The sequence below is a fragment of the Komagataeibacter saccharivorans genome (assembly GCF_003207825.1).
In the GTDB taxonomy this organism is placed as follows: domain Bacteria; phylum Pseudomonadota; class Alphaproteobacteria; order Acetobacterales; family Acetobacteraceae; genus Komagataeibacter; species Komagataeibacter saccharivorans.
On sequence record NZ_NKTY01000024.1, the window covers coordinates 1 to 50,630 of the forward strand.

Annotated in this window: 56 protein-coding genes and 3 pseudogenes; 47 read left to right on the top strand and 12 right to left on the bottom strand. The window is 60.5% G+C overall.

Annotated features, from left to right (window positions below; all coding sequences use genetic code 11):
• The 11 genes and pseudogenes from CFR79_RS12310 to CFR79_RS12360 form a co-directional block, all read left to right on the top strand.
• Positions 1-94, top strand: a pseudogene (locus CFR79_RS12310) (DUF736 domain-containing protein); the annotation flags it as partial.
• 343 nt (positions 95-437) lie between these two features.
• Complete coding sequence (locus tag CFR79_RS15935) at positions 438-575, top strand: hypothetical protein (RefSeq protein ID WP_181417430.1); 138 nt, start codon at positions 438-440, stop codon at positions 573-575.
• 125 nt (positions 576-700) lie between these two features.
• On the top strand, positions 701-871 hold the full coding sequence (locus CFR79_RS12320; RefSeq protein WP_408884575.1) for a DUF736 domain-containing protein: 171 nt from the start codon (positions 701-703) through the stop codon (positions 869-871).
• Positions 872-1,081: 210 nt separating this feature from the next.
• A complete protein-coding gene (locus tag CFR79_RS12325; RefSeq protein ID WP_110548081.1) occupies positions 1,082-1,282 on the top strand; it encodes a transcriptional regulator domain-containing protein in 201 nt (66 codons plus the stop codon).
• The gene (locus tag CFR79_RS12330) at positions 1,221-1,859 is read left to right on the top strand and encodes a DUF2285 domain-containing protein (protein ID WP_110548082.1); all 639 of its coding nucleotides are present in this window, start codon (positions 1,221-1,223) and stop codon (positions 1,857-1,859) included. Before CFR79_RS12325 ends, CFR79_RS12330 begins: the two co-directional genes overlap by 62 nt.
• 277 nt (positions 1,860-2,136) lie before the next feature.
• Positions 2,137-2,391 (top strand): helix-turn-helix transcriptional regulator, encoded by a 255-nt coding sequence (locus tag CFR79_RS12335; protein ID WP_110548083.1) that lies wholly within the window; start codon positions 2,137-2,139, stop codon positions 2,389-2,391.
• A complete protein-coding gene (locus CFR79_RS12340; protein ID WP_181417431.1) occupies positions 2,391-3,461 on the top strand; it encodes a replication initiator protein A in 1,071 nt (356 codons plus the stop codon). Before CFR79_RS12335 ends, CFR79_RS12340 begins: the two co-directional genes overlap by 1 nt.
• Positions 3,458-3,946: a DUF2840 domain-containing protein gene (locus CFR79_RS12345; protein ID WP_110548085.1), complete on the top strand. Its 489-nt coding sequence runs from the start codon at positions 3,458-3,460 to the stop codon at positions 3,944-3,946. The genes CFR79_RS12340 and CFR79_RS12345 overlap by 4 nt, the downstream gene beginning before the upstream one ends.
• The gene (locus CFR79_RS12350) at positions 3,943-4,572 is read left to right on the top strand and encodes a S26 family signal peptidase (protein WP_110548123.1); all 630 of its coding nucleotides are present in this window, start codon (positions 3,943-3,945) and stop codon (positions 4,570-4,572) included. Before CFR79_RS12345 ends, CFR79_RS12350 begins: the two co-directional genes overlap by 4 nt.
• Before the next feature lie 58 nt (positions 4,573-4,630).
• Positions 4,631-4,972: a DUF736 domain-containing protein gene (locus CFR79_RS12355; protein WP_110548086.1), complete on the top strand. Its 342-nt coding sequence runs from the start codon at positions 4,631-4,633 to the stop codon at positions 4,970-4,972.
• Positions 4,969-5,658, top strand: a pseudogene (locus CFR79_RS12360) (lytic transglycosylase domain-containing protein). Before CFR79_RS12355 ends, CFR79_RS12360 begins: the two are co-directional and overlap by 4 nt.
• A gap of 411 nt (positions 5,659-6,069) precedes the next feature.
• On the opposite strand, the gene CFR79_RS16210 reads toward CFR79_RS12360, so the two are convergent.
• On the bottom strand, positions 6,070-6,342 hold the full coding sequence (locus CFR79_RS16210; protein ID WP_258373581.1) for a hypothetical protein: 273 nt from the start codon (positions 6,340-6,342) through the stop codon (positions 6,070-6,072).
• A gap of 51 nt (positions 6,343-6,393) precedes the next feature.
• Between CFR79_RS16210 and CFR79_RS12365 the strand changes: the two genes are divergently transcribed.
• The 3 genes from CFR79_RS12365 (at position 6,394) to CFR79_RS12375 (ending at position 8,555) form a co-directional block, all read left to right on the top strand.
• Entirely contained in the window at positions 6,394-7,920 is a 1,527-nt protein-coding gene (locus CFR79_RS12365) for a DUF3363 domain-containing protein (protein WP_258373582.1), read from the top strand.
• 66 nt (positions 7,921-7,986) lie between these two features.
• A complete protein-coding gene (locus tag CFR79_RS12370; protein ID WP_198945784.1) occupies positions 7,987-8,208 on the top strand; it encodes a ribbon-helix-helix domain-containing protein in 222 nt (73 codons plus the stop codon).
• 5 nt (positions 8,209-8,213) lie between these two features.
• Positions 8,214-8,555 (top strand): type II toxin-antitoxin system RelE/ParE family toxin, encoded by a 342-nt coding sequence (locus CFR79_RS12375; protein WP_110548088.1) that lies wholly within the window; start codon positions 8,214-8,216, stop codon positions 8,553-8,555.
• A gap of 23 nt (positions 8,556-8,578) precedes the next feature.
• Here CFR79_RS12375 and CFR79_RS12380 read toward each other — a convergent pair whose 3' ends face one another.
• Positions 8,579-8,818 carry a helix-turn-helix domain-containing protein gene (locus CFR79_RS12380; protein WP_086643301.1) on the bottom strand — a complete coding sequence of 80 codons (240 nt, stop codon included), beginning with the start codon at positions 8,816-8,818 and terminating at the stop codon, positions 8,579-8,581.
• Positions 8,819-8,922: 104 nt separating this feature from the next.
• Between CFR79_RS12380 and CFR79_RS12385 the strand changes: the two genes are divergently transcribed.
• The 13 genes from CFR79_RS12385 to CFR79_RS12445 all read left to right on the top strand — a co-directional run bounded on the left by CFR79_RS12385 (position 8,923) and on the right by CFR79_RS12445 (position 21,360).
• Positions 8,923-9,213, top strand: coding sequence for a DNA -binding domain-containing protein (locus tag CFR79_RS12385; RefSeq protein ID WP_110548124.1), 291 nt, complete (start codon positions 8,923-8,925; stop codon positions 9,211-9,213).
• 117 nt (positions 9,214-9,330) lie between these two features.
• Entirely contained in the window at positions 9,331-11,340 is a 2,010-nt protein-coding gene (locus CFR79_RS12390; RefSeq protein WP_110548089.1) for a conjugal transfer protein TraG, read from the top strand.
• Positions 11,341-11,342: 2 nt separating this feature from the next.
• Complete coding sequence (locus CFR79_RS12395) at positions 11,343-11,786, top strand: ribbon-helix-helix domain-containing protein (RefSeq protein ID WP_110548090.1); 444 nt, start codon at positions 11,343-11,345, stop codon at positions 11,784-11,786.
• 130 nt (positions 11,787-11,916) lie between these two features.
• Complete coding sequence (trbB, locus tag CFR79_RS12400; protein WP_110548091.1) at positions 11,917-12,921, top strand: P-type conjugative transfer ATPase TrbB; 1,005 nt, start codon at positions 11,917-11,919, stop codon at positions 12,919-12,921.
• Positions 12,918-13,286, top strand: coding sequence for a TrbC/VirB2 family protein (locus tag CFR79_RS12405; protein WP_181417432.1), 369 nt, complete (start codon positions 12,918-12,920; stop codon positions 13,284-13,286). Before trbB ends, CFR79_RS12405 begins: the two co-directional genes overlap by 4 nt.
• Positions 13,286-13,561 (top strand): VirB3 family type IV secretion system protein, encoded by a 276-nt coding sequence (locus CFR79_RS12410; RefSeq protein ID WP_110548092.1) that lies wholly within the window; start codon positions 13,286-13,288, stop codon positions 13,559-13,561. Before CFR79_RS12405 ends, CFR79_RS12410 begins: the two co-directional genes overlap by 1 nt.
• A gap of 11 nt (positions 13,562-13,572) precedes the next feature.
• Positions 13,573-16,026 carry a conjugal transfer protein TrbE gene (gene trbE, locus CFR79_RS12415; protein ID WP_110548093.1) on the top strand — a complete coding sequence of 818 codons (2,454 nt, stop codon included), beginning with the start codon at positions 13,573-13,575 and terminating at the stop codon, positions 16,024-16,026.
• On the top strand, positions 16,023-16,826 hold the full coding sequence (gene trbJ / locus CFR79_RS12420) for a P-type conjugative transfer protein TrbJ (protein WP_110548094.1): 804 nt from the start codon (positions 16,023-16,025) through the stop codon (positions 16,824-16,826). The genes trbE and trbJ overlap by 4 nt, the downstream gene beginning before the upstream one ends.
• 5 nt (positions 16,827-16,831) lie before the next feature.
• Entirely contained in the window at positions 16,832-18,250 is a 1,419-nt protein-coding gene (gene trbL / locus CFR79_RS12425) for a P-type conjugative transfer protein TrbL (protein ID WP_110548095.1), read from the top strand.
• Positions 18,250-18,933: a conjugal transfer protein TrbF gene (gene trbF, locus CFR79_RS12430; protein ID WP_110548096.1), complete on the top strand. Its 684-nt coding sequence runs from the start codon at positions 18,250-18,252 to the stop codon at positions 18,931-18,933. Before trbL ends, trbF begins: the two co-directional genes overlap by 1 nt.
• Entirely contained in the window at positions 18,930-19,931 is a 1,002-nt protein-coding gene (trbG, locus tag CFR79_RS12435) for a P-type conjugative transfer protein TrbG (protein ID WP_110548097.1), read from the top strand. Before trbF ends, trbG begins: the two co-directional genes overlap by 4 nt.
• On the top strand, positions 19,928-21,130 hold the full coding sequence (locus CFR79_RS12440; RefSeq protein ID WP_110548098.1) for a TrbI/VirB10 family protein: 1,203 nt from the start codon (positions 19,928-19,930) through the stop codon (positions 21,128-21,130). Before trbG ends, CFR79_RS12440 begins: the two co-directional genes overlap by 4 nt.
• Positions 21,127-21,360, top strand: coding sequence for a DUF2274 domain-containing protein (locus CFR79_RS12445; protein WP_110548099.1), 234 nt, complete (start codon positions 21,127-21,129; stop codon positions 21,358-21,360). The genes CFR79_RS12440 and CFR79_RS12445 overlap by 4 nt, the downstream gene beginning before the upstream one ends.
• Here CFR79_RS12445 and CFR79_RS12450 read toward each other — a convergent pair.
• The 6 genes from CFR79_RS12450 to CFR79_RS12480 form a co-directional block, all read right to left on the bottom strand.
• Entirely contained in the window at positions 21,320-22,303 is a 984-nt protein-coding gene (locus CFR79_RS12450; protein WP_110548100.1) for a LysR family transcriptional regulator, read from the bottom strand. The two genes, CFR79_RS12445 and CFR79_RS12450, sit on opposite strands and share 41 nt — an antisense overlap.
• A gap of 237 nt (positions 22,304-22,540) precedes the next feature.
• Positions 22,541-25,150, bottom strand: coding sequence for a TonB-dependent siderophore receptor (locus CFR79_RS12455; protein WP_258373585.1), 2,610 nt, complete (start codon positions 25,148-25,150; stop codon positions 22,541-22,543).
• A gap of 141 nt (positions 25,151-25,291) precedes the next feature.
• Positions 25,292-26,308, bottom strand: coding sequence for a FecR family protein (locus CFR79_RS12460; protein WP_110548102.1), 1,017 nt, complete (start codon positions 26,306-26,308; stop codon positions 25,292-25,294).
• 99 nt (positions 26,309-26,407) lie between these two features.
• Entirely contained in the window at positions 26,408-26,926 is a 519-nt protein-coding gene (locus tag CFR79_RS12465) for a sigma-70 family RNA polymerase sigma factor (RefSeq protein ID WP_181417433.1), read from the bottom strand.
• Positions 26,927-27,333: 407 nt separating this feature from the next.
• Positions 27,334-29,025, bottom strand: a complete 1,692-nt coding sequence (locus CFR79_RS12475; protein ID WP_110548104.1) for a recombinase family protein — start codon at positions 29,023-29,025, stop codon at positions 27,334-27,336.
• Between the two features lie 13 nt (positions 29,026-29,038).
• On the bottom strand, positions 29,039-29,227 hold the full coding sequence (locus CFR79_RS12480) for a hypothetical protein (protein WP_110548105.1): 189 nt from the start codon (positions 29,225-29,227) through the stop codon (positions 29,039-29,041).
• Positions 29,228-29,575: 348 nt separating this feature from the next.
• On the opposite strand from CFR79_RS12480, the gene CFR79_RS15700 reads away from it, so the two are divergent.
• The 4 genes from CFR79_RS15700 to CFR79_RS12495 all read left to right on the top strand — a co-directional run bounded on the left by CFR79_RS15700 (position 29,576) and on the right by CFR79_RS12495 (position 35,022).
• A complete protein-coding gene (locus tag CFR79_RS15700) occupies positions 29,576-30,289 on the top strand; it encodes a hypothetical protein (protein WP_146220139.1) in 714 nt (237 codons plus the stop codon).
• Positions 30,290-30,301: 12 nt separating this feature from the next.
• Positions 30,302-31,375, top strand: a complete 1,074-nt coding sequence (locus CFR79_RS12485; RefSeq protein ID WP_110548106.1) for a helix-turn-helix domain-containing protein — start codon at positions 30,302-30,304, stop codon at positions 31,373-31,375.
• Between the two features lie 240 nt (positions 31,376-31,615).
• Positions 31,616-33,697: a ParB/RepB/Spo0J family partition protein gene (locus tag CFR79_RS12490; protein ID WP_110548126.1), complete on the top strand. Its 2,082-nt coding sequence runs from the start codon at positions 31,616-31,618 to the stop codon at positions 33,695-33,697.
• A gap of 137 nt (positions 33,698-33,834) precedes the next feature.
• Positions 33,835-35,022, top strand: a complete 1,188-nt coding sequence (locus tag CFR79_RS12495; protein WP_110548107.1) for a DUF932 domain-containing protein — start codon at positions 33,835-33,837, stop codon at positions 35,020-35,022.
• 77 nt (positions 35,023-35,099) lie between these two features.
• On the opposite strand, the gene CFR79_RS12500 is transcribed toward CFR79_RS12495, so the two are convergent.
• Positions 35,100-35,375, bottom strand: coding sequence for an HU family DNA-binding protein (locus CFR79_RS12500; protein WP_007400755.1), 276 nt, complete (start codon positions 35,373-35,375; stop codon positions 35,100-35,102).
• A gap of 89 nt (positions 35,376-35,464) precedes the next feature.
• Between CFR79_RS12500 and CFR79_RS12505 the strand changes: the two genes are divergently transcribed.
• From CFR79_RS12505 to CFR79_RS15940, 4 genes are all read left to right on the top strand, one after another.
• A complete protein-coding gene (locus CFR79_RS12505) occupies positions 35,465-36,544 on the top strand; it encodes a DUF7146 domain-containing protein (RefSeq protein ID WP_110548108.1) in 1,080 nt (359 codons plus the stop codon).
• A gap of 316 nt (positions 36,545-36,860) precedes the next feature.
• Positions 36,861-37,796 carry a DUF2493 domain-containing protein gene (locus CFR79_RS12510; RefSeq protein WP_110548109.1) on the top strand — a complete coding sequence of 312 codons (936 nt, stop codon included), beginning with the start codon at positions 36,861-36,863 and terminating at the stop codon, positions 37,794-37,796.
• Positions 37,797-38,604: 808 nt separating this feature from the next.
• The gene (locus CFR79_RS12520) at positions 38,605-38,928 is read left to right on the top strand and encodes a DUF736 domain-containing protein (RefSeq protein ID WP_110548110.1); all 324 of its coding nucleotides are present in this window, start codon (positions 38,605-38,607) and stop codon (positions 38,926-38,928) included.
• Positions 38,929-39,270: 342 nt separating this feature from the next.
• A complete protein-coding gene (locus CFR79_RS15940) occupies positions 39,271-39,426 on the top strand; it encodes a hypothetical protein (RefSeq protein ID WP_181417434.1) in 156 nt (51 codons plus the stop codon).
• Positions 39,427-39,453: 27 nt separating this feature from the next.
• Here the strand turns inward: CFR79_RS15940 and CFR79_RS12530 are convergent, their stop codons facing one another.
• Positions 39,454-39,687, bottom strand: coding sequence for a helix-turn-helix domain-containing protein (locus CFR79_RS12530; protein WP_110548111.1), 234 nt, complete (start codon positions 39,685-39,687; stop codon positions 39,454-39,456).
• A gap of 270 nt (positions 39,688-39,957) precedes the next feature.
• On the opposite strand from CFR79_RS12530, the gene CFR79_RS16020 reads away from it, so the two are divergent.
• The 10 genes from CFR79_RS16020 (at position 39,958) to CFR79_RS12580 (ending at position 47,380) form a co-directional block, all read left to right on the top strand.
• Positions 39,958-40,164 (top strand): transcriptional regulator domain-containing protein, encoded by a 207-nt coding sequence (locus CFR79_RS16020; protein ID WP_110548127.1) that lies wholly within the window; start codon positions 39,958-39,960, stop codon positions 40,162-40,164.
• 58 nt (positions 40,165-40,222) lie between these two features.
• Positions 40,223-40,744, top strand: coding sequence for a DUF2285 domain-containing protein (locus CFR79_RS12540; RefSeq protein ID WP_258373587.1), 522 nt, complete (start codon positions 40,223-40,225; stop codon positions 40,742-40,744).
• A gap of 96 nt (positions 40,745-40,840) precedes the next feature.
• The gene (locus CFR79_RS12545) at positions 40,841-41,137 is read left to right on the top strand and encodes a helix-turn-helix transcriptional regulator (protein WP_006560342.1); all 297 of its coding nucleotides are present in this window, start codon (positions 40,841-40,843) and stop codon (positions 41,135-41,137) included.
• Positions 41,134-42,207, top strand: a complete 1,074-nt coding sequence (locus tag CFR79_RS12550; protein ID WP_110548113.1) for a replication initiator protein A — start codon at positions 41,134-41,136, stop codon at positions 42,205-42,207. The genes CFR79_RS12545 and CFR79_RS12550 overlap by 4 nt, the downstream gene beginning before the upstream one ends.
• On the top strand, positions 42,204-42,692 hold the full coding sequence (locus tag CFR79_RS12555; RefSeq protein WP_110548114.1) for a DUF2840 domain-containing protein: 489 nt from the start codon (positions 42,204-42,206) through the stop codon (positions 42,690-42,692). The genes CFR79_RS12550 and CFR79_RS12555 overlap by 4 nt, the downstream gene beginning before the upstream one ends.
• Positions 42,689-43,318 carry a S26 family signal peptidase gene (locus CFR79_RS12560; protein ID WP_110548115.1) on the top strand — a complete coding sequence of 210 codons (630 nt, stop codon included), beginning with the start codon at positions 42,689-42,691 and terminating at the stop codon, positions 43,316-43,318. Before CFR79_RS12555 ends, CFR79_RS12560 begins: the two co-directional genes overlap by 4 nt.
• Positions 43,319-43,376: 58 nt before the next feature.
• A complete protein-coding gene (locus tag CFR79_RS12565) occupies positions 43,377-43,718 on the top strand; it encodes a DUF736 domain-containing protein (RefSeq protein WP_110548116.1) in 342 nt (113 codons plus the stop codon).
• The gene (locus tag CFR79_RS12570) at positions 43,715-44,386 is read left to right on the top strand and encodes a lytic transglycosylase domain-containing protein (protein WP_110548117.1); all 672 of its coding nucleotides are present in this window, start codon (positions 43,715-43,717) and stop codon (positions 44,384-44,386) included. Before CFR79_RS12565 ends, CFR79_RS12570 begins: the two co-directional genes overlap by 4 nt.
• A gap of 194 nt (positions 44,387-44,580) precedes the next feature.
• Positions 44,581-46,320 carry a relaxase/mobilization nuclease domain-containing protein gene (locus tag CFR79_RS12575; protein WP_110548118.1) on the top strand — a complete coding sequence of 580 codons (1,740 nt, stop codon included), beginning with the start codon at positions 44,581-44,583 and terminating at the stop codon, positions 46,318-46,320.
• A gap of 82 nt (positions 46,321-46,402) precedes the next feature.
• Positions 46,403-47,380: a hypothetical protein gene (locus tag CFR79_RS12580; RefSeq protein WP_110548119.1), complete on the top strand. Its 978-nt coding sequence runs from the start codon at positions 46,403-46,405 to the stop codon at positions 47,378-47,380.
• 54 nt (positions 47,381-47,434) lie between these two features.
• Here CFR79_RS12580 and CFR79_RS12585 read toward each other — a convergent pair whose 3' ends face one another.
• Both CFR79_RS12585 and CFR79_RS12590 read right to left on the bottom strand, forming a co-directional pair.
• Entirely contained in the window at positions 47,435-47,746 is a 312-nt protein-coding gene (locus CFR79_RS12585) for a CcdB family protein (protein ID WP_110548120.1), read from the bottom strand.
• A 4-nt stretch (positions 47,747-47,750) separates the two neighbouring features.
• Positions 47,751-48,020 carry a type II toxin-antitoxin system CcdA family antitoxin gene (locus CFR79_RS12590; RefSeq protein ID WP_110548121.1) on the bottom strand — a complete coding sequence of 90 codons (270 nt, stop codon included), beginning with the start codon at positions 48,018-48,020 and terminating at the stop codon, positions 47,751-47,753.
• Between the two features lie 173 nt (positions 48,021-48,193).
• Between CFR79_RS12590 and CFR79_RS12595 the strand changes: the two are divergent.
• Both CFR79_RS12595 and istA read left to right on the top strand, forming a co-directional pair.
• Positions 48,194-49,126 (top strand): annotated as a pseudogene (locus tag CFR79_RS12595) (type IV secretory system conjugative DNA transfer family protein); the annotation flags it as partial.
• Between the two features lie 112 nt (positions 49,127-49,238).
• Positions 49,239-50,630, top strand: a 1,392-nt coding sequence (gene istA / locus CFR79_RS12600) for an IS21 family transposase (protein ID WP_110548122.1), incomplete at its 3' end; no start/stop codon positions are given.

Consider the following 50,630-nt stretch of genomic DNA (forward strand, 5'->3'; position numbering starts at 1 on the left):
CGCCGCCCCGATCTTCGCCAACCTGTTCACCGACGAGGAAGGCGAGGGTTACTCCCTCATCTGGACCCGGCCCCGCAGCCGGAACGGGGACTGAACCTCACACGACCAACCCCGCCCGGTTTCCCCGGGCGGGGCCTTCCGGGCCTTCTTTTCCCACGTGCCCTTTCGGGGCGCGGGCGGCAGCGCTGGTCGCCTGACGTGGAAGGCAGGAGGAACAGAGGCTTTCCCTCAGCCTTCCCATTGTACCATGCGCGAGGGCGAACCGCGTCAAGGACGCGTGGTCCCCCCAATTTTGCCCGGCGCACCCGTGCCGGGCGCGCCGAACAAAATCGGCTCCCCCACGCGCCGGCAAGCCGGTCGCCTGCGGCGATCCCTGACCCGGTCCGCCCCGGCATGAGCCGTCCGTCCTGTCTTCAAGAAACGAAAGGAGCAGGACGATGACCACGCGACACGACCAGATCCAGATGCTGCGCGCCGAACTGACCAGCTTTCACCTCAGCCGCCGCGAGCGCAAACAGATCGAGCGCGAACTCAAAGAAGCGCTTGCCCGATGCGATGCCGAGCCCCCCGCCTGATGGGGGGCTTCCGGTTTACGGCGAAGCAATATGGAGTTTTTCAATCGTTCGCCACGATCAAATGATCTGCAGAATGGGACTTCCCATTTTGAGGATCGCTTCTGGGTCCAGATGGAAACACTCAAATCCGGGACGGGGCCGCCTGGATCAAGCACACCACGGACTGGCGCGAATATCTCAGCGTGAAGCTGGACGATCCAACCCTTCCCGGTCCGATCTTCGCCAGCCTCTTCGAAGAGGAAGGCGGCGCCTACAACCTGGTCTGGAGCCGTCAGCGGCCGCGTAATGGTGACTGACCACCCCACACTGGCCCTTCCCGGTTCAGCCGGGAAGGGCTTTTCTCTGCCGCCGGGTTACACGAACCGGATGGCAATCACGCCCGTGTCGTTCATGCCGCGCGATCATATGATCTCCAATTGCCGGGTTCTCCCTGGATGGCTGGTCGTGGATACTGAACGTCCGGGCAGGCGTCGCCACCCGTTCTCAGACAAACGAGGGAGGGCGTCATGCCCGGAGCACACTGGCACGACCAGGCGCAGTACGAGTATCTGCGCAACGCGATCCCGGCGGAACTCGGCTGGGAATACCTTCGGCGCAATCGTCGCTATCGCAACGAACAGCGCGCCTGCGCGGACCTGTCTCCCGATGATCCCGCCCAGGCGGAATTCGCGCGACGCTGGGGTCCGCGATTTCGCCGCCGATCCTGATCAGCGATTCAGCGCGCTGACCGCGCTCTGGTCGCGTCTGGCCCTGCCGACGATCCTGGTCATCCGGGCATTGCCGCCAGCTCAGACGCTGACCCCACGCCGTCTCGATCTCCAGACGCTGTCCGATGTGCGTTTCGTCGAAACATACGACGGAATCTACATCTGTTGTGTCTGTGCTGGTGTGACCTGGCAACTCTGGATGGAATACCAATGGCCGGGGCCGCGCCATTATGTTTTCGAACTGACCTATGACAGCTTCACGCCGTTGCGGGCTCACGAGACAATCCGCTTCTGGCGGGTGCTCGCGGGTTTTCCGGATCCCGGTCCCTGGCACAGGATGTCGGCGCAGTCCATCGCACGCCACATCCTCGCCCTTCGTGTCAAAGACGCTCTTGCTGCGGGCGTCAGCGAAAGGGTGATCGCCGATCGTCTGCTCGGTGAACCGACGGCGCGCGCCTATGACTGGCCGGATATTTCCGGCCGTGGGCGGTTCCGTCGTCTCAAGCATCTGGCGGACCAGCTGATCGAAGGCGGTTACCGCGATCTCATGGGCTACCCATTGTCGCGCCGCAGGTGAGTGCTGGGCCGCATCCTTCCGCATTATTTTGCCCCTGATTTTTATGACGACTCCCTGATAACAGCGAAGCACAAAAAGCTGTTTTGCCGGAACGTATTTTCGAAGGCGGGCGGCAAACGGCGGCGTTCGGGTGGTGAAAAGGACGGGTTCCTGTTCCGTTTCATGGACGCTTTTGTCGTCGATAAAAACGTCCATTCCCTGAGCCGCCGATTATCCACCAGCGTCCCTCCAGACGCCCCGGTCCTTGCCGGGTGCGTATGGAAAGGGAGACATAGTCATGGCGATCGCACCACGCCTGATGCGTGTTCGTGAGGCGGCCCGGTTTCTGGGTATCTCGCTTCGCACGCTCGAAAAACACCGCACCTACGGCACCGGGCCGCTCTACCGGAAAGTCGGCGGGCGGGTTCTGTATTCCGTCGAGGACATGATGGCCTGGACCGCCGGGGGCGCGCGCCATTCACCGTCGGAGGCGACGTCGAGCCGTGTTTTCCCGGCGCGCCCACTGACCCCCGAAGAACGGGAGAGCCTGTGATGGCCGCCGATGAAAGCTGGCGGGAGCCAGACCGTCGCTTCGTGGTCAGCGGTCCCGCCCGGCCCCGTGATCAGCGCGATTTGATGGGGCGACCGTTCTTCGCACTGGCGAGACGCCCGCGCTTTGAGCCGATCCGTTACCGGTCCCGACAGATCAATGTGATCGTCCGGGCATCGGCGGACGAAGGTATGGCGACGATCTGGGATGCCGACGTGTTGCTCTGGCTCGCGGGCCAGATTGTCGAGGCTCTCAATCATGGCCGCTGGGTGTCACGCCATGTCCGCTTCACGCCCTGGCAATTGTTTCACGATCTTGGCTGGGCGGACGGTGCGCACCAGTACCGCCGTCTTCGCGGTGCTCTGGTGCGTCTGGAAGGCACATGGGTCGCCACCAGTCTACGCACCCCTTCTGACTGGCCGGCGCAATCCTTCGCCTGGATCAGCGACGTGGGAATTTCCAGAACAGAGGGTGTGTCGCTGACCCTACCGATCTGGTTCATGGAAGGTGTTTGCGACTGCTCCCGCATCCTCACCCTTGATCCCGCCTACTTCCGGCTGGCTGGTGGTCTGGAACGCTGGCTTTACCGGTTGGCGCGGCGCCATGCCGGTCGGCAGAAGGCCGGGTGGACGTTCGATGTGGCGGACCTGCATACCCGCTCCGGCAGTCTCACTCCGTTGCGCAATTTCATGATTGATATCGGCACCATTGTGCGTCGCCAGAACATTCCCGGCTACGATTTTCGGCTTGTTTCCGGCGGAAAACCGCTAAGTCTGCGCATTGTTCCAACGGGGCGATCCACAGTGCCTGGGGAAAACCATGTGGATCATACCGTTGCTTCAGATGCGGATTATACCGTTGGTGCAGGTGCGGAATTACCGTTGCTACAGGTGCAAAAATCCGTCGAACCATTTGATTCAAAACAAGAAAATGGCCCCGTAACTTATATAACTAATATAATAACTTATTATGTAGAGGAATTCGGCCTTTTCGTTCCCCTCCCGACAGCCCGGTCGGGGCATGGAAAAAAGGCTCGGGAAGCGGTCGCGGATCGCATGGTCGGTGTCCCATGACCGCCCGCTCTTTCCAGCCGCAGGGCGATGCCTTCACCACGGTCGAACTGACGTGGATCGAGAAGCGCACCGAACACTGGGTCCGCTTCGGCCACCCCGTCGAGGATCGCATTCTCGATCGTCGGCGCAGGCTGATGAGCTTCACGCCGGACAGCGTGTTCGCCTTCATCCGCTGGGCTGCGAACGATTTCGGCACCGTGGTGTCCTGCATCGACATCGTGCGGGCCGTGGGCGTTCAGGAAGCCTGCCAGACCGTGCCGTTCGTGCGCCCTGGTGGCGAAAGCCTGCTGCGCCAGAGCGGCTGGCCAAAGGTGCGTCGGGTGCTGGAGGCCATCGACGGCGTGGAGGCGCTGGGAATTGATCCTGCGGCCGCCTGTCCCGATCATTGGCGTCACCTGCATCATCGCCTCACAGCGGCGCAGGAGCCGCGTCCCTATACGCGCGAACGCCACGAAGGATGGTTACGCCGGAGGGCCGCGTCATGACCCGGCGCGCCTGGTTTTTTACCACGTATTTCGCCGTGCTCGGTGTGGGTGCTTCGCTGGCGTTTCATCCCACGCCGCGCTGGGTCTGGAACGAGACGGCCAGCGTTCCTGTCGGGCTGTATCGCATCCAGCCCACCACCCCGGTCCGTGTCGGCGACATTGTCGCGCTCCGTCTTCCTGAGCGCGAGGCCACGCTGCTGGCGACACGTGGCTACCTGCCGTTCGGCGTGTCGCTGCTCAAGCCTGTGGCAGCACTGGCGGGGCAAAGTGTCTGTCGCATCGGCGTCCACGTCACCATCGACGGTAAGGCGGCCGGCGATGCGAAGATCGTCGATCATCGGGGCCGCAAGCTGCCGGTCTGGCAGGGCTGTCAGCATCTCGGGCCGGGGCAAGTTTTCGTCATGAACGCCGCTGTGCCCACCAGTCTGGACGGGCGGTATTTCGGCGTCCTGCCGATGGATACCGTGATCGGTCGCGCGGTGCCGGTTCATGTTCGCACGGGCGAGGCTGAGCCACCGCCGCCGCATTTCGATCCGCTCCCGGAACCGGATGATCCCGTGCGGAAGGGACTGCTTCTGGGACGGCCGATGATGCCCGCGAAAGAGAGCGAACCGCCCATTCAATGATGGTCATCCATCCCCTGAATTCTCAGTCATTCCCACTCTGTCGGAAAGGATTTTTCCCATGAGCCAGATCGGATTTTTTACCCGCACCGCCGATGGATTTGCCGGGCGTGTGCGCACCCTGTCGCTGGACGCCGAACTGACCTTCGTGCCGGCGGAAAACAATGGCGCGGAGCATGCGCCGGATTATCGTATCCATCTCGGTGATGGAAACGCTGGGCCGGAGATCGGGGCAGGGTGGACCCGCACCGGGGAGCGTGCTGGCGAGTATATTTCCATCGTGCTGGATGACCCCAGTTTCATGCAGCCGGTCCGGGCCACGCTGTTTCAGGCCGGACGCGGTGGGCGTGAGTGGCAACTGGTGTGGAATCGCCCCGCAAAACGTGCGGGAGGGAGGGAATGAAGTGCCGGTTTTTCCTGCCCGGCAGCATGCTGGCCGTGCTCGCGCTGCCGCTTTCGCCAGCCACCGCCCACGCGCAGGATTTCGACGATCTGGTGCGTCAGGCGGCGGAACAGAACGCGATCCCCGCGATGTGGGTGCGGGCGGTCCTTCGGGCTGAAAGTGCTGGCGATCCCCACGCGGTTTCGGGTGCCGGTGCGATGGGCCTGATGCAGCTCATGCCTGGCACGTGAAAGGATGTTAGGCGCACGCTCAATCTCGGTTCCGATCCCTTCGATCCGCATGACAATATCGCGGCAGGTGCAGCCTATCTGCGATGGCTGCACGACCGTTATGGCGATGCAGGCTTCCTTGCCGCCTACAACGCTGGTCCCGGTCGTTATGACGACCATCTGGCGACCGGTCGGCCATTGCCCGCCGAGACGGTTTCCTATGTCGCGCAGGTCCGGACTTTGATCGGAAATCCGATCGTTTCCTCCGGCGGAGTCCTGTCGAAAATCGTGACCGACTGGCGTGCAGGATCACTCTTCATTGCGTCAGGAAAAATGATCCCGGAATCCATCCGGCCGACGCCGATTTCCGTGGATAAAAATGCCGTCTCTCTCCATCCCTTTCCGGCCGATTTTTTCGTCTCTCGCTCTGCGCTAGAACAGGATGGGGATGTGCGGGCAGAGGTCATGAAACCATGAGAGCGAGGAAAGGAAGAGGGGTAGGGAGGCACGGCAAGATTAAAGGGCGCGGCACTTCGTCTGGTCCGAACCTGCGGTTTTGTCTGTCTGCACATGGGGTTGGCGTCCCGCTTCGCGGCACTGCCGATTTTCAGGCCGCAGTGCGGCGGTTTTCCAGAAGCAGGCTGTATTCCGCCAGTCCTGACGGCACTGTGCGGCAAACGGCGGTGATTTGCGGTGCTGGCCATGTCGTCTGACGATGACACGCGGTTTCGTGTCCGGCCCGGTCGCATCCGTGACAGGAGGGGCGGAAAAACCCGGAGTTTTCTCTCGCGGATGCGTGCATCCGTGCGGAGGTCGGGTGCGTCCCGGTCGTTCCGAAATCATGCCATCTCTGGCCCGAATGCACCCGGCGGTCCTGGCGGCGCCCCTTTACGTCGCGGCGGTCGGTCCGGCATCCGGAAAGGACGCGGCGCGTCCTTCGTGCGGGCGCGCCATATCGCTGGCTGGAACCATGTGAAATCCGGCAGCCGCCGCGTCATCGTCAAGTCGCGCATGATCCGCACGCCCGGTCGTGATGGCAGGGCGCGCGCCCACCTCACTTACATTCAGCGTGACGGTACGTCCCGCGACGGGCAGCGGGGTCAGCTTTACGGTCCGGAGACCGATCGCGCCGACACCGATGCTTTCCTCGAGCGCGGGCATGACGATCGGCATCAGTTTCGTTTTATCGTCTCGCCGGAGGATGCTGAGCAGATGCAGGATCTGACCGCCTTCACGCGCGACCTGATGACGCAGATAGGGGCAGATCTCGGCACGAAGCTTGATTGGGTGGCGGTCAATCATTTCAACACCGGTCACCCTCACGCCCATATCGTCATCCATGGCCATGACGACCATGGTGAGGATCTGGTCATCGCCAGTGATTACATCACTCAGGGCGTACGCGAACGGGCGACCGAACTGGTGACGCTGGAGCTGGGTCCGGAGACGGTGCTGGAGCAACGCTGCAAGCTGGAGAATATGGTCGGGCAAGACCGCTTCACGCGCATCGACCGGCAGTTGCTGGCGTTGGCGGAAGACAGTCCGATCGACATGCGCGGCGATCAGGGGGGCGATCATGTCCTGCGCCAGCGGCGGCTTGCGAAACTGGAGCGGATGGGCCTCGCCAGCCAGGTCGAGCCCAGTGTGTGGACACTCGCGCCGCAGATGGAGAAGACGCTGCGCGACCTTGGCGAGCGGGGCGATATCATTCGTGCGATGAACCGGGCGATGCGCGAGCAGGGGCGTGCGCCCGATCCCGGTCTGTTCGTCTTTCATGGTCCAGCGTCACGCGACACGGTGGAGGGGCGGATTCTTGACCGTCATCTCTCTGACGAGCTGGGCGAAAAGGTGGGCCTGGTCATCGACGGGCTGGATGGGCGCACCCATCATGTCGCCGGGATCAGCCCAGGTTCCCTGGAAGGCGTGCGGAATGGAAGCATTGTCGCTGTTGGCCCGGAGGTTTCCGGCCCCCGCCCAGCCGACCGGGAAATCGTGTCGGTCGCAGGTCGTGACGGTGTCTATCGCGCGGACGCACATCTCGCCCGCGCACAGGCCATGTCCCGTATTCCGGGCGGCGATGCCGACGCGTATGTCGCCTCCCATGTGCGTCGTCTGGAAGCCCTGCGGCGCGCCGGCGTCGTCGAGCGGATCGAGGACGGGAGATGGCAGATTCCCGGCGACTATCTGGAACGGGCTGCGGCGTATGATACGAGCCGTGCGAAACAGATGTCCGTGCGCGTCCTGTCCAGTCTTGATCTCGAGGCCCAGATCACGGCGGATGGTGCGACATGGCTGGACCGTGGACTGGTGTCGCGCGGCAGGTCGAATGTGGTGGATACCGGGTTCGGTCATGAGGTGACCGAGGCCCGGAAGCAACGTCAGGACGTGCTGGTCGAGCGGGGCGACGCCTGGCGCGACAGGGAGGGGGGCGTCCGCTACCGCAAGGGCCTGCTGGCGGCGTTGGAACGGCGGGAACTGGACCGTATCGGCCAGGAATTGGGGATGTCACGCGGCACGTCCTACCGCACCATGGCGGATGGCGAGAGAGTCCGGGGCACGCTGAAGGAGAAGGTCCGGCTGGCCAGTGGAACCTATGCGCTGGTCGAAAATGCCCATGAGTTCGTGCTGGTGCCCTGGAAGCCTGTCATCGAGAACCGGATCGGACAGGAGATTGCTGGCGTCATGCGAGCGGGCGCCATGGACTGGCAGTTGGGACGGCAGCGGGGGCTCGGATTGTGACGCAGGCAGGCATGAATCATGTTGCCAATTTTTGCCATACGCGAGTATTCTGCCTCCATGAGCACCATGAACATCTCTCTGCCAGAAGCCCTGAAAAGCTTCGTTGACCAGCAGGTTGCCGGCCGTGGCTTCGGCACCAGCAGCGAGTATGTGCGCGAGCTGATCCGCAAGGACCAGGACAGGCAGCGTCTGCGTGGCATGTTGCTTGAGGGCGGCCGATCCGCAACGGGCTCCACGGCTGATGCCACATATTTCGAACGCCTGCGATCGCGTGCGCGCGGCGCCTGATCATCATGACGACCAGACGCGCGGTGCTGCGCGAGCAGGCCGAGCGGGATATCGATCGGATCATTGACGATTATGTCGGGAAAGCCGGTGGTGCTGTGGCCGACCGGTTTGTCGGTGCGCTCGAAGAGGGGATGACCCTGATCGGGCAATATCCCGGCATCGGCTCGCCGCGTTGCGGGTATGAACTCGATCTTCCGGGGCTTCGTGCGCTCACTCTTCGGAACTGGCCGTTCGTGGTTTTCTACGTCGAGCGTGAGGACCATCTGGATGTCTGGCGTGTTCTGCACGCCCGTCAGGATATTCCAGGCTGGCTGCGAGATCCTGATGGGGACGATAGTTCGGAATAGCGGCTGAATGAGGCCGAACTGATTCAGTGATTTTCCATAAGACTGGCAAGAATGTCAGCGGCATCGAGTCCGATGGCGGTTGTGATGTCGAGGAATTCGATCACGTCGATCCGGCGCTCGCCGGTTTCGTATTTCGCGACATAGGACTGGGGTTTGCCGAGCCGCTCCGCCAGCGTGGCCTGAGTCAGCCCTTTGCCGCGCCTTGCCGCGATCAGCAGTTCCATGAGACGGTGCTGTCGCGGAGAGCGCAGCGATTTCGGCATAGGGTGCGGTTCCGGTTGAAACTGAGGAACCGTCCCAATAATCCCGTATCGGGATTATCCCATTTCAGGATATGATCTGCGGACCTGAAGGAAAGGGCAGGATCATGACGTCCCAACCCGATAACGGAGCCGCTCCATCCGATGAAGCGCCAGACTGTCCGCTGCTGACGGCGTACGACCATCTCCATCATGTCACCTATCTCCGCCTTCTTGACGCCGAGGAAGCAGGTGCCGACTGGCGGGAGGTGGCACGGATCGTGCTCGGTCGTGATCCGGCAATTGACAGGGATGGCGCGCGCCGATGCTGGGACTCGCATATGGCGCGGGCGCGCTGGATGCGCGACACCGGTTACCGCCAGCTCCTGACCATTCCCGGCGGAAAGACGCAGCATTGAACGCTCCATCCGATTTCCTACACAAAGACCGCCGATTGCCGCACGGCTGCTGAATTGTCTTGCCCCGCGCGTGGTTATTCCTCCTGACGGGCGGATCATCCTGTCACGGAGGTCTTCATGTCCACGTCCCGTGTGGCCTGGGGCCAGGTGATCCTGGTCTTCGCGATCATGTTTCTGTTCTGGTGGGCCGCGACCGAGTGGACGGCGTGGCGTCTCGGGTTCCAGCCCGAGCTTGGGGCGCCCTGGTTCATGCTCGGGCATCGCTGGCCCATCTATGCGCCGCCGCTGTTCTTCTGGTGGTGGTATGAGTTCGATGCCTACGCGCCAGGCATCTTCGTGCAGGGCGCGCGGATTGGTGTTGCGGGCGTCGTTCTCGCCGTCATCGTGGCGTTCGCCCTGTCGATCTGGCGCGCACGGGCGCGACGGAGGGTCGAAACCTATGGTTCGGCCCGCTGGGCGATCCTGCGTGATATCCGCGCGGCGGGACTGCTGGGCGAGAACGGGGTCGTTCTGGGTAAATATCGCCGGGCCTATCTCCGGCATGACGGTCCCGAGCATGTGCTGTGTTTTGCGCCCACCCGCTCGGGCAAAGGGGTGGGGCTGGTCATTCCGACCCTGCTGACCTGGCCAGGCTCTGCCATCATCCACGATATCAAGGGTGAGAACTGGCAGCTTACGGCGGGGTTTCGCGCGACCTTCGGGCGGGTGCTGTTGTTCGATCCGACCAACCCGGAATCGGCCGCCTACAATCCGCTGCTGGAAGTTCGTCCGGGGGAATATGAAGTCCGCGACGTCCAGAACATCGCCGATATCCTGGTGGATCCGGATGGTGCTCTGGAACGGCGCAACCACTGGGAGAAAACCTCGCATGCGCTGCTCGTCGGCGCGATCCTGCATGTGCTTTATGCCGAAGCCGACAAGACGCTCGCCGGTGTGGCGAAATTCCTCTCCGACCCGAAGCGGTCGATCGAGACGACCCTGTCGGCCATGATGCGGACAAACCATCTGGGGGAGAGCGGACCACATCCCGTCGTGGCCTCGGCCGCGCGGGAACTGCTCAATAAATCGGACAACGAACGCTCCGGCGTGCTCTCCACCGCCATGTCGTTTCTTGGGCTCTATCGTGATCCCGTTGTGGCGACGGTGACCAGAAGGTGTGACTGGCGGATCGAGGATCTCGTGTCCTCAGTGCGGTCGGTCTCACTTTATTTCGTCGTGCCGCCCTCGGACATCAGCCGCACCAAACCGCTGATCCGGCTGATGCTCAACCAGATTGGACGCCGTCTGACGGAAGATCTGGAGGCGGCAGCCACCCGGCGCAACCTGCTTCTCATGCTTGATGAATTTCCGGCTTTCGGGCGACTGGATTTTTTCGAAAGCGCCCTGGCGTTCATGGCGGGTTACCGGATCCGGGCCTTCCTGATCGCCCAGAGCCTCAACCAGATCGAGAAGGCATACGGGCCGAACAACAGTATTCTGGACAATTGCCAGGTTCGGGTCAGCTTCGCGACCAATGACGAGCGCACCGCCAGACGGGTGTCGGATGCCCTGGGCACGGCAACGGAGCAGCGGGATTCCACCAATTATGCCGGGCATCGCCTGTCGCCCTGGCTGGGACATCTCATGGTTTCCCGGCAGGAAACCGCCAGGCCGCTCCTGACCGTGGGTGAAGTCCAGCAGCTACCTGACCATGAAGAACTGGTGATGCTGTCGGGCTGCCCGCCCATTCGCGCCCTGAAGGTGCGTTATTATCAGGATCGCCGCTTTACCACGCGCATCATGCCCCCACCCGATCCGGCGGTGTTCGGGCGGGACGGGGATCCTGCCCTTGATGTGTGGTCTGGACGGGTGGTCGCAGGGGACATGCCGGGCGTGCCGTCGCCCCCGGATATTGGATCCAATACCGACGACACCGACGATGCCAACAGTGGCGTCCGCCGGGAACCGGAACTGCCCGAGCATGAGGATATCGCGCCTGAGCGGCCTGACCCGGCCGCCGAATTCGAAATTCCTGATAGCGACCCCGAGGTCGAGGCGCAGCGCGCGGCGGAACTGCGGCGGCAGGGGAATATCATCCGCCAGGCCGGCATGGATCGCAATGACGGTCTGGAACTGGGAGGAAACTGACAATGCACAAGCGGAGCAGACGCCTGAACGTCTATTTCGATCCCGATATCCATAAGCAACTTGAGGCCCGCGCCGTGCGGAGGGATATCTCGAAATCTGCCCTGGTGGAAACGGCAGTGCTGTCGTTCCTGACGGACGATGCCAATGAGAGGCAGGAGGCGGCGACATCGCGCCGCCTCGATCGGCTGTCGCGCCAGATGGCCGGGCTGGAGGAAGATATCTCAATCCTGGCGGAGACAGTCAGTCTGTTTATCCGGTTCTGGCTGACCAGCACGCCCCCACTTCCGGAGGATGCACGGGCATCAGCACGCGCCATGGGGCTTGAACGGTTTGAAGGCTTCCTGACCGCGCTGGAACGCCGGCTGGGGACGGGTGACCGATTCCTGCGCGAACGTCAGCGCGATGTCGCGGCACGGCAGGATCCGTTGGGGACCGATCCTACCTGAATGCTCCCAATTACATACGCTTTTACCGCATCCTCTGAAATCCTTGTTGCCAGCGTGTAAATCCGTTCCCTTCTAATGATCCCCGTTGTCGTCCGGGCAGGCTGGATGACCTGAACGGACGGGGGCTTTCATGGCGGTCACATCGATTGAAAATGGTGCCCGACAGCGTGGTATGTCCATGCTGCGCACCGCGATGGGGCCAGCGATTGCCCGGCACCTCGCTGATCCTGCCATTGTCGAGGTGATGCTCAATCCCGATGGCAGGCTGTGGATCGACCGTCTGTCCGAGGGGCTGGGTGATACGGGAGATCTGGTCACACCCGCTGACGCGGAGCGTATCATCCGCCTGGTCGCGCATCATGTCGGCGCGGAGGTGCATGAGGGGGCGCCCCGCGTGTCGGCGGAATTGCCGACGGGCGAGCGGTTCGAGGGATTGCTGCCACCGATTGTGACAGCACCCAGCTTTGCGATCCGCAAGCCCGCCGTCGCTGTGTTCACGCTCGATGATTACGTCGCTGCCGGGATCATGGCAGAAGGGCAGGCGGCATATCTGCGCCAGGCAGTCACGGACCGTAAAAATATTCTGGTCGCGGGGGGCACATCCACCGGCAAGACCACGCTGGTCAATGCCCTGCTGGCCGAGGTCGCGAAAACCGACGACCGGGTCGTGCTGATTGAGGATACGCGCGAACTGCAATGCCGCGCGCCCAATCTTGTGTCGCTCCGCACCCGTGATGGTGTCGTCACGCTGTCCGAGCTGGTCCGCTCAGCCTTGCGCCTGCGTCCGGACCGTATCCCGATTGGTGAGGTGCGCGGCCCCGAGGCGCTCGACCTCCTCAAGGCGTGGGGCACCGGCCATCCCGGCGGCGTGGGCACGCTGCATGCCGGCACCGCCATGGGCGCATTGCACCGCATGGAGCAACTGATTCAGGAAATCGTTGTCACAGTGCCCCGTGCCCTGATCGCCGAAACCATCGACGTCATCGCTGTGCTGTCAGGACGCGGAACGGCGCGCCGCCTGTCCGAACTGGCTGAAATTGACGGCCTCGATCCCGTGACGGGCGCCTATCGCATCCGTCCGGTCAGCTTTTCCTCTTCTGAAACATCCTTCTCTGCCAATGGAGAGTCATCATGAGGCCGCCTTCACGTCTGCGCGCCGTCGTGTGCGCTGTCGCACGTCCCGACCGGCATGTGCCGGATCTGCGTGTATTCGGAACCGCCATGCTGCTGTCGCTGGTTTTCGTGTCATCGGCCTGGGCGTCCGGCTCCGGCATGCCGTGGGAAAATCCGCTCAACGAGATCCTGGAATCCGTGCAGGGACCGGTGGCCAAGATCGTCTCTGTGATCATCATCACCGTGACCGGTCTGACCCTGGCGTTCGGGGAAACATCCGGCGGGTTCCGTCGCCTGATCCAGATCGTCTTTGGACTAAGTATCGCTTTTGCGGCCAGCTCTTTCTTCCTGTCCTTCTTCTCCTTCTCGGGCGGGGCGCTGATCTGATGGCGGGCTATGACGATGATGCGGTGTCGGGTTTTCATGTACCGGTCCATCGCTCCCTGACCGACCCGATCCTGCTGGGCGGGGCGCCCCGCGCGGTCGCCATTGCCAATGGCACGCTGGCGGCTGCGATCGCGCTGGGTTTGCGCCTCTGGCTGATCGGGGCTGTCTTCTGGATCGTGGGGCACACGCTCGCCGTCTGTGGCGCGAAGCGTGACCCCCTCTTTATTGAGGTCGGGCGGCGGCATCTTCGCTACCCCGCATGGCTGCGGGCATAGGGGGATCGGCCATGATGTCCCTTGGAGAATATCGCAATCGAAATTCCCTCCTGTCCGATTTCCTGCCCTGGGCCGCTCTGGTTGAGAAGGGTGTGGTCCTGAACAAGGACGGTTCCTTTCAGCGTACCGCACACATTCGTGGCCCCGATCTGGATAGCGCCACGCCAGCGGAGCTGGTGGGTGTGACGGGACGACTCAATAATGCCTTGCGGAGATTGGGTTCAGGCTGGGCTGTGTTCGTGGAGGCACAGCGTGTGCCGGCCACGATCTACCCGGAAAGCAATTTCCCGGACGCCGCCAGTCAGATGGTCGATCTGGAACGCAGGGAGCAGTTCGAGGATGAGGGCGCGCATTTCGAGAGCCGGTATTTCCTGACCCTGGTGTGGCTGCCGCCGGCGGAATCATCAGGGCGTGCCGAGCGTTTTCTGTATGAGGGTAGGGAGCGCGATGGTCCCGATCCGCATGGTATGCTCCATGCGTTCGTGGACCGCACGGATCGGATGCTGGCCCTGCTGGACGGGTTCATGCCCGAGGCGGCATGGCTGAACGATGGCGAGACGCTGACCTACCTGCACAGCACCATTTCGACGCGAAACCAGGGCGTCAGGGTGCCGGAAATCCCGATGCACCTCGACGCCCTGTTGGTCGATCAGCCGCTGTCGGGCGGTCTGGAGCCGAAGCTCGGCGATGCGTATCTGAAAACCCTGACCATCACGGGTTTCCCCAGCCGGACTTTCCCCGGAATTCTGGATGACCTGAACCGGCTGGCCATGCGCTATCGCTGGTCCACCCGCGCCATCCTGCTGGACAAGACGGACGCCACAAAGGTGCTGACCAAGATCCGGCGTCAGTGGTTTGCAAAGCGCAAGAGTATTGCGGCCATTGTCCGCGAAGTCATGACCAATGAGGCATCGGCTCTCGTGGACAATGATGCCGCCAACAAGGCGGCCGATGCCGATCTGGCGTTGCAGTCCCTCGGGGCGGACGATGTCGGGCAGGCGTACATCACCGCGACCGTCACGGTCTGGGACGGCTCCGCGTCGATTGCCGCTGAAAAATTGCGGCTGGTCGAGAAGATCATCCAGGGTCGCGACTTCACCTGCATGGCGGAAAGCCTGAATGCGGTAGAAGCGTGGCTCGGTTCTTTGCCAGGCCATGTCTACGCCAATGTGCGCCAGCCGCCGGTCTCGACGTTGAACCTGGCGCACATGATTCCGTTGTCGGCGGTCTGGGCTGGCCCGGAAATGGATGGGCATTTCAAGGCAGCGCCGCTGTTCTACGGCAAGACCGCTGGGGCCACGCCGTTCCGGTTTTCCCTGCATGTCGGCGATGTCGGGCATACGCTGATCGCGGGACCAACAGGGGCGGGCAAGTCGGTTCTGCTGGCCCTGATGACCTTGCAGTTCCGGCGTTATCCGGGCGCACAGATCTTCGCCTTCGATTTCGGCGGGTCCATGCGCGCGGCAACACTCGGCATGGGTGGCGACTGGCATGACCTCGGCGGTGGGCTGACGGATGATCATCCATCGGAAGAACAGGGCAGCAGCGTCTCACTCCAGCCCCTTGCAGGGATCGACGATCCTGACGAGCGCAAATGGGTCAGTGAATGGCTGGGGCAGATCCTTGTCGGGGAGGGGATCACGCTGACGCCGGACGTCAAAGCCCATCTCTGGTCGGCCCTGAATTCCCTGGCATCATCACCCTTCCACGAACGCACAATCTCTGGTCTGGTGGCATTGCTCCAGTCCAACGCCCTGAAGCAGGCGCTGGCCCCATACTGCCTTGGTGGTCCTTACGGACGCCTCCTTGACGCCGATAATGAGCGTCTGGGGGATGCCGATGTCGTGGTGTTCGAAACTGAGGGGCTGATCGGCTCTGGTGCCGCGTCTTCCGTTCTGTCCTATCTGTTCCACCGCATCGAGGGGCGGCTGGACGGTCGTCCGACCCTGCTGGTCATCGATGAGGGATGGCTGGTCTTGGATGACGGGAATTTCTCCGGTCAGTTGCGCGAGTGGTTGAAAACCCTGCGCAAGAAGAACGCCAGTGTCATCTTCGCAACCCAGTCCCTGTCGGATATCGCCAATTCACCCATCGCCCCGGCCGTGGTGGAAAGCTGCCCGACGCGGATCTTCCTGCCCAACGAGCGCGCCATCGAGCCGCAGATCATGGCCATCTATCGCGACTTCGGTCTGAATGACCGGCAGATCGTCATCATCGCCCGCGCGGCCTCGAAGCGGGAGTATTACTGCCAGACCCAGCGTGGCAACCGGCTGTTTGAACTAGGCCTCGGTCCGGTGGCGCTGGCGCTGTGCGCCGCATCCGGCAAGGACGATCATAAGCTTATCGATGCGGTTCTGGCGGAACATGGGCGGGATGGCTTTCTGCTGGCCTGGTTCGAGGCGCGTGGCGTGTCATGGGCAGCCAATCTTCTGCGTGACGATCGCGGATCGGAGGGCATGCCATGACGGAAAAATCTTTCCGGCTCTGGGCTGAATTTTTCGGTCGCACGAGCGAAAAACAGTTCCGCCGAGGCGTCCTTCTTACCTCTGCAATGCTGATGGTCGGCGGGGCATTCTCTTTTTTGCGTCCGGCGCACGCCCAGTGGGCGGTGTATGATGGTGCGAATCACGTCCAGAACGTGCTGATCGCGGCCCGGACGCTCCAGCAGATCGACAACCAGATCACGTCACTGGCCAATCAGGCGCAGATGCTGGTCAATCAGGGACGCAATCTGGCCAGCCTGCCGCTGTCTACACTCTCGACGTTGCAATCGACGATTTCCCAGACCACGGCACTCCTCGCGCAGGTGCAGAATATCGCCTACAGCGTCCAGTCCGTCGAGCAGCAGTATCAGCAGGCGTATACGTCCGTCTCTTCAGGTATGTCCGACAGCGCTCTGTTCAGCCAGGCACAGACGCGCTGGCAGAATTCTGTGGGCGGGTTCGAGGATGCCCTGAAGCTGCAGGCGCGCGTGGTGGGCAATATCCCCAGCGACAGTTCGGCCATGAGCCAGCTTGTGTCCGCCAGCCAGACCTCCACGGGAGCCTTGCAGGCGGCTCAGGCCGGGAACCAGCTTCTCGCCCTGCAATCCCGGCAACTGTCCGACATTCAGGCTGAACTCGCCGCCAATGGCCGCGCCACCGCCCTGCAACAGGCGCGCGACGCTGCAACGGAAGCCGAAAGCGCGGCGCAGTATCAGCATTTCTCCCAGCATGACGCCTACGTGCCCGGCACCGTGTCCATGTTCGGCAGCAGCGGGAACTGACCGCCATGGCGATGAGCGACGTTGGCGTTATCGATACCTTCCTGAATACCTTCACCACCACCATCGACAGTGGGTTCGGTCTGGTGAAAGGGAACGTGATCTCTCTGGCCGGAACGCTGTCGGTGCTGGATATCGCCCTTGCCGGGCTGTTCTGGGCGTGGGCTGCGGATGAGGACATCATCCAGCGTCTGGTCAAGAAGACGCTGTATATCGGCTTCTTCGCCTGGATCATCAACGATTTTGATGCGCTCTCGAAGATTGTCTTCGACAGCTTCGCGGCCCTCGGTCTGAAGGTCGGAGGCGGCAGTCTGGCTCTGGGTGATTTCCTGCGGCCTGGACGTCTTGCGTCCACAGGATTCACGGCGGCGCAGCCCTTACTGGACTCGGTTCATAATCTCCTTGGTCCCGTCGCCTTCTTTACGAATTTCATCCAGATCTTCGTGCTCTGTCTGTCCTGGCTGATCGTGCTGGCGGCATTCTTTATTCTGGCGGTGCAGCTCTTTGTCGCCCTGATCGAATTCAAGCTGACGACGCTGGCTGGCTTCGTGCTGATCCCGTTCGCCCTGTTCAATCGCACCGCCTTTCTGGCCGAGAAGGTGCTGGGCAATGTCGTCTCGTCGGGTGTGAAGATCATGGTGCTGGCGGTCATTTCTGCCATCGCGTCTGTATTGTTCAAACAGTTCACCGTCTCCTACGGCAGTGATGTTCCCACAATCGGGCAGTCTGTGTCGGTGGTGCTGGCCTCGCTCACGATTGTCGGTCTGTCCATCTATGGCGGCAGCATCGCCAATGGGCTGATCTCCGGCGCGCCTCAGCTTGGGGCAGGAGCTGCTGTCGGCACTGGCATGGCGGTTGGCGCGATGGGTGCGGCTGCCGTAGCGGGCGTTGGAGCCGTCGCTTCTGGCGGTGCAGCAGCCGTCGGTGCGACCGCGGCTGCTGCACGCGGTGGGGCCGCGATCGCCGGTGCTGCCACGTCCGCCTATTCGGCCGGAGCAGCCGGCGCGTCTGGTGGCGCGGGTAGCATGGCTGCCGGGATCGGAGGCATGGGCCGGGCTGTCGGCGGGAATATCGCGAATGCCGCCAAAGGGGCGGCCTCGCGTGCAGGCTCATCTCTCAAGGAAAGCTACGCCGCCGGCGGACGCTGGGCCGCGCGTGGGATGGGGGGCGACAGTCCAGCGGGCGATGGCGGTGACGGCAGTTCATCCGGTGGTGGTGGTGATCCCACGGGTAGCGGCCCTGCTGGCTCTGGTCCGTCTGGCCCCAATGGCGGTTCCGGTCCGACAACCGGCGGCGAGCCACCGCGCTGGGCACGGAACATGAAACGTCGCAACGCCGCAGCCCATGCCGCCGAGGCGGCCCATGTCATCCGCTCCGCCGATGGCGGGGGCGGGTCGGCGTCCATCGATCTCTCGGAGAAAGAATGATGTTCCGTCGCTCCACCACACGCTACGGGACCACGCCGGAGCCTGTCACCCCGTACCAGAAAGCAGCACAGATCTGGGACGACCGCATCGGCTCCGCCCGCGTCCAGGCCCGCAACTGGCGGCTGATGGCCTTCAGCTCATTAGTCCTGTCCGCCGGACTTGGCGCGGGACTGATCTGGCAGTCCGCGCGCGGCACGATTGTGCCGTGGGTCGTGCAGGTCGATCGGCTGGGGCAGGCGCAGGTCGTAGCCCCGGCGACAGCGGGTTATGTGCCTGCTGACCCGCAGATCGCCTGGTATCTGGCGCAGTTCATTGGTGATGTCCGCTCCCTGTCATCGGATGCCGTTGTGGTCCGGCACAACTGGCTGCGGGCCTACGATTTCACCACGACGTCGGGTGCGGTGGCATTGAACGATTATGCCCGTCTCAACGATCCGTTCTCGCGCATCGGGCATGAGCAGGTCGAGGTGGATATCGCCTCGGTGATCCGCGCCTCGCCCGGCAGTTTCCGTGTCGCCTGGACCGAGCGGCATTATCGCGATGGAGCCTTTATCGGCACGGAGCGATGGACGGCCATCGTGTCCATCGTGCTGCGAACGCCGCGTGACGCGGATCATCTGCGGAAAAATCCCCTCGGCATCTACGTTTCCGCCATCAACTGGTCGAAGGAGCTGGGCCAATGATCCGTCGTGCTCTTCGTTTTCTTCCTCTGCTGGCCTTGCCTCTGGCGGGCTGCGCGTCGCAGTATCATCCGCCGGTCATCCGCTACGATGACGCCGTGCAGGCGACGCGTCTGCCGGACCCGCCGAAACCGGTGCAGGTGGTGGAAGTCCCCAGACCGCTTCCCTTGCCGGGGCAACTCAAGCCGCTGCCGTCCCGACGCACGGCCCATCCGGCCCTCGAAATTGCTGATCCGACCGCGCAGGTCATGCAGGCCAATCTGGCGGCGCGGATACAACCCACGCGCGCAGGCTTCATCAACGCGGTGCAGGTCTATCCCTATAGTCCGGGGGCGCTCTATCAAGTTTACACCTCGCCCGGCGAGATTACCGACATCATGCTCCAGCAGGGCGAAAAGCTGGTGGGCACGGGGCCGGTGGCCGCCGGCGATACGGTACGCTGGATCATCGGCGATACCGAGAGCGGGGCAGGGGCGACAAAACGCATCCATATTCTGGTCAAGCCGACGCGGCCGGACCTGACGACCAATCTGATCGTCAACACGGACCGGCGGACTTATCTTGCCGAACTGCGTTCTACCCCCGCCACCTATATGGCGTCGGTGTCGTGGGACTATCCCGAGGATGACCTGATCGCCCTGCATCGGCAGGACAGCGCTGCCGATGACGAGGCGCCCATTGAAACGGGGCTCACTCTCGATGCTCTGAATTTCCGCTACGCCATCCAGCCGGTGAAAGGTGGCACGCCGCCCTGGCTGCCCGGCCGGGCGTTCGATGATGGTCACAAGGTTTATATCGCCTTTCCGGCCGGCATAGGGCAGGGGGAACTGCCGCCGCTCTTCGTACTGGAGGCCGATGGCGGCCCGGAACTGGTCAATTACCGGGTCCGACAGAACTGGATGATCGTGGACCGGCTGTTTGCCGCTGCCGAGCTGCGGCTGGGGGATAAACACTCCGAGCAGCGTGTGCGGATCGTGCGCACCGATGGACGGCACTCATGACGGACGGGCAGGAAGAAGAACGGGATGACAGGGGTGATGGCAGCACGGAAAACGTGCCCCCTGCGGCCCCGCCGTCACCGCCCGATCTGCGCCTGCGGGCCGAGCGCCCTAGCGTGGTGCGGCTGTCACGTACCGTGGTCTGGTCGCTGGGGGGTGTCGCTATGATCGCGGTGGCGTTTGCCCTGGGTTATGCGCTGGAAAGCAGTCGTCAGACCGTTCCCCCGGCCGTTAGCCAGGATACGGATGCCCGCCCGTCCGCCGATGGTCTGGCAGGGCTGCCGTCCGATTATCTCGGCAAAGATGTGCCGAAGCTGGGACCAGCGCTGCCCGGTGATCTGGGGCATACCATCCTGAAAGCACAGGAGCAGGGAAGGGGAGCGTCCGGTGGCGATGATCGCCGCGCCGCGCAGGAGGTGGAGGCTGCGATCGCCAGCAAATTGTTCGTGCAGACGGGGGACCGGAACCGGGGCACCGAACAGGCAACGCTACCCGCGCCAGGTGCTTCTGCCTCTCAGGCGAACCCGTCTCCCGCGACCGACGCACAATCTGGCAACCGTGCCTTTCTGGCGGGACAGCCCGACCGGGCGACGACGAGCCCGGATCGCATCATGCCTCCGGTGTCGCCTTATATCCTCCAGGCGGGCACTGTCATCGCGGGAGCGCTAAACACGAAAATCAGCTCCGACCTGCCGGGCCATATTACCGGGCATGTGACCCAGAACGTCTATGACAGCCCTACCGGACGCTATCTTCTGATCCCGCAGGGGAGCCTGCTGTTTGGAGCCTATAACAGCGGCATCTCTTTCGGGCAGCAGCGCACCCAGATCATCTGGACCCGGCTGATCTTCCCGAATGGTGACAGCCTGGTGCTGGAGAAGCTGCCGGGGGGCGACGCCATCGGCCAGTCTGGCCTGTCCGATGAGGTCGACAATCACTGGGGGCAACTCTTCAAGGCCGCCATCGTGACCACGCTTCTCAGCGTTGGTTCCGAGGCCGGAACCAGCCAGAGCGAGAACAATCTGGCCCAGGCTATCCGCTCCGGCGCCAGCAACGGCTTCTCGATGGTTGGCAACCGGCTGATCGATCGCAGCCTCAACGTGCAGCCCACGCTCACCGATCGGCCGGGGCTGCCGTTCACCCTCGTCCTCAACCGCGACCTTGTCCTGAAACCCTGGCACGCAAAGGAGCCTGCCCCATGAACAATCTAAAAATCAGTGCTCTACCCGATGAAAAACCGGTGCGGCTTGTAATTGATCTGCCCGCACCTGTGCATCGGGATCTTCTGGTTTATGCGGAAGCCATGAATGCCCTGCACCAGCAGAGCGTCACGCCACAGAAACTTGTGGCGCCAATGATCGAGAAATTCATGCTTTCTGACAGAGCTTTTCTCAGGTGGCGTCAGAAGCGTTCAGGTGCCTCATCGTCCTAACCAGTGTAAGAAATGCCCGTAGCGCTGGATTGTAGTTCTGGCGTGACCACAGGGCATGAAATGTCAGGAGGATGGGATTACCTGCAAGAGGGAGCAGGCGCACGCCTGGAACCGACAGACTTGTTGTGGCGGCCGAGGTCAGGGCGACCGCCCGACGGCGCACGACATCAGCCAGCAGGGTGTCTCGCCCGACAATCATATGTTCGATCCGGGGTGGTCCGCCATGTTGTTCGAGATAGGGAAGGGCCTGCGCCATCAGCCACGATCCCATGCCTTCTCGGCGAACGAGAAAGGTATGATCCGCAAGATCGTTCCATGTTACGGCGTCTTGCATGGCTAGCGAGTCATGCTCGGAAAGTGCTGCCATCATGATTTCCGTCCATAATGGTATGACGCACAGGATATCATGGGCCAGCGTCCGACGTGGCGGAACATCGGGAGTAAAGGCAATATCGATCTCGCGTCGTCGCAGGCCGGAGATCAGCAGATCAGGAGCAAATTCGCCTGAGATCAGCCGCGTGTGGGGCGAATATTTTACAAAATGCTCGAGGATATCGTGCAGAAAGCCGCCTGCGCTGGAGGACTGGACACCGACCATAAGTCGGCTTTCTGTTGAGGTGGGGAGCAGGCTGGTCGGGCGTAGGGCCTGATTAATCAGACTGACGGCTTCATTGATGACGGAGAGAAACTGTTGTCCCTCGAAGGTGACACGCACGCCGTTACGGCGTTCGAACAGGCGGAAACCGATAATAGCCTCGAGAGTAGCGATCCGATTGCTGATGGAAGATTGTGAAATCTTCAATGTTTCACCGGCTTTTCGAAAATTACGATGTTCCGCCACCGCGAGGGCTTCAATCAGCGAGGTAAGGGATATCCGACCGCTAACGATCAGGCGAAAGAGCGTGTTCCGGTCGGTCTGCGCATCATGCTGCTGTGATTCCACAAGACGTGCCTCCGAACAGATTTCTTCAGTTTTACGAAAACTTCTTGAGGAGCTGAATGCGTCTCACGCCTGTTGTCGTGTAGCCTTGCGGATGTTGCACAAGACCGTCCCATGAGTTTGACATGGCTCGCCCCACGGAAATTGCAGTGAGGCTGCCCCTCGACTTTGGTATGGAAACGAGGGGCAAAATGCTGAATTTAATAGGGAAAAGTTACTGTAGTTCAGGGTGGGGAAACTTCACCAACTATACGAAAGGTTCCCATAAACGCGGCGTCCCTGTCCATAATAGCATGTTCCACCACCAGCGCCCGTACCGCATGACCCGACATATCGAGTATTTGCAAGGTTAGACATTGCCAGTTGGCCCTTGAGACCTCTCAACATTGGGGACAAGCGACCAAAATCATAATGTGCGCCAGCATCGAAAAGAATATATGCTGGCACTTTATAAGACTCTCCATTACCTGCCCACGTAAATCCAACGTATCGAACGCCAAAATTTATACCAACCCCCTGAAAAACCTGTTCCGGCGGAGTATAATCTACGAACATATTCACCATATTACGTGGAAGACCACCAACATATTTTCCCTGTTCAGAAACTTTTTTTACCTGGGATCCAGACATAGTATATTGCCAGACTGACGTATCACTTTTAGTAACCCGCATGTCATTGAAAGAATATGATGCAGTCAGATGAAGATTTTTTGTGATATTTGCGTGAGCAGATAGTTCCACCCCTTTTGATGTCACGGTTCCAGCATCAGTCGTGTATCCTGGATTGTCGGCGTCTGTAATCTGATAATGATTTTCTTTGATATGATAGGCAGCCGCCGTAAGCAGGATATCGGTTTTTGGAATAAGATATTTAAGCCCAGCTTCGAATTGTTTTCCTGTCAGCGGTTTCGCTGCTTGCCCATTCGCATCGAAATATCCGACTTGAGGGATAAACGATGTAGCGTAACTGAAATATGGCACAAGGCCAAAGTCAAAATTGTATGTAAAGCCAGCACGCCATGTGAATTTATTGTCGGACGGGTGCTGTCTGGTTCCTGCTTTCCAGGCTGAGGTTGATGTAGCGTCATGACTTCTGGAATAGCTAAGGGCATCATAGTTATACCAGTCTTGGCGCCCGCCAAGTATGACATTCAATTTGCCAAATTTTAGCTGCTCTTGGAAATATACTCCCTTTTGATACTGAGTTTGTGACATGTTTTGCATAGCAAGTGTATCAGAGCCGGAAATTCCAAAATTCGGATATGCTGTGTAATATGATGGATTCCAAATATTTACAGTTGGAACACTGTAATCGTAGATTAGATCTTGAAGAATATCGACTTTCCGAAAGTCCATCCCCACCACGAAAGTGTGTTTCACGCTCCCCGTAGAGATATGCCCGATTAACCTGTTATCAAGCCCCACAGTTCGGCGCCCACCTTGTCCGTCCCAAGCGACACGAGTCATGGTTTCTCCATCACTCTGGAGATTTCCTCTAAGGTACAAATATTTGTAGTTAGTGTCCGATTTTTCATATCTAAATGTCTGTTGAAACTCGATCATTCTATTGAATTTATGAGAAAATTGATATTCAAATGCTGCATCGCGTACCACTGAAGTATTCAGGGATGGGTCCCCAAGATATCGTGAACGAGGTATATAGCCAAATTTCCCTGGGACAAGTGTTCCTACTCCAGGATATCCAGTGTCTGTACCATCTGCTGGCGTATACATATATTCGCCGAGTAGCGTTAAACTAGTTTTGTCATCGATATCCCATTTAATAGATGGCAGGACACCAACTCTTTTATAATCGCGATATTCTGTCTGCGTTCCCTGAGTGACACCTATAGCTGCTATTCTGTACTTTAGATTTCCAGATTTTGTTATTTTGTCAGAAACGTCAAATGTTGACTCGTAGCGGCCCCAGTTACCAAAGCCCACTGTGACATTTCGAATTGGTGTATCAGTTGGTTGTTTCAGACGTGTTGCAATGAGACCACCTGGCCCAACCTGTCCGTATAGAACTGAAGCTGGTCCGTTCAGCGCTTCTACACGTTCGACGAAAGCGGTCTCACCGGCGGACAGCGAACGCGATGCAATTCCATCGACATATTGAGTGGCCGCAAATCCCCGCATCATGATGCCACCGGTACCATTAGCCAGAGAACCTGCTGCATTTCCGTTAGTAGCCGTCCCGTTACCCTCTGCATAAACACCCGGCATATACCGAAGCGTCTCATTAATATTCTGTGCCTGCTGATCAAGTATTTCTTGTTTTGTTATAACATATACAGAGTTAGGTATTTCTGTGATGGGGGTGTCGGTCTTTGTGCCTGTCTCGGTATATTTGGCCACATATCCCACACCCGGACCGATTGCAGCTTCATGGGTGTTAAGAGTGCCACCGACACGGATCGGGCCAAGGGTGATATTGGCGGCAGATTTCTGAATAACAATCGTGTTGCTATCCGCGTAACGATAGGAAAGACTTGAACTCGATAGGAGCTTCTGGAGCGCTTGCTGCGGGTTCATCGAACCTGACACGCCAGCAGATGTTTTCCCTGCCAGCAGGGCAGGGTCATATGTCACCTGAACACCAGTCTGCTTGCCGTAAGTCGCCAGTGCCTGCCCGAGAGGCAGGGAAGGAATATTATAGGCACGGGCAGAGTTCTGCGCTGTCTGGCTGACGCTGGAAGATGCAGCGCAGGCAGGTTCGGCATCCATGCTCGCTAGCGCGAAAAGGAGTGCTGAAGGAACTGCCAGCATGACAGGCCGGTTGAGCCATACATGGCGCAGGCCAGACTTTTTTGTGCGACCGGCAAGGCGCGGTGCAATTTCAGGTTCCATATGTGTCGTCCCGTCAAAAGTGAGAATGCATCGCATTTGAAATAGGGACGGGTTCGTATGGGCTTTTTATAGGGTAACGTCTCAAATTATTTTCACAGATGCCAAACCTCAGAAGGTTAAGACGCTTTCGGGGCTGAGAATTTACTGTTCGTGGGATGTCGGGGCGTCAGTCGCAATGAGCATATGACCAGCGACCTCCCGAACCCGTCCACCTGAGGGGACAACTGCGGCTCTGAGGGCAGCAGGGATGTTGTGCAGGTCGTAGATGCCACCGACCTGGCGCGACCGGAGCTTGGCGCTCCAGTTAACGATAAAGCCAGGATAGTAGCGTTTTAGGGTATCGGTAACGTGCCCTACCGTATCGCTGTCAACGACGAGGGTGCCGGTTTGCCAGGATCCAATGGTGTCTGGAGAGACGGTTTTCCGGGTCACATGGCCGTCAGATCGATCGACGTTGATTTCATCTCCTGCGTTCAGAACGACTTCCTGCGTCTGTGTCGGGCTGGAAACGCCGACACGACCGTCCTGAACACCAACCCGTATCTCTGTCGGGTCGAGACGGACATCAAAACGTGTACCGATATCGCGAGCCTGTATAGCTCCTGCGGTCACTCGAAAGGGACGTGTTGCGTCATGTTTGACCTGAAAAAAAGCCTCACCTGCCAGTAGGGTGACGTCGCGCGTATCGGGGCGATAGTGGACTGCAATGGCCGAGCGCGCGCCCAGAGTGACGACGCTGCCGTCCGCAAGTGTTACGGTCTGATCCTTGCCTGTCGAGGTCTGGTAGTCGGCCTGCAACGCAATGCGAATGTCAGGGAGAAAGAACAGGCCCAGCCCGCATAGCGCGGTGGCCAGTGAAAACGCTACCGCATGCCGTCCTGCCAAGGCGCTTAGGGATGATGAAGGTCTGGGTGAAACGAACTTCTCTGTGTTCTTCGGTTTATCCGGAAGGGACAGGAGAGCCGGTTCAACGGCCCCTGTAAGCCTCCAGACACGCAAAGCTCTTGACCAGGCATCTGCATGGCTGGGCGACTGGGCATACCAGGCGGAGAACTCTTTTCGAAGATCACGGTCGTCGGGCTCCTCGGTCAGACGAATGACCCAGAGATTGGCTTCGGCGGTGAGCGGGTCGTCTGAAGCGGGAGAGTTATCTGTCATACGGACCACATGGCGCTCCACGCTCAACGGACGGACGGCATAAGAAAAACCATCTTATGAGAGAGACGGAACGTGAGTGCATTTTTAAAGCGTGTCAGTTCAGTTTCTGGGTGCGGCGTTATCAAGAGCCGCCTGACAGGCTGCCATTGCGTCCGTAATCAGTTGTGCCGTTCGGCCAATAGAAAGGTCGAGAACAACCGCAATTTCACGTAATTTGTAATCACCGAAACGCTTCATTTCAAACGCGAGGCGCGTGCGATCAGGAAGCGAAGCCAATACCTCTTCGATAATGACCAGTTCCTCGCGGCTACCGACGTAAGTCTCAGGGGATCGAGGATCACATAGCAGGTTCTGCACGGCGATGTCGGCCACATCGATTTCATTCCGGATGCGCCCGAACCGAAGGAAGTCAATTGCAAGTCGCCGGACCACCTGAAGCAGATAGGACACCGGCCGCTGGATCTCGGTGCCTTTCTTCTGGACCAGGGTGGCCTTGATGAAAGCATCCTGGACAATATCTTCAGCACGGGAACGGCACCCGATAATACCCGCTGCTACATCCACGAGGTGCAGGCGATGGCTGAGATAGACGTTCAGAATTTGCTCTGAGTCCTTCACCGCGCTGTGGTTCCTGTCATGGATAAGGGTTGAATGCCGTGTCTGCCAGCCTGATCAGGTTGGATGTATTGCGACAGGTTCTTAACTGCAAGAGCTATTATGCTGTGTCTGGCCTGCGTGTCACAGTGCGGCACTTTTCTCGCCTCGAACGGGCGCGTTTGATAAAAAAATGTGGTTGATGGCTATAAAAATGGGCCTTTCATACGTCACTGAAGTAGGAACCCTGCGGGATCCAACCATCCGTCTTTATCGCCTTACGAATCGTGCCTTTAATGGACGACGGGTTGTCAGTCTATGCGTTCGAAGAACTTCTCGCCCAATGTGACGAAACGGCGGAGATCTGCTCTGCGGATCGGACGTGGATTGATGCCAAACCGGTCGGCAACGAGATCATCTGATATTCAATGCTAAATTTGTGCGCATAACTTATGTGGAAATCGGTGCTTGCGTGTCCCCGCAACCATCTGAACTTGCAATGCCAACGCATCATGAACCCCAGTCCGGAAACGGGCTGGGGTTTTTGTTTGTCCGCCTGACGCGACCGTCAGGATGCCGGCAAGGTCGCCCCGGACGTCGATCTGGAGGCCCTTGTCGGATGGCGTGAGGATGATCGCCTCGATCAGTGAGCGGATCACCTCGGCCGCCTCCTGACGCTTCTCGTCCAGCTCGGAATGCAGCATGTCATGCAGGAGCGTGAGCCGCCGGTGGTAGAACTCCGCCATCTGGGGATGGAGCAGGGGAGGCGGCGCCTCGGCGGTCGCGAGGAAATCTTTGAGTTCCGCCTTTCGGGCTTCGAGCTTCGATCCGCGTTCTTTGACCGTTTCGATCGAAATGGCTTCCGAGAGGTAGAGATCCATCAGGCGCTGGATGTCGCGCTCGACCCGCTTCAGTTCTGATTCCGCGGCGCCGATGTCGGCCGACGCCTCCATGCGCAGCCGGTTCATCTCGTCTGTGAACGCGGTGCAGAATTCGGCGAACAACTCCGGGTCCATGAGGTGGTGACGCAGGGCGTCGAGGACGCGGCGCTCCAGTTCCTCGCGGCGCATATTGGTCCGGTTGTCACAGGTGCCCTTGTTGCGCGCTGTCGAGCAACCGAGCAATGCGCCGGAGATCATCGAATAGCCGCCACCGCAGCAGCCGCATTTGCTGAGGCCGGAGAACAGGTAGCGCGGTCGGCGTTTCTCGCGGAAATGGTCGGGCGATGACGTATCGCGTGTGTCCCGACTGGCGCTGACGCTGGCCTGCCGCGCCTTGACCGCGTCCCACAGTTCCTGGTCGACGATCCGCAGTTCCGGCACCTCCTGGATGACCCATTTGGATTCCGGATTGGGGCGGGCCTGGCGTTTGCCGGTATCGGGATCCTTGATGAAGCGCTGGCGGTTCCACACCAGCCTGCCCACGTACATCTCGTTGTTGAGGATGCCGGTGCCCCGTGCGCGGTTGCCGGTGATGGTGGAAAAGCCCCAGCCGCCGCCGCCCGGTGCCGGGATGCCCTCGTCATTGAGACGGAAGGCGATGGCGCGTGGTCCCAGCCCGGCCGCGAAGTCACGGAAGATACGACGGATGACCTCTGCCTCGTGCGGGTTGATGGTTCGGTCGCCCCGGATTGGCTCGCCGCTGGTGTCGAGTTTCCGCACGACGTCATAGCCGTAGGCGTTTCCGCCACCGGACTTGCCCAGTTCCACGCGCCCCCGAAGACCGCGATGGGTTTTGGCGGCCAGGTCTTTCAGGAACAGGGCGTTCATTGTGCCCTTGAGGCCGACATGCAGGTGGGAGACTTCGCCTTCGGAGAGGGTGACGATCTGCACGCCCGCATAATTCATGCGCTTGAAGACGCCGGCGATGTCCTCCTGGTCGCGGGACAGGCGGTCCATCGCCTCGGCCAGCACGATCTGGAACCGTCCGCGCTGTGCATCGGCGATCAGTGCCTGGATGCCGGGCCGCATCAGGGACGCGCCCGAGATGGCGTGATCGGTATAGTCCTCGACGATGCTCCAGCCCTGTTTCTCCGCGTGGGTGCGGCAGATGCGAAGCTGGTCGGCGATCGAGGCGTCGCGCTGGTTGTCGGAGGAATAGCGGGCGTAGAGCGCGACCTTCATGGTGAGGTATCCCTTACGGTCCGGAGCGGCGGCGCTGCTCCTGTTGCTGCGACCGGAACCAGTCCCGTGCGGCACGACGGGCCATGAGGCGGACGAGCGTCACAAGACGCGTGTCGGGGGCATCGGGTCGCAGGATGAGCCGCAACTCGGGCTCGGGCGGCCGATACGCCGGGGCAATGGACTGGCTGGGTCTATCCGTCATCGTTGCTCTCTTCCGACCGTATGGCAAGGAAAACAGACACACGATCCGGACAGATGACTGTTATTTCAATGGAAATCAGTAATATGGAAGATCGTGCCGGTGCGTACTCCAGCGTGCGGAATCGTAGTTATGGGTAGTCCCGGATAGAGGCGCGTCGTACAAATACTGGCGTAAGACGGCGGCACGGGAGGGCGGACCATGAACGGTCCGGGAGCATCCTTCCAGCGGGGCGAACGAACGGGCTAATCGCGGCCTCCGTTCTCGCTAGTGCGCTGGCGGGTCTCGTGGAGTGAATGACTTCGGCACGAGACAACGCAGACGCATGTCCTACTCACTAAAAGCTTGACCATGTCGGCTTTTTATACCAACTTGTTGGTAAGAAAAATCGACATGGAGTTCATTGCGGTGGGTGCCCGAAAAAAAAATGTAATTACGTCCTCGGATTGGGCGGAGTCTACCATTCGCAGTGAACCTGACGAAGTTGATGCTTTTTTGGCGTCTATTGATGCCAGCCGGAATCAGTTTTTATTGGCAGGCCAAAGAGCGTTGCACGCTAAAACAAATGCTACGCCTTTCCATGCGAAAAATGCGAAGGGTACCTTCGTTTTTCATGAAGCTGTCCCGCAGTTGCGTTTTCTGTTCGTGGGCGAGAATTGGACTCCAACAACTATAAACGGCGTCGAATATATTGAAAATAAGGGCAAGAAAATAAGGATTGCATATTCCTCTGTAGATGTTTGTGGTCTGAGAGAGGTATCTCCTAAACCATGTTCGGAGAAGGGGGCAGGGGTAGAGCGCGCTTTGAATGGTGGGCTCTTCTCTAATCTTCCTACTTATACAAAAGAAGAAGATGTAATCAAAAAAAGCGAATATACTATTTATTATGCTCTTATGGATGATAAAGGGAATATGGAATTATCCCGCCCAGTTGTGTCAAATAAAACATTTTCAAGTTATCCAGAACGGAATTTTTTGGGCAGCTGTGAAGATGGTGTTGAAGAAAATTACAATCTTGAAGGGGATACTGTTAGCGACTTTGATCCGCAGGTCACCAGAAAGTAAAAGACTATCAAAATGTTTAATCCTAAGAGGCTGACGTTAGCACGGCAGAGAAGGCGATTGACTGCTAGAAGCCTGGCAGAACAAGCTTGTCTGGCGGCTGACACTATTTCACGACTGGAAAAAGGTCAGAATGAACCTGATGAAAATACCATTGGCAGCATTGCCCGTGCCTTAGATTATCCTGTCGGTTTTTTTTATCTGGATGATCCCGAAGATCTGGATAGTGATGCTGTAAGTTTTCGTAGTTTTTCAAAAATGAGTATGAAAGAACGTCAGGCGGCTGAAAGTGCTGGACAACTTGCTTTGAGCTTGAGTTGCTGGATTGAGGAACGCTTTTCTCTGCCTGCCGTTGATGTTCCTGATCTTGGCCAGGAACAGGACCCAGCTATCGCTGCATATTTGGTTCGACAGGCTTGGGGTATCGGTGAGAGTGCTATAGGCAACTTAATAGGGTTGTTAGAAACCCATGGAGTTCGGGTTTTCTCGCTTTCTGAGGATACCGCTGCCGTAAATGCGTTTTCATTTTGGAGAGATGGTAAGCCTTTTATCTTTCTGAATAATTTTAAAACGGCAGAAAGCAGTCTATTCGATGCGGCGCATGAACTTGGGCATTTGGTAATGCACAAGCAGGAAAGTCTGCGTGATAGAAAGGACGCAGAAAAGGAAGCTAATGCTTTTGCGTCGGCGTTTCTCATGCCTGAAAATGACGTTAAATCTCGTATTGGCTACCCGATCACGGTGGGCGTTATCTTGAAAGCAAAATTGCGCTGGCGTGTTTCTGCAATGGCATTGGCTTACCGTCTGCATACTTTGGATAAATTGTCTTCATGGCAGTACAAATCGATCTGCATTGAACTTGGTCGTCGTGGTTATCGCACAGGCGAACCAATAGGAACGGAAAGAGAAACATCTGCTATCTGGAAGAAGATTTTACAAAATCTTTGGAGCGATAGAATAGGAAGAGCTGAGATTGCACGTGAGCTTAATTGGCCGTTAGAAGAACTGGAAGGGCTTACTCAGCATCTTTCGGAGCGTAGAACTGTTGTTCCGAAAACTGAAATTAAGCATTTATCTTTAATAAAGTAAGATATGAACTGCAGATTTTTGTATTGAGCTGCCTATGGATTGGAGAGGATTTTGTTTCCCAGAATCTCCTCCTATAGCGGAACGACCGCATTCGCATCATGTCCGTCATTTTACTGCCGGGAATGGGGAAGTGGGTTGGTTTGGGTGTAGCAGTCAGAGTCAGAGGGCTGCGCGGATTTTCGTGACGGGTTGAGAGGATGGGAGAGAGTCTCCTGTCCGCCCGTCATGGAGTTTTTCGCCATGGCGACCGCTATTCCCAAAATTACCCTGAGTTCCTCTCGTGATATCCCGTTCAACCGGCTGGTCCTGTCCCAGTCCAACGTGCGGCGGGTAAAGTCCGGCCTGTCGATTGACGAACTGGCCCGCGATATCGAGCGTCGCGGGCTGCTGCAGAGCCTGAACGTCCGTCCTGTCCTTGATGGCGAAGGGGCCGAGACCGGCACTTACGAAGTCCCTGCTGGCGGACGGCGCTTCCGTGCCCTCGAACTGCTGGTGAAGCAGAAGAAACTGGTGAAGACCGCCCCGGTGCCCTGCGTCGTGCGCGAAGCCGGATCGACCATTCTCGCCGAGGATGATTCCCTGGCCGAAAACGTCCAGCGGCTGGCCCTGCATCCGCTGGACCAGTTTCGCGCCTTCCGAGACATGCTGGAAAAAGGCATGTCCGAGGAAGAAATCGCCGCCGCGTTCTTTGTCGCACCCACCGTAGTCAAACAGCGCCTGCGACTGATGACCGTGTCCGATAAGCTGCTTGAGATATACGAGCAGGATGGGATGCGGCTGGAACAGCTGATGGCCTTTTCCATCAGCGACGACCACGCTCGGCAGGAACAGGTCTGGGAGATCGTGGCCCAGAGCCATAACCGCGAACCCTATGTTATCCGCCGCATGCTGACGGAAAAAACCGTGCGGGCCTCGGACGCGCGCGCCCGTTTTGTGGGGCTGGACGTCTATATCGCGGCCGGTGGTCCTATCATGCGCGACCTGTTCGAGGCTGATGATGGTGGCTGGCTGCAGGATCCAGCTATTCTGGACCGGCTGGTCATGGAAAAATTGCACACAGCCGCCGAGGACATCCGTGCCGAAGGCTGGAAATGGGTCGAGACGGCCCTGTCGTTCCCATGGGGGCACACACGGCAGTTCGCGGAGATCGATGGCACCGAGATGCCGCTGTCCGATGAGGAGGCCGCTCGGCTCGATGCCCTGCGTGCCGAACGGGAAACCATTGAGGCTGAATACGCTCAGGCCGATGAATATCCGGACGAGGTGGATGCAAGGCTGGGCGAGATCGAACAGGCCATCCTTGCCCTGGAAGAACGGCCTCTGGCGTTCGATCCTGCCGACATGGCGCGGGCAGGGGCTTTCGTCAGCCTCGCCAGCGATGGCGCGCTGCAGGTGGAGCGGGGGTTCGTGCTGCCCAAGGACATGCCAGCCGAGCCGGATGAGACCAATGATGCGGACAGTGCTGATCAATACGATCATGCTGCGTATGATGGGCAGGATGATCGTCTTGCTGATTATGGCGGCGATGAAGGCGGAGTGGGCGATAGCATTGCACCTGACGTGGAATCCGAGGAAGAAGATGGGATTAAACCACTGCCTGACCGGCTTCTCACCGAACTGACGGCCTGGCGCACGCTGGCCCTGCGGGACGCGTTTGCCAGCAATCCGCACATCGCCCTGACCGAATTCCTGCACACGCTGGTACGTGATGTGTACTGGCAGACACCGGGGGCCGACTGCCTGGAAGCCTATGTCCGGGAAATCGCGCTGCAGGTTCATTCACCGGACATGCCGGGCAGCCTTCCGGCCCATGCGCTGCGCCAGCGCAACGAGGGCTGGAAGCACGATCTGCCGGAAAACGAGGATGCGCTGTGGCGCTGGATCGACGGGCTGGACGATGCCAGCCGCATGGCGCTGCTGGCCCATTGCCTGTCCTTCGGGGTTAACGCGCTTTATGAGCGCATGCCCGCCTATGGGGCGGTGTCGCAGCGCAGCGTGACCGAACGCCTCAAACGGGCAGACCGTCTGGCGTCGGCCCTCTGCCTCGATCTGGTCGAGGCGGGCTGGCAGCCGACCGTCGAGAATTATCTCGGTCGGGTGACCAAGGCCGGCATCCTGCAGGCGGTGCGGGAAGCACGCGGCGATGAAGCGGCCAACCGCATTGCGCATCTGAAAAAGCCCGACATGGCGCGTGAGGCCGAGCGGCTGCTGGATGGTTCGGGCTGGCTGCCCGAGGCGTTGCGAACGGTGGGTGGTGCGGAGCAAATGTTGGTTGAAATGACAACGGTGGGCGAGGACGTGGAGGCCATTGCCGCCGAATAGCATTATGGATTTCGGAATTGTGAGACAGCGGCTTCCGGTACCCGGAAGCCGCTTTTTTCATGTCCGGCGCCCCGGAAAGAGGGAGAGGTCGGCTTCGCCTTCTGTGCCGAATAACCGGCATCAGAGGAGAGTTTTCCATGACCACAACCACCATCCTGCCCCCTGCCTCCCGCGGCTTTAAGATTGATTCCTCCCGTGGCAGCCGCAGCGCCCGTGTATCGTCCGAATGGTTTTCCCGCCCCGATGACGAGCGCTACCTGTCCCTGTCAGACCTGCATGCCGCGACCCTGGCGCGGGCGGATCGGGCCACAGCCCGCACGGTGGAAAGCCGCGCCATCCGCGTGGAAGCATCCCGCGACAATGCCGAACGCCTGACCCTGACCGTGCCGGGACAGAATGAGCCGATCGCGCCCACACACTGGTCGTTCGGCCAGATGTGCAGCCTTGTCGGCGCGCCATCGTCCTATCTGCGCAACCTTCCAGCTCCCCTGGCAGCAATCAACCTGCAGCACGGGCTGCTGTCGCACCGCGCCGAACTGGTCAAAACGCTGGAGACGGAAGACGGGCGCGTCGAGCTGCGCGCCGTAACCGGTCCTGATTACGGCCGCATCTGGGACCATGAACTGGTGGGCGCGGTGCGCAAAATTGCTGGCGACGGTACGGGCGACACCAACTGGAAGGTGCCCGGTGTCATCGACTGGGCGACCATGACCCATAATCCGTATGTCGATATTACGAAGGAGACGACGACGCTGTATGCGTCAGATCGCGATGTCTTCCTGTTTCTTGTGAACGATACGCATCCGATTGAGGCTGGACGCCTGCCCAACGGCGACCCCGATCTCTATTTCCGGGGTTTCTATGCCTGGAATTCGGAAGTCGGTAGCAAGAGCCTCGGCATTGCGTCATTCTATCTACGCGGAGTGTGTCAGAACAGAATGCTCTGGGGCGTGGAAAATTTCGAACAGATCACGATCCGGCATAGCAAGTTTGCGGCCTCGCGTTTCGTGCATCAGGCCACGCCAGCGCTACGGAATTTCGCCACGGCCAGCCCGGCCTCGTTCGTCTCCGGCATTCAGGCCTCGCGCCAGACTCTCGTTGCAAAAACAGACGATGATCGTGAAAGTTTCCTGCGGCGACGTGGTTTTTCGAAACCGGAAACTAGCAGGATCATCGAAACCGTGCTGCATGAGGAAGGGCACAAGCCCGAGAGCGTGTTTGATTTCGTGCAGGGCATTACCGCTCTGGCGCGGACGAAGACCAACCAGGACACACGACTGGATCTGGAGGGCAGGGCGCGCAAGCTGATGGAGAAGGTCGGATGAACGCGCCCATCATCAGACGTCGGCGTGATGGGAAGGGGGCGGCGGACGAGGTCCGCCGCCTTTCACCTGTCGGCAGGTCAGTCGTTCAGGCTGTCCTTGAGCGCCTTGGCAGGCGTGAAGGCCAGCTTGCGCGAGGCCGCGATCTGGATGGTCGCACCCGTGGCCGGGTTGCGGCCTTCGCGGGCGGCGACTTCCCTGACCTTGAACTTGCCGAAGTTCGGCAGGGTGATTTCGTCACCCGCTTTGGCGGCAGCGGTCATCGCCTCGATCAGGGCGTCCAGCACCTTGCGGGTATCGGTCTTGCTCGTATCGGTGGTGGTGGCGATATGATCGACCAGATCGGCAATCTTCATGGGACTATCCTTTTGCATTCGGGCCTGTGCCCGTTGCCTCTGCCGTTACGGGGGAATCATGGCGGCATCAAGCCTGCAGGGAGGGGGCGATGACAGACGCGCACGCATGGGACGCTGGCGATCTGGCCCGCACGCTGGCTGAAAACGCCGAGGCGGTGTGTCGCCATTATCTCTCGGCCGGGCGCCGTCACGGCAATTACTGGCTGGTCGGCGATGTCCACAACACGCCGGGACGGTCGCTCTATGTCCGCCTGCATGGGGGACCGGACGGGCGCGGTCGTGCGGGCAAGTGGACGGACAGTGCGACAGGCCAGCATGGCGATCTGCTCGACATCATCCGCGAAAGCCACGGGCTGGTGGATTTCCGCGATGTCGCCGACGAGGCCTGTCGTTTCCTCACCCTGCCGCAGCCGGCACCACGACCGGCCTCTGATCGCGGTCGTTCCGATGCGTTCGGGCATGATGCTTCCCCGCAGGCGTCAGGGACCGCAGACGCCGCACGTCGGCTCTGGGCCATGTCCCGCCCGCTTGCGGGCACACAGGCGGAAAACTGGCTGCGCCATCGTGACCTTACCCGCCTGACGGACCTGTCCTCGCTGCGTTTCCACCCTGACTGCTATTATCGCGCCGATGCTGACAGCCCGACCGAGACCTGGCCAGCCATGATAGCGGCTGTCACCGATCTCGAAGGCCGCGTGACCGGCGTGCATCGCACCTGGCTGGCGCGGGATGGACGCGGCAAGGCGCCTGTCGAAATGCCTCGCCGGGCGATGGGCGACCTTCTCGGCCATGCCGTGCGCTTTGGCCCGGTGTCCGACGTTCTGGCGGCAGGCGAGGGGATCGAGACGGTGCTGTCGCTCCACGAAGTCATGCCCGATCTGCCGCTGGCCGCCTGCCTGTCCTCGGCGCATCTCGCCGCCATTATGTTTCCGCCCACGCTGCGCCGCCTTTACGTGCTGCGCGATGACGACCCGGCCGGAGATCATGCGGTAGCGACCCTGATGGCCCGGACGAAGGAGGCCGGGATCGAGTGCCTCGTGCTGTCACCACGTCTGGCGGATTTCAACGATGATCTGCGCTATCTCGGGCGCGGGGCGATGCGGGCGATCCTGCATCCCCAGCTTGCCCCGCAGGACGTGGCGCGGTTTCTGCATCCGGTCACGCACTGAGGCGGGCCGGGAAGGGGGGGAGGGTCTTCTTCTTTCCGGTGTGGCGCGGGGCTGTCCTGTTTCCGGATGGGGCGCGCCCACGGCCTTTTCTGGAGGGGAGCGGGCGTCAGCCAGGCCGGGCCTGCAATGGCGGAGCCGGCTATTTTCCGTCGCGCCCCTGTGGGGCGCTTTACATCGCGAAGCAAAATAGCCGTCTCCCTGCCATCCTCCACTGCGTTCCGGCCGCGCACTGCGCGGTTCCAGCCCGGCCTTCGTCTGCCGCTGTCCGCCCCCGGAAAGGCCGCGAGGGGCGCGGCCGAGACCGGAGGACAGACCCATGACCCGCACACAGGACGATTTCGAACCCGCACACGCCACCTCTTCCACCGCCCATGTGCTGGCCGAACTCCAGCTTTATGGCCACCGTCCCTTCGAGGACGAGCTGGATCCGAGGCCCTTGCCCGACGCCAGCCAGATCGAGGGCGCGGTGGCCGATATCTTCGACGCCCTGTCAGCCACACTGACCGACACGCGGCTGGAACCCGATCTCGAACCGCTGCTCTGGTCCACCGTCAATGTCTTTCATCGCATGGTCGGGCAGGTGGAACGAGATCTCGACCGCAACGAGGCGGCACAGAAGCGCAGCCAGCAGGAACAGGATGGCAGCGAGATCCGTTCGGTGGAACTGGAGCGTCTCATCGCCGAGGGCCTGACCCTGCTGGAGCGACGCAGGGCCTACGAGATCTTCCGCGACCTCGCCTGCGACCAGTTTGAACGTCTGACCATGTCCCCCTGGCGACCGCGTTCCGGATCGCTGGTCAGCCGCAGCACTCTGACGGCGTCGATGATCGACAGCCGTGATTTTCTCAACGCCCGCCGCAAGGTCGAAACCGAACTGCTTGTGCCTCCCGGACCAAAGGTCGCGGTGACCGGTGGCCTCGATTACGAGGATCATCACCTGATCTGGAGCCGCCTCGACAAGGTGCGCGAGAAGCACCCCGATATGGTGCTGCTGCACGGAGGCTCACCCAAGGGGGCGGAATTCATCGCCTCCCGCTGGGCCGATCATCGCGAGGTCGCGCAGATCGCCTTCAAACCCGACTGGAACCGGCACGGCAAGGCCGCCCCGTTCCGGCGCAACGACGCCCTGCTGAAAGTCCTGCCGGTCGGGGTCATGGTGTTTCCGGGTTCGGGTATTCAGGACAATCTGGCCGACAAGGCCAGGCAGATGGGCATCCCGGTCTGGCGGTTCCGCAAGGACAGTGGCGCGTAAGCGCCATTGTCTCTTTCCACCTTATCCCGAAAACGATGAGTGCTACTCCCGACTTTTCGCGTAGCATCGATCGATCAGAACTGTCCGTCGGGCTCCCCGTTGCCCGCGCTACCGGTTGAAGCAAACGGGATTGATCGCGCCCCGGAAGGCCCCACCCGGAGAGATCGGGTGCGGAGGGTGACCTCTTTCCCCGTTCCGGCTGAGGGGACGATGGATGAGGGAGGCGATGGCACCCTTCCTCGTCGGTGAACAGGTCGAAACAGCCATGGCGAAGGAGGGATCGTCCAGCGGGCAACCGGCTGGCCAGCCTTCGTTGGAACGACGGGTCCATAAGATGCAGACCGAACCGTTCGCAGCAGGGACACGGCAGTTGGGGGCGGGTGTCAGGCCGCGATCCGCGCCACCAGCAGGGAAGACGGTCGCACCGGGCGAGCGCGATATCCTTCTGTGTCGCACGTTCCCCACCTCTTGGACCGGCCATGCCGGCATCGTATCCCCATGGGGCTGGCGGGTCCGCACACCATGGCCTCTGTCGGATGGCTGATCTAGCCGAAGACCGGCTGCGCCTCGATCGGCTGGCCGCAACGGCGTTCCAGAACTTTCTTCCCCTGACGGACCCCCACCCCATGCGGCAGGCCGCATGAGGACCCCGAGGGCGCCGTCATTCCTCGCGAGCCAAGAAAGTTCCGGCCCTGCCGTCCTCCGCTGCGCTGCGGCCCTGCGGGGTGCTCTGCCGCTCGCCTCCGGCTGGTCGATCGCCATCGAGGCCACGGTGGTCGCGGCCCGATAACAGCATGGAGATACGACAATGGCTAACATCGGTTCCTTCAAGAAGGTGGGCGAAGGCTTCGAAGGCGAAATCGTCACCCTGGCCCTGCAGGCCCGCAACGTCCGCCTGGTGGTTGAAACCAGCCGGGCCAACGACAACGCCCCCAACTACCGCGTTTACCTCGGACGGGTTGAACTCGGCGCTGCATGGACCCGCCGCTCCAGCGAAGGCCGCACCTATCTGAGCCTGAAGCTGGATGATCCCTCCTTCGCCGCCCCGATCTTCGCCAACCTGTTCACCGACGAGGAAGGGGAGGGCTACTCCCTCATCTGGACCCGGCCCCGCAGCCGGAACGGGGACTGAACCTCCCACACCCAACCCCGCCTGGTCTCACCGGGCGGGGCCTTCCGGGGCTTCTTTTCCCACGTGCTCTTCCGGGCGCGGGCGGCAGCGCTGGTCGCCCGACGTGGAAGGCAGGAGGAACAGAGGCTTTCCCTCAGTCTTCCCATTGTACCATGCGCGAGGGCGAACCGCGTCAAGGACGCGTGGTCCCCCCAATTTTGCCCGGCGCACCCGTGCCGGGCGCACCGAACAAAATCGGCTCCCCCACGCGCCGGCGAGCCGGTCGCCTGCGGCGATCCCTGACCCGGCCCGCCCCGGCATGAGCCGTCCGTCCTGTCTTCGAGAAACGAAAGGAACAGGACGATGACCACGCGACACGACCAGATCCAGATGCTGCGCGCCGAACTGACCAGCTTTCACCTCAGCCGCCGCGAGCGGCAGCAGATCGAGCGCGAACTCAAAGAGGTGCTTGCCCGGCAGGGTAACGTCGAAGCAGACAGGCCGACACCGCCCCATTGAGGGCGGATAGGGCAGAGTCAAGAATCCCTATTTCTGATCGTCTGCCGGAAGATGATTTTCATCCAGTAATGCTGCCGGTCGCACGCCCAGTGCCTGTGACGCATGCCATAGCGAGAGAAGCGTCACGTTCTGGCGTCCGGTCTCGATCCAGCTGATATAGGCGCGGTCGACACCCATCCGTTCCGCCAGAGCCTCCTGACTGAGACCGGCGGCGCGTCGCAGGCGCCTCACGTTCGCGCCGAAAAGTCCTCGGATGTCCATCCGCAGGATAGGAACGATTTGTGTATTATCGCGCTACGTATTATAATACACGGAACGCTCAACGCCTTTCCGTGTGATGCGTCACGGGCATCACGTGATGTCGCGCAAACAGACGTTTCCGGCCCGTCTGGCGTCAATATCCCCCGATATAGAAATAATTCCGAGCCCACAGGATATTTTCGGGATCACCTCCCTGAGTCTTCGGGACTACCCGTTCCGGCTCTGCACCGGATACTGGGTCGAATCCGTGACATATTGGGGGAGGGGGGCGTGCCGACAATCCGGCCGTGGGATACCGCACCCCTTCGTCGCGCCTTCGCCGGGCTCGATCCTGCCGGTCTCGCTCAGGAATGGCTGCGGCATAATCCGGCCTATCGACACGATCATGCAGCAATAATTCGGATGGGCAAGGTTGACGCCGAGGCATGGCGCGCTTTTGCTCGTCGCTGGGGGTTGCGTTTTCCCTGTCGACCCTGATCTCCCCGCCTGGCTCGCCCCCGCGTTCTGGGATCCGGACATCGCGCCGGAGGTGGCCGTGCGTGGTGATGGGGGTGACATTCTGTCCCGCCTCGCGCCATACGCGCGGGCACGACATGATGCTCCGGATGGCATCCATCTCGTGCTGGATAGCGCAGCAGGCCCGCTGCGCCTTGTCATTGTCGTCGATCGACAGCTCGATGCGCCGGGAACCTGGTTCATCATCGACGACGGACATCTCACGACCCGTCTGGCCTGCGTTGCGCGCTTCGGCCGCCTGCTTGCCGGCCAGACGCCAGGACCTCTTCCCACTACGCTGCGCCTGAGTCCCCAGCAGAAACTGCGCCAGATCCGCATGCTCTGCATCGCCGAAGGCCGGCGCATGGGGGTGGCGGTCCGACGGATCGCGGCCGGCATCTACGGTGAGCATATCCTGCGCCTGTCCCGCAATGAATGGCGTGCCAGTTCATGGCACCGCGCCTTCTACCGCGATCTCGACAGTGCCGGGTTTTATCTGAACGGCGGCCACATCGCCCTCCTTCAGGGGCTGAAGCAGGGGGGTGACAGTCTGGCGGCCTGAACTTTGTCATCCCTCCCCACAGCCCTTTCTCCGGCAGCGTCCTCCCATGAGCCGCGACAGTCCGCACGCGGCCCGATCCAACGGGAGGAAGACCCCATGCGTGTCCAGCCGACACTGCCTCCGCGCTATCTGCGCACCCCGGACGCGGCCAATTTCGTTGGCCTGTCCATTCGCACCCTCGAAAAACACCGGAGTTGCGGCACCGGTCCGCTCTACCGCCAGCTTGGAGGCCGGATCGTCTATGCCGTCGAAGACCTGTGCGCCTGGGCCGACCTTAACGTCCGGCTTTCCACCGGAGACGGTGGCGGCATCCCGATGCCGTCCGATCCCCGCGCCTATATCATCCGCCTGCAGGCCAGGGCTCGCAAGGCGCAGCGGAGCGCCGGACGATGATGCCGGCCTCTGACAACTGGCGCCAGCCCGACCGCCGCTTCATGGTCACGGGGGCGGCACGGCCCCGCGACATTCGCGACCTGATGGGGCATCCGTTTTTCGCATTGGGAAAAACGCCACGCCTCACCCCGATCGATTACCAGGCGCGACATATCGCGGTCATGGTTCGGGCTGAAAATGCCGGTGGTATAGCGACCGTCTGGGACGTCGATGTTCTGATCTGGCTGACCGGGCAGATCGTCGATGCGCTGAACCATGGACTGTGGGTGTCACGCCATGTGCGCTTCACACCATGGCGTCTGTTTCAGGATCTGGGCTGGGCAACGGGCGCGCATGAGTATGATCGCCTCCACGGCGCGCTCGCGCGTCTGTCGGCGACAACAGTCATAACGAACATCCGCCAGGGCACTGACTGGAGGGAAAGACCGTTCACCTGGATCAGTGATGTCCGGATATCCCGTGATGATGGCGTGGCCCTGACGCTGCCGGACTGGCTGATGGAAGCCGCCTGCGATCGCTCACGCGTGCTGAGCGTTGATCCTGCTTATTTCTGCCTTCGTGGCGGTCTGGAGCGGTGGCTTTACCGCCTGGCGCGTCGGCATGCCGGGCGGCAGAAAAATGGATGGCGCTTCGATCTGGCGGAACTGCACGCACGCTCAGGCAGCCTGACTCGGCGTCGCGATTTCATCGCGAAAATCCGTGCCATTGTCGTCAGCCAGATCATCCCCGGTTATGCGTTTCGCGTCATTTCTGGCGGAAAACTGGGGATTTTGTGCGCTGTTCCAACGAGTCAATCCACCGAGGGTGTGGATAACGATGTGAAACATGTCGTTGAATCAACGGCGCATCATATCGTGGGAGCGGCGGCGGATTTATCGTGGGATCATTGGCGGAAATCGGCGCAACCTGTTGTTTTCAAAGGCGGAATCAGCCCCGTAACTTATATAACTAATATAATAACTTATTATGTAGGGGATTTTGGTTTTTTCGCCCCTCTTCCGGCAGCCCGATCGGGGCATGGAAAAGAGGCTCGGGAAGCGATCGCGGATCGCCTGGTCGGTGTCCCATGACCGCGCGTTCTTTCCGGCCGGACGACGCTGTCCTCACCACGGTCGAACTGACCTGGATCGAGAAGCGCATCGAGCACTGGATCAGGTTCGGACATCCCGTCGAGGATCGCATTCTCGACCGTCGGCGCCGACTGATGAGCTTCACGCCCGACAGCGTCTTCGCCTTCATCCGGTGGGCCGCGAACGATTTCGGGACCGTCGTGTCCTGCATCGACATCGTGCGCGCCGTGGGGGCTCAGGAAGCCTGCCAGACGGTGCCCTTTGTGCGCCCCGGCGGCGAGAGCCTGCTGCGCCAGAGCGGCTGGCCAAAGGTGCATCGGGTGCTGGAGGCCATTGACGGCGTGGAGGCGCTGGGAATTGATCCTGCGGCCGCCTGTCCCGATCACTGGCGCCACCTGCATCACCGCCTCACGGCAGCGCAGGAGCCGCGTCCCTATACGCGCGAACGTCATGAGGCGTGGCTGCGCAGGGGAGCGGTATCATGACCCGGCGCGGCTGGTTTTTTACCACGTATTTCGCCGTGCTCGGCGTGGGCGCTTCGCTGGCGTTTCATCCCGCGCCGCGCTGGGTCTGGAATGAAACGGCCAGCGTTCCTGTCGGGCTGTATCGCATCCAGTCAACGGTTCCGGTTCGCGTCGGCGACATCGTCGCGCTCCGCCTTCCCGAGCGCGAGGCGACACTGCTGGCGACGCGCGGTTACCTGCCGTTCGGTGTGCCTCTGCTCAAGCCTGTGGCAGCGCTGGCGGGGCAGAGTGTCTGCCGCAACGGCACCCACGTCACCATCGACGGCAAACCTGTCGGTGACGCAAAATCTGTCGATCATCGGGGCCGCAAGCTGCCGGTCTGGCAGGGCTGCCAACGTCTCGGTTCGGGGCAGGTGTTCGTCATGAATGCCGCCGTGCCGACCAGTCTGGACGGGCGGTATTTCGGTGTCCTGTCGATGGACAGAGTCATTGGTCGCGCCGTGCCGGTGCATGTGCGCACAGGCGAGGCGGAGCAGACGTCCCCGCATTTCGATCCCCTCCCGGATCTGCGCGATCCGGTGCTGGAGCGGCCGTTTCTGCCGCCGCCTGTCATGCCCGTGAAGCAGAGCGAACCGCCGATCGAATGACGATCGTAACGCACACGAATTTTCCATCACCTCCGCCATTCTCGAAAGGATTTTTCCCTTGAGCCAGATCGGATATTTTACCCGCACGTCGGATGGTTTTGCCGGACGCGTGCGCACCCTGTCGCTGGATGCCGAACTGACCTTCGTGCCCGCGGAAAACAATGGCGCGGAGCATGCGCCGGATTATCGTATCCATCTTGGTGATGGAGACGCTGGGCCGGAGATTGGGGCAGGGTGGACCCGCACCGGGGAGCGTGCTGGCGAGTATATTTCCATCGTGCTGGATGACCCCAGTTTCATGCAGCCGGTCCGGGCCACGCTGTTTCAGGCCGGACGCGGTGGGCGTGAGTGGCAACTGGTGTGGAATCGCCCCGCAAAACCTGCGGGAGGGAGGGAATGAAGTGCCGGTTTTTCCTTCCCGGCAGCATGCTGGCTGTGCTCGCGCTGACGCTCTCGCCAGCCATCGCCTGCGCGCAGGATTGGGACGATCTGGCGCGGCAGGCGGCGGAACGGAACGCGATCCCCGCGATGTGGGTGCGGGCGGTCCTTCGGGCTGAAAGTGCTGGCGATCCCCACGCGGTTTCGGGCGCCGGTGCCATGGGCCTGATGCAGCTCATGCCTGGCACGTGGAAGGATGTCAGGCGCACGCTCAATCTCGGTTCCGATCCCTTCGATCCGCACGATAATATCGCGGCAGGGGCTGCCTATCTGCGATGGTTGCACGACCGCTATGGTGATGCGGGTTTTCTCGCTGCTTACAATGCCGGTCCCGGTCGTTACAACGAGCATCTCGCGACCGGTCGGCCGTTGCCCGCCGAGACGATTTCCTACGTGGAATTCGTCACAGGGCTGATGAAAAACCGATCGTCTGACCATCATCTGCCCGATTCCTTTTTGTCCTTTCCGGCTCGCTCCTGGGTGACGGCCGCGCTCTTCGTTTCTGGCTATCCCGATGCGTTTCGAGCATCCACTGCACGTCATGTCGCTGCTCCCCACAACCTCTTCGCAGGGCATGCCGGGGAGAGGTCTGACATGGTCCCGTTGAGGGGATCGGATCAGGTCCAGTGAGGCGTGAAAACCCCGGAAAGCCAACAGACAAAGGGAGGGCTGGATAAAAGGCCGCACATCGCGGCTCGGTCGGGGTGGCTGTTTTCCGGGGTTTTTGAGGTCTTGTCGCGAGGTGCGTGGATTTTCCGAACCTCGCGACACGGTGTCATCTCATTGATCCGACGCGATCTTTCGCGCGGTGCGGGGCATTTTTCATGAACGGGGATGAAGAATTCCGGGTCCGGCCGGGGCGCATCCGCTCCACCCGCGCCCGGCAGGCGCGGCCCTTCGTGACGCAGGTGCTGGCGTCCGTGCAGCGGGCCGGTGGCAGGGTATCTCGCGCGGGGAAAATCACCACTGGCCGCCGCTCCAGTTTCGGGCGCGGGAGGGCCGCCGCCCATGCCGCCAATCGCCTGTTGACCAGCCGTTCGCGTGGCGTCGTGATCAAGGCCCGCGTCGTGCGGCATGCCCCGCGCGCGACGCCTCTGGCGGCGCATCTTCGCTATCTTCGCCGGGAGGGGGTAACGCGGGATGGTGACGATGCCCGTCTGTTCGGCAAGGACAGCGACCACATCCGCGCTTCGGATTTCGCCGAACGATGCGATGGGGACCGCCACCATTTCCGTTTCATCGTCTCCCCAGAGGACGCACCGGCTATGTCGGACCTGCGGGCCTTCGCGCGGGACCTGATGGGGCAGATGGAATCCGACCTCGGCACGAAACTCGACTGGGTTGCCGTCGATCACTGGAACACCGCACACCCCCATCTGCATGTCATCGTCCGGGGTGTCGCGGAAGATGGCAACGACCTGGTGATCGCGCGCGATTACATCCGCGAGGGGATGCGCGCCCGTGCGCAGGATCTGGTGACGCTGGAACTCGGGCCACGCACGGATCACGACATCCATCAGGCAGTCGAGCGGCAGGTGAATGCCGACCGCTGGACCCAGCTTGACCGGCAGCTTCAGAGGGACGCGGGAGAGGATGGCGTCATCGACCTCGGACGCGTGTCAGGGGAACAGCCGGACGCCTTCGCGACGGTGAAGCTGGGTCGCCTGCGCCGCCTAGAAACCATGGCGCTGGCGCACCAGGTCGGGCCGGATCGCTGGCGGATGGACGAGAGTGCGGAAGCGACCTTGCGGGAGATCAGTGAACGCAACGACATCATCAAACGGATCCATCGGGGACTGGCGGAACAGAAGATCGATCGCGCCGCGTCCTCCTGGGTGCTGGCGGGTGAGGACACCACCGATCCCGTCATCGGTCGGCTGGTCGATCGTGGCCTTGATGACGAACTGCGTGGCACGGCTTATGCCGTCATCGATGGAATTGACGGTCGCACGCATCATGTCCGTCTGCCGGACCTTGAAGCCGCTGGTGACGGGGCTGTTGGTTCCATCGTCGAACTGCGGCGTTTCACCGACAAACAGGGACGTGATCGTGTCGCGCTGGCCGTCCGTTCGGACTTCCCGCTGGAACGGCAGGTGACGGCGGAGGGCGCGACCTGGCTCGATCGGCAGGTGATCGCGCGGGAGCCTCTTGCCCTCGCGTCTACAGGGTTCGGTGCCGAGATCAAAGAGGCGATGGAAAAGCGGACGGATCATCTGGTGGAGCAGGGGCTGGCCAGCCGCGACGGCGGAGGTATCCGTTATGCGCGGAACCTGATCGCCACGCTGCGCGAGCGGGAGCTGGACGCGCTGGGTCGGAGCCTCGCCATGAAGTCGGGGATGCCGTTCCGGCGGAGCGGGGAAGGCGATCCCGTCACCGGCACCTACCGCCAGCGTTTCAATCTGGCGTCGGGTAGGTTCGCCATGATCGACGATGGGTTGGGCTTCGAGTTGGTGCCATGGTCGCCGTCGTTGGAAAAGCAGCGAGGAAGGGAGGTGTCAGGAATCATGCGCGGCGATGGGGGGATCGATTGGTCGTTTGTGCGGAGACGGACGTTGGGGCTGTAAGTTTGGAAAGTTACGACTTCGATGATATTCTGGCACTAAATATGATAACATATAGAACTATTTTGCAAACATGAGGCTATCCATGGAAATTAAATCGGAAAAGCAGCTTAATCCCATATCGGATGAAGTTCTTTCAAAAACATCAATAATACAGCCAATATTGAAGGGGTTGCTGTACTCTTTAAAACAAGATGTGGTTTCTGAGGTCGGTGGATATGACGCTGTAAAAATAAAGATGTTACCCCGTTTATATCGGCCGGGAGACGGGGATGTAGGGATATGTTTTGAGTATGCGATCCATGAGGCGCTAAATAATGGTAGCGGAAGTATGCAAGAAAGAATTTCAGATGTTCTAAAATTATGTAAAATAAAAAACGGAAGTCCTCGTTCTATTTTATTTGGTATTGAGAAGACTGGATCAATACAATTAATAAATACAGCCGATAATATTCTAACGTCCGATTCCCGAGCACTTACCGGGTTGATGGGTCAGCCGCCGAAATTAAAGCCACGTTTAAACCTGTTGGCAGCAGCGTTCCGGAGGCCCAGTACGCGTCCCGCCCTTCCGTCATCTATACGAGGGCTCTGGAAAGCAGATCTGTTCGTAGGATCAGAAGCAACACAGCAATGGATTGGTGCGACGGTAAAAATAAATCCTAGCCAATTGGAGGGTGCTGCGGGATTGCGAGTAGGTATTATCCCAACGAGACAAGGGCAAAGTGACAAAGTTAGGAAAGATGAAAAGAGGAACCTGATAATCTGCCCAGTTCATCACGATGCTGATTTTATGCAAATGTTTTATGAATCCTGGCGTTGTATTCAAGCATTTATATTTGCTGATGCGAAAGTTCCAAAAGAAGTTTCTCTTCCCTCTCCTGTTGACCGAGAAATATGCCGTCTACTGGAAGAGCGTAGGGAATTTCCCGTTATCGAAGTTATAGAAGCAATAAAACCATTCGGGCAGCCGGAATTGTTGTCGACGGAATCACAGTCAGTTCCAGTTGAAACAGTACGTGGAGAAATTGAGACGCAGTTAATAATCGCTCCAATAAGTAATTGATAAATACTATCGTGCCATATTTCTATGTGAATGTGGCACGGAAGTTGCGGCCCTTCATGCCCTGCTGACCAATTCGTCCAGCGCCCTGATGATCGCATCCTGATCGCGTTCGGCCAGGACGCCGACGGCGGTTCCAAGCCGCGCGGCGGGGACGGTCGCCAGGTCGAACGGGTTGGCGAAGACGTCTTCTCCCTCGACATGCAGATGCGGCGTCAGCGGATGGTCGGGTGGCGCACTGCCCGATCGCCTGACGAGCGGCATGACCGCGCGGCCCACGCTGCGCTCCAGTCGGCTGCTCTGGATCTGCACGACGAACGGGATGTCCCGGTTACGGCCGGGATTTCGGTAAATCGCGAATTGCGGCATCGGATCAGAGCGTCGAGAATTCGTCGCTCAGGAAGCCATGCCGCGCGTGCAGTTCGTTCACCGCGTCGATCACGTCGTCGAGCTTACGCTGTTCGTCCTCGCGTTGCTGGCGTGCGGATTGCAGGTAGTCGCCCAGCAGGGTCTCGACCGTGGCCGAAAGATTCGGCGTCACTTCCCGGACCTGCGCCAGCAGATCGGTGTTGAGCGACAGATTGACCGGGCGGCGAGGCGCGCTCCGGTCATAGGAAACGCCGAGGCTGGTGCGGCTGGGCATGATCCGACTCCTTATGCGCATGTCGTACGCATGAGATGAGGATGCCGACGCCAGGCCGCAACACGCAAGTATTTTTTCGCTCCAGCCCGCTCTGGTACGACGGCTACCGGATCATGCTTGCACGCCAGAAAATGCCGGTTCTTCGCTGTCTCCCATGACAAGGGGAGAGATCGATGGATCAGCCGGGAACACGCATCCAGTGGGGCCAGGCCATGCTGGTGTTGTCCATGATTGTGCTGTCCTGGTGGTCGGCGACACAATGGACAGCCTGGGAACTGGCGTTCCAGCCCGAACTCGGCCGCCCATGGTTCACAATCCTGCATCGCTGGCCGGTCTATGCTCCGCCGCTGTTTTTCTGGTGGTGGTACGAGTTCGATGCCTACGCCCCGGCGGTGTTCGCCCGTGGGGCGTGGATCGCGGGTTCCGGCGGGGTGCTGGCTTTTGCTGCGGCGGTCGCGCTGTCCGTCCATCGTGCCCGCGAGGCGAAGCGGGCCGCGACCTATGGCTCCGCCCGCTGGGCCGAAGACACGGAAATCCGTGCGGCGGGGCTGCTGGGCGAGGATGGCGTCGTGCTGGGCAAATACCGCCGGGCCTATCTTCGGCATGACGGTCCCGAGCATGTCCTGATCTTCGCGCCGACGCGCACCGGCAAAGGCGTGGGCATGGTGATCCCCACGCTCCTGACCTGGCCGGGTTCAGCCATCATCCACGACATCAAGGGCGAGAACTGGCAGATCACCGCCGGTTTTCGTAATCGTTTCGGGCGGGTGCTGCTGTTCGATCCCACCAATCCGGCCTCCTCGGCCTACAACCCGCTGCTGGAGGTGCGACGCGGAGCGTCGGAGGTCCGCGACGTGCAGAACATCGCCGACATCCTGGTCGATCCCGAGGGCTCGCTGGAGCGGCGCAACCATTGGGAGAAGACGTCCCATGCCCTGCTGGTCGGGGCGATCCTGCATGTGCTCTATGCCGAGGATGACAAGACCCTTGCCGGGGTGGCGAAATTCCTCTCCGATCCGAAGCGGTCGATCGAGGCGACCCTGTCCGCCATGATACGCACGAACCATCTGGACGGGAAGGGGCCACACCCCGTCGTGGCGTCTGCCTGTTGATTTTCACTGAGAACTGACCCGGGTAGGGCGGAAATTTTCATCGAGATTTGACCCATGCCTTCACACTCCCCGGCAGCATCTGCTGGGGGTTTGAGGAGTGATTGACATGGAGCTTCTGAGTGTGATCCGTCGGTGGCACTGCCGGGATCATCTTCCGATCCGCGAGATCGAACGCCGGACGGGACTGTCACGCAATACGATCCGGAAATATCTCCGGGCACAGAGTATTGAACCGCGGTTCCAGGTACCCGAACGTCCCAGCCGACTGGACCCGTTTGCTGACAGGCTGAGGGGATGGCTGGTCCTGGAAGCCGCCCGATCCCGCAAGAACCGGCGCACGGCGCGACGACTGCATGAAGACCTTGTGGCGCTGGGTTATGATGGGTCCTACGGACGGGTGGCCGCTTTCATCCGGCAGTGGAAACACGAACAGCGCCAGGCACGCCAGACAACGGGTCGGGGTGTTTTCGTGCCCCTGTGCTTCCAGCCCGGGGAAGCCTTCCAGTTCGACTGGGGCGAGGACTGGGCGGTGATTGCCGGGCATCGCGTCAAGCTGCAGGTTGCCCACACCAAACTGTCCTTCAGCCGGGCCTTCATACTCAGGGCCTATCCCCTGCAGACCCACGAGATGCTTTTCGATGCGCTTACCGAGGCCTTCCGCGTGCTCGGTGGCGTGCCGCGGCGGGGTATTTTTGACAACATGAAGACCGCCGTGGACCGGATTGGGTCAGGCAAGGCACGTCAGGTCAATCTGCGCTTCATGGCCCTGGCCAGCCATTATCTGTTCGAGGCGACCTTCTGCAATCCGGCAGCCGGATGGGAGAAAGGGCAGATCGAGAAGACCGTGCAGGATGCCCGGCGCCAGATCTGGCAGGATCTGCCTGCCTTTCCTGATCTGGGGGCGCTGAACGCCTGGCTGGAAGCCCGCTGCCTGGACTGTTGGGAACGGCTGCAGCATGCTGAATTGCCGCACAGCGTCTCCGAGGTCCATGCCAGCGAACGTCCCTACCTCATGATCCCAGGGCGTCCCTTTGACGGGTTTGTCGAACAGACCAAGCGCGTCTCACCAACCTGCCTGATCCAGTTCGAAGGCAACCGCTACAGCGTGCCGGCCTCCTTTGCCAATCGTCCGGTCAGCCTGCGGGTTTATCCCGACAAGCTGCGCATTATCGCCGAAGGGCAGGTTCTGTGCGTGCATGACCGGATCATCACGCGTTCGCATGGTGTGCCAGGCCGCACGGTGTATGACTGGCGGCATTATCTGGCGGTGATCCAGCGCAAACCGGGCGCCCTGCGCAATGGCGCGCCGTTTACCGAATTGCCAGCCGCCTTCCGGACCCTGCAGGACCAACTGCTCAGGCGGCCTGGAGGCGACCGGGAAATGGCTGAAATACTGGCTCTTGTGCTGCAGCATGATGAGCAGGCTGTCCTCTGCGCAGTTGAACTGGCTCTTGAAGACGGCGTGGCGACCAAGACCCATGTTCTCAATACGCTTCAT

Coding starts and splice junctions, on each gene's coding strand:
- trbL (WP_110548095.1), top strand. CDS start 16,832: ATGGCGATGAGCGACGTTGGCGTTATCGATACCTTCCTGAATACCTTC.
- CFR79_RS12385 (WP_110548124.1), top strand. CDS start 8,923: ATGACGTCCCAACCCGATAACGGAGCCGCTCCATCCGATGAAGCGCCA.
- CFR79_RS12455 (WP_258373585.1), bottom strand. CDS start 25,150: ATGGAACCTGAAATTGCACCGCGCCTTGCCGGTCGCACAAAAAAGTCT.
- CFR79_RS12440 (WP_110548098.1), top strand. CDS start 19,928: ATGACGGACGGGCAGGAAGAAGAACGGGATGACAGGGGTGATGGCAGC.
- CFR79_RS15700 (WP_146220139.1), top strand. CDS start 29,576: ATGTCGGCTTTTTATACCAACTTGTTGGTAAGAAAAATCGACATGGAG.
- CFR79_RS15940 (WP_181417434.1), top strand. CDS start 39,271: ATGACCACGCGACACGACCAGATCCAGATGCTGCGCGCCGAACTGACC.
- CFR79_RS12335 (WP_110548083.1), top strand. CDS start 2,137: ATGGCGATCGCACCACGCCTGATGCGTGTTCGTGAGGCGGCCCGGTTT.
- CFR79_RS16210 (WP_258373581.1), bottom strand. CDS start 6,342: ATGCCCGCGCTCGAGGAAAGCATCGGTGTCGGCGCGATCGGTCTCCGG.
- CFR79_RS12380 (WP_086643301.1), bottom strand. CDS start 8,818: ATGCCGAAATCGCTGCGCTCTCCGCGACAGCACCGTCTCATGGAACTG.
- CFR79_RS12550 (WP_110548113.1), top strand. CDS start 41,134: ATGATGCCGGCCTCTGACAACTGGCGCCAGCCCGACCGCCGCTTCATG.
- trbB (WP_110548091.1), top strand. CDS start 11,917: ATGGCGGTCACATCGATTGAAAATGGTGCCCGACAGCGTGGTATGTCC.
- trbF (WP_110548096.1), top strand. CDS start 18,250: ATGTTCCGTCGCTCCACCACACGCTACGGGACCACGCCGGAGCCTGTC.
- CFR79_RS12390 (WP_110548089.1), top strand. CDS start 9,331: ATGTCCACGTCCCGTGTGGCCTGGGGCCAGGTGATCCTGGTCTTCGCG.
- CFR79_RS12545 (WP_006560342.1), top strand. CDS start 40,841: ATGCGTGTCCAGCCGACACTGCCTCCGCGCTATCTGCGCACCCCGGAC.
- CFR79_RS12395 (WP_110548090.1), top strand. CDS start 11,343: ATGCACAAGCGGAGCAGACGCCTGAACGTCTATTTCGATCCCGATATC.
- CFR79_RS12460 (WP_110548102.1), bottom strand. CDS start 26,308: ATGACAGATAACTCTCCCGCTTCAGACGACCCGCTCACCGCCGAAGCC.
- CFR79_RS12495 (WP_110548107.1), top strand. CDS start 33,835: ATGACCACAACCACCATCCTGCCCCCTGCCTCCCGCGGCTTTAAGATT.
- CFR79_RS15935 (WP_181417430.1), top strand. CDS start 438: ATGACCACGCGACACGACCAGATCCAGATGCTGCGCGCCGAACTGACC.
- CFR79_RS12585 (WP_110548120.1), bottom strand. CDS start 47,746: ATGCCGCAATTCGCGATTTACCGAAATCCCGGCCGTAACCGGGACATC.
- CFR79_RS12485 (WP_110548106.1), top strand. CDS start 30,302: ATGTTTAATCCTAAGAGGCTGACGTTAGCACGGCAGAGAAGGCGATTG.
- CFR79_RS12490 (WP_110548126.1), top strand. CDS start 31,616: ATGGCGACCGCTATTCCCAAAATTACCCTGAGTTCCTCTCGTGATATC.
- CFR79_RS12345 (WP_110548085.1), top strand. CDS start 3,458: ATGACCGCCCGCTCTTTCCAGCCGCAGGGCGATGCCTTCACCACGGTC.
- CFR79_RS12330 (WP_110548082.1), top strand. CDS start 1,221: ATGATCCCGCCCAGGCGGAATTCGCGCGACGCTGGGGTCCGCGATTTC.
- CFR79_RS12445 (WP_110548099.1), top strand. CDS start 21,127: ATGAACAATCTAAAAATCAGTGCTCTACCCGATGAAAAACCGGTGCGG.
- CFR79_RS12475 (WP_110548104.1), bottom strand. CDS start 29,025: ATGAAGGTCGCGCTCTACGCCCGCTATTCCTCCGACAACCAGCGCGAC.
- CFR79_RS12500 (WP_007400755.1), bottom strand. CDS start 35,375: ATGAAGATTGCCGATCTGGTCGATCATATCGCCACCACCACCGATACG.
- CFR79_RS12375 (WP_110548088.1), top strand. CDS start 8,214: ATGACGACCAGACGCGCGGTGCTGCGCGAGCAGGCCGAGCGGGATATC.
- trbJ (WP_110548094.1), top strand. CDS start 16,023: ATGACGGAAAAATCTTTCCGGCTCTGGGCTGAATTTTTCGGTCGCACG.
- CFR79_RS12590 (WP_110548121.1), bottom strand. CDS start 48,020: ATGCCCAGCCGCACCAGCCTCGGCGTTTCCTATGACCGGAGCGCGCCT.
- CFR79_RS12510 (WP_110548109.1), top strand. CDS start 36,861: ATGACCCGCACACAGGACGATTTCGAACCCGCACACGCCACCTCTTCC.
- CFR79_RS12520 (WP_110548110.1), top strand. CDS start 38,605: ATGGCTAACATCGGTTCCTTCAAGAAGGTGGGCGAAGGCTTCGAAGGC.
- CFR79_RS12350 (WP_110548123.1), top strand. CDS start 3,943: ATGACCCGGCGCGCCTGGTTTTTTACCACGTATTTCGCCGTGCTCGGT.
- CFR79_RS12505 (WP_110548108.1), top strand. CDS start 35,465: ATGACAGACGCGCACGCATGGGACGCTGGCGATCTGGCCCGCACGCTG.
- CFR79_RS12555 (WP_110548114.1), top strand. CDS start 42,204: ATGACCGCGCGTTCTTTCCGGCCGGACGACGCTGTCCTCACCACGGTC.
- CFR79_RS12370 (WP_198945784.1), top strand. CDS start 7,987: ATGAACATCTCTCTGCCAGAAGCCCTGAAAAGCTTCGTTGACCAGCAG.
- CFR79_RS12560 (WP_110548115.1), top strand. CDS start 42,689: ATGACCCGGCGCGGCTGGTTTTTTACCACGTATTTCGCCGTGCTCGGC.
- CFR79_RS12530 (WP_110548111.1), bottom strand. CDS start 39,687: ATGGACATCCGAGGACTTTTCGGCGCGAACGTGAGGCGCCTGCGACGC.
- CFR79_RS12340 (WP_181417431.1), top strand. CDS start 2,391: ATGGCCGCCGATGAAAGCTGGCGGGAGCCAGACCGTCGCTTCGTGGTC.
- CFR79_RS12575 (WP_110548118.1), top strand. CDS start 44,581: ATGAACGGGGATGAAGAATTCCGGGTCCGGCCGGGGCGCATCCGCTCC.
- CFR79_RS12480 (WP_110548105.1), bottom strand. CDS start 29,227: ATGACGGATAGACCCAGCCAGTCCATTGCCCCGGCGTATCGGCCGCCC.
- CFR79_RS12365 (WP_258373582.1), top strand. CDS start 6,394: ATGCAGGATCTGACCGCCTTCACGCGCGACCTGATGACGCAGATAGGG.
- trbE (WP_110548093.1), top strand. CDS start 13,573: ATGATGTCCCTTGGAGAATATCGCAATCGAAATTCCCTCCTGTCCGAT.
- CFR79_RS12410 (WP_110548092.1), top strand. CDS start 13,286: ATGGCGGGCTATGACGATGATGCGGTGTCGGGTTTTCATGTACCGGTC.
- CFR79_RS12325 (WP_110548081.1), top strand. CDS start 1,082: ATGCCCGGAGCACACTGGCACGACCAGGCGCAGTACGAGTATCTGCGC.
- CFR79_RS12570 (WP_110548117.1), top strand. CDS start 43,715: ATGAAGTGCCGGTTTTTCCTTCCCGGCAGCATGCTGGCTGTGCTCGCG.
- CFR79_RS12405 (WP_181417432.1), top strand. CDS start 12,918: ATGAGGCCGCCTTCACGTCTGCGCGCCGTCGTGTGCGCTGTCGCACGT.
- CFR79_RS12355 (WP_110548086.1), top strand. CDS start 4,631: ATGAGCCAGATCGGATTTTTTACCCGCACCGCCGATGGATTTGCCGGG.
- trbG (WP_110548097.1), top strand. CDS start 18,930: ATGATCCGTCGTGCTCTTCGTTTTCTTCCTCTGCTGGCCTTGCCTCTG.
- CFR79_RS12580 (WP_110548119.1), top strand. CDS start 46,403: ATGGAAATTAAATCGGAAAAGCAGCTTAATCCCATATCGGATGAAGTT.